Origin of the sequence: Butyricicoccus sp. AF35-5AC (assembly GCF_003477715.1) — a bacterium.
In the GTDB taxonomy this organism is placed as follows: domain Bacteria; phylum Bacillota; class Clostridia; order Oscillospirales; family Butyricicoccaceae; genus Agathobaculum; species Agathobaculum butyriciproducens.
In genome coordinates this window covers 9,951-67,621 of record NZ_QUDX01000007.1, presented here as the reverse complement: position 1 = coordinate 67,621, position 57,671 = coordinate 9,951, and the positions used below count along the sequence as shown (strand labels likewise).

34 protein-coding genes, 1 tRNA gene, 1 pseudogene and 1 CRISPR repeat array (1 of these 37 only partly in view) are annotated in these 57,671 nt (G+C 55.3%); of the genes and pseudogenes, 18 read left to right on the top strand and 18 right to left on the bottom strand.

Features of this window, described 5'->3' with window-relative positions; translation table 11 throughout:
* A protein-coding gene (locus tag DWZ82_RS10135; RefSeq protein ID WP_158575181.1) for a X2-like carbohydrate binding domain-containing protein crosses the window boundary here: on the bottom strand, nt 1–1,586 show its 5' portion. 994 nt of this gene lie to the left of the window's left edge; 1,586 of the gene's 2,580 nt are visible here — the first part of the coding sequence; it begins with the start codon at nt 1,584–1,586; its stop codon lies off the left edge, out of view.
* 330 nt (nt 1,587–1,916) lie between these two features.
* Here DWZ82_RS10135 and DWZ82_RS10130 point away from each other — a divergent pair, with 330 nt between their 5' ends.
* From DWZ82_RS10130 to DWZ82_RS10115, 4 genes are all read left to right on the top strand, one after another.
* Nucleotides 1,917–3,644 (top strand): phospho-sugar mutase, encoded by a 1,728-nt coding sequence (locus tag DWZ82_RS10130; RefSeq protein WP_118480601.1) that lies wholly within the window; start codon nt 1,917–1,919, stop codon nt 3,642–3,644.
* Between the two features lie 122 nt (nt 3,645–3,766).
* Complete coding sequence (locus DWZ82_RS10125) at nt 3,767–4,615, top strand: hypothetical protein (RefSeq protein ID WP_118480599.1); 849 nt, start codon at nt 3,767–3,769, stop codon at nt 4,613–4,615.
* 243 nt (nt 4,616–4,858) lie between these two features.
* On the top strand, nt 4,859–6,229 hold the full coding sequence (trkA, locus tag DWZ82_RS10120) for a Trk system potassium transporter TrkA (protein ID WP_118480597.1): 1,371 nt from the start codon (nt 4,859–4,861) through the stop codon (nt 6,227–6,229).
* Complete coding sequence (locus DWZ82_RS10115) at nt 6,226–7,671, top strand: TrkH family potassium uptake protein (protein WP_118480595.1); 1,446 nt, start codon at nt 6,226–6,228, stop codon at nt 7,669–7,671. The genes trkA and DWZ82_RS10115 overlap by 4 nt, the downstream gene beginning before the upstream one ends.
* Before the next feature lie 256 nt (nt 7,672–7,927).
* Here DWZ82_RS10115 and DWZ82_RS10110 read toward each other — a convergent pair whose 3' ends face one another.
* Nucleotides 7,928–8,158 carry a hypothetical protein gene (locus DWZ82_RS10110; protein WP_243022929.1) on the bottom strand — a complete coding sequence of 77 codons (231 nt, stop codon included), beginning with the start codon at nt 8,156–8,158 and terminating at the stop codon, nt 7,928–7,930.
* Nucleotides 8,159–8,498: 340 nt separating this feature from the next.
* Between DWZ82_RS10110 and DWZ82_RS10105 the strand changes: the two genes are divergently transcribed.
* Nucleotides 8,499–16,595 carry an InlB B-repeat-containing protein gene (locus DWZ82_RS10105; RefSeq protein WP_118480593.1) on the top strand — a complete coding sequence of 2,699 codons (8,097 nt, stop codon included), beginning with the start codon at nt 8,499–8,501 and terminating at the stop codon, nt 16,593–16,595.
* A 399-nt stretch (nt 16,596–16,994) separates the two neighbouring features.
* Nucleotides 16,995–18,296, top strand: a complete 1,302-nt coding sequence (locus DWZ82_RS10100; RefSeq protein ID WP_110435567.1) for a hypothetical protein — start codon at nt 16,995–16,997, stop codon at nt 18,294–18,296.
* Between the two features lie 63 nt (nt 18,297–18,359).
* On the opposite strand, the gene DWZ82_RS10095 is transcribed toward DWZ82_RS10100, so the two are convergent.
* The 7 genes from DWZ82_RS10095 to DWZ82_RS10065 all read right to left on the bottom strand — a co-directional run bounded on the left by DWZ82_RS10095 (nt 18,360) and on the right by DWZ82_RS10065 (nt 25,952).
* Nucleotides 18,360–19,529 carry a M20 metallopeptidase family protein gene (locus DWZ82_RS10095; protein WP_118480591.1) on the bottom strand — a complete coding sequence of 390 codons (1,170 nt, stop codon included), beginning with the start codon at nt 19,527–19,529 and terminating at the stop codon, nt 18,360–18,362.
* 19 nt (nt 19,530–19,548) lie between these two features.
* On the bottom strand, nt 19,549–20,721 hold the full coding sequence (locus tag DWZ82_RS10090; protein ID WP_118480589.1) for a pyridoxal phosphate-dependent aminotransferase: 1,173 nt from the start codon (nt 20,719–20,721) through the stop codon (nt 19,549–19,551).
* Nucleotides 20,722–20,723: 2 nt separating this feature from the next.
* Entirely contained in the window at nt 20,724–22,112 is a 1,389-nt protein-coding gene (locus tag DWZ82_RS10085) for an FAD-binding oxidoreductase (protein ID WP_243022928.1), read from the bottom strand.
* Between the two features lie 64 nt (nt 22,113–22,176).
* Nucleotides 22,177–23,067, bottom strand: a complete 891-nt coding sequence (locus DWZ82_RS10080) for a MetQ/NlpA family ABC transporter substrate-binding protein (RefSeq protein ID WP_118480585.1) — start codon at nt 23,065–23,067, stop codon at nt 22,177–22,179.
* A gap of 211 nt (nt 23,068–23,278) precedes the next feature.
* On the bottom strand, nt 23,279–24,232 hold the full coding sequence (locus DWZ82_RS10075; RefSeq protein WP_118480583.1) for an L-lactate dehydrogenase: 954 nt from the start codon (nt 24,230–24,232) through the stop codon (nt 23,279–23,281).
* 12 nt (nt 24,233–24,244) lie between these two features.
* Nucleotides 24,245–24,925 carry a methionine ABC transporter permease gene (locus tag DWZ82_RS10070; RefSeq protein WP_118480581.1) on the bottom strand — a complete coding sequence of 227 codons (681 nt, stop codon included), beginning with the start codon at nt 24,923–24,925 and terminating at the stop codon, nt 24,245–24,247.
* Nucleotides 24,906–25,952, bottom strand: a complete 1,047-nt coding sequence (locus DWZ82_RS10065) for a methionine ABC transporter ATP-binding protein (protein ID WP_118480579.1) — start codon at nt 25,950–25,952, stop codon at nt 24,906–24,908. The genes DWZ82_RS10070 and DWZ82_RS10065 overlap by 20 nt, the downstream gene beginning before the upstream one ends.
* A 489-nt stretch (nt 25,953–26,441) precedes the next feature.
* Between DWZ82_RS10065 and cas3 the strand changes: the two genes are divergently transcribed.
* The 9 genes and pseudogenes from cas3 (at nt 26,442) to DWZ82_RS10020 (ending at nt 41,061) form a co-directional block, all read left to right on the top strand.
* Nucleotides 26,442–28,619 carry a CRISPR-associated helicase Cas3' gene (gene cas3, locus DWZ82_RS10060; protein ID WP_118480577.1) on the top strand — a complete coding sequence of 726 codons (2,178 nt, stop codon included), beginning with the start codon at nt 26,442–26,444 and terminating at the stop codon, nt 28,617–28,619.
* 360 nt (nt 28,620–28,979) lie between these two features.
* Nucleotides 28,980–29,642, top strand: a complete 663-nt coding sequence (gene cas5c / locus DWZ82_RS10055) for a type I-C CRISPR-associated protein Cas5c (protein ID WP_118361301.1) — start codon at nt 28,980–28,982, stop codon at nt 29,640–29,642.
* Nucleotides 29,639–31,369, top strand: a complete 1,731-nt coding sequence (gene cas8c, locus DWZ82_RS10050; protein ID WP_118480575.1) for a type I-C CRISPR-associated protein Cas8c/Csd1 — start codon at nt 29,639–29,641, stop codon at nt 31,367–31,369. Before cas5c ends, cas8c begins: the two co-directional genes overlap by 4 nt.
* Nucleotides 31,370–32,257 carry a type I-C CRISPR-associated protein Cas7/Csd2 gene (gene cas7c, locus DWZ82_RS10045; RefSeq protein ID WP_118480573.1) on the top strand — a complete coding sequence of 296 codons (888 nt, stop codon included), beginning with the start codon at nt 31,370–31,372 and terminating at the stop codon, nt 32,255–32,257.
* Nucleotides 32,257–32,877 (top strand): annotated as a pseudogene (gene cas4, locus DWZ82_RS10040) (CRISPR-associated protein Cas4); the annotation flags it as partial. The gene cas7c and the pseudogene cas4, both read left to right, overlap by 1 nt.
* A 33-nt stretch (nt 32,878–32,910) precedes the next feature.
* Nucleotides 32,911–35,458: a CRISPR direct-repeat array (repeat unit 32 nt; unit sequence GTCGCTCCCTTCGCGGGAGCGTGGATTGAAAT).
* Between the two features lie 241 nt (nt 35,459–35,699).
* Nucleotides 35,700–36,374 (top strand): cysteine hydrolase family protein, encoded by a 675-nt coding sequence (locus DWZ82_RS10035; RefSeq protein WP_118480571.1) that lies wholly within the window; start codon nt 35,700–35,702, stop codon nt 36,372–36,374.
* Between the two features lie 47 nt (nt 36,375–36,421).
* Complete coding sequence (locus DWZ82_RS10030) at nt 36,422–36,691, top strand: hypothetical protein (protein ID WP_118480569.1); 270 nt, start codon at nt 36,422–36,424, stop codon at nt 36,689–36,691.
* Nucleotides 36,692–36,706: 15 nt separating this feature from the next.
* Nucleotides 36,707–38,251, top strand: coding sequence for a sodium:solute symporter family protein (locus tag DWZ82_RS10025; RefSeq protein ID WP_118480567.1), 1,545 nt, complete (start codon nt 36,707–36,709; stop codon nt 38,249–38,251).
* Nucleotides 38,252–38,271: 20 nt separating this feature from the next.
* On the top strand, nt 38,272–41,061 hold the full coding sequence (locus tag DWZ82_RS10020) for a molybdopterin-dependent oxidoreductase (protein ID WP_118480565.1): 2,790 nt from the start codon (nt 38,272–38,274) through the stop codon (nt 41,059–41,061).
* Between the two features lie 96 nt (nt 41,062–41,157).
* On the opposite strand, the gene DWZ82_RS10015 is transcribed toward DWZ82_RS10020, so the two are convergent.
* Entirely contained in the window at nt 41,158–42,114 is a 957-nt protein-coding gene (locus DWZ82_RS10015; protein WP_118480563.1) for a ketopantoate reductase family protein, read from the bottom strand.
* A gap of 207 nt (nt 42,115–42,321) precedes the next feature.
* Here DWZ82_RS10015 and DWZ82_RS10010 point away from each other — a divergent pair, with 207 nt between their 5' ends.
* Nucleotides 42,322–45,498 carry an ATP-binding protein gene (locus DWZ82_RS10010; RefSeq protein ID WP_118480561.1) on the top strand — a complete coding sequence of 1,059 codons (3,177 nt, stop codon included), beginning with the start codon at nt 42,322–42,324 and terminating at the stop codon, nt 45,496–45,498.
* Between the two features lie 255 nt (nt 45,499–45,753).
* Here DWZ82_RS10010 and DWZ82_RS10005 read toward each other — a convergent pair whose 3' ends face one another.
* Both DWZ82_RS10005 and DWZ82_RS10000 read right to left on the bottom strand, forming a co-directional pair.
* On the bottom strand, nt 45,754–47,040 hold the full coding sequence (locus tag DWZ82_RS10005) for a vWA domain-containing protein (RefSeq protein ID WP_118480559.1): 1,287 nt from the start codon (nt 47,038–47,040) through the stop codon (nt 45,754–45,756).
* An 82-nt stretch (nt 47,041–47,122) separates the two neighbouring features.
* Nucleotides 47,123–48,091: a leucine-rich repeat protein gene (locus tag DWZ82_RS10000; RefSeq protein ID WP_118480557.1), complete on the bottom strand. Its 969-nt coding sequence runs from the start codon at nt 48,089–48,091 to the stop codon at nt 47,123–47,125.
* A 548-nt stretch (nt 48,092–48,639) separates the two neighbouring features.
* On the opposite strand from DWZ82_RS10000, the gene DWZ82_RS09995 reads away from it, so the two are divergent.
* Entirely contained in the window at nt 48,640–50,007 is a 1,368-nt protein-coding gene (locus tag DWZ82_RS09995) for a TrpB-like pyridoxal phosphate-dependent enzyme (protein WP_118480555.1), read from the top strand.
* 223 nt (nt 50,008–50,230) lie between these two features.
* Nucleotides 50,231–50,307, top strand: a tRNA-Arg gene (locus DWZ82_RS09990).
* Between the two features lie 482 nt (nt 50,308–50,789).
* Here DWZ82_RS09990 and DWZ82_RS09985 read toward each other — a convergent pair.
* From DWZ82_RS09985 to DWZ82_RS09960, 6 genes are all read right to left on the bottom strand, one after another.
* Nucleotides 50,790–51,356 (bottom strand): zinc ribbon domain-containing protein, encoded by a 567-nt coding sequence (locus tag DWZ82_RS09985; protein ID WP_118480553.1) that lies wholly within the window; start codon nt 51,354–51,356, stop codon nt 50,790–50,792.
* Nucleotides 51,357–51,385: 29 nt separating this feature from the next.
* A complete protein-coding gene (locus tag DWZ82_RS15165; RefSeq protein ID WP_158575179.1) occupies nt 51,386–52,075 on the bottom strand; it encodes a stalk domain-containing protein in 690 nt (229 codons plus the stop codon).
* Nucleotides 52,076–52,150: 75 nt separating this feature from the next.
* Nucleotides 52,151–52,663 carry a hypothetical protein gene (locus DWZ82_RS09975; protein WP_118480551.1) on the bottom strand — a complete coding sequence of 171 codons (513 nt, stop codon included), beginning with the start codon at nt 52,661–52,663 and terminating at the stop codon, nt 52,151–52,153.
* 222 nt (nt 52,664–52,885) lie between these two features.
* Entirely contained in the window at nt 52,886–54,136 is a 1,251-nt protein-coding gene (locus tag DWZ82_RS09970; RefSeq protein ID WP_118480549.1) for a hypothetical protein, read from the bottom strand.
* Nucleotides 54,137–54,329: 193 nt separating this feature from the next.
* A complete protein-coding gene (locus tag DWZ82_RS09965; protein ID WP_118480547.1) occupies nt 54,330–55,859 on the bottom strand; it encodes a zinc ribbon domain-containing protein in 1,530 nt (509 codons plus the stop codon).
* Between the two features lie 84 nt (nt 55,860–55,943).
* A partial coding sequence (locus DWZ82_RS09960; protein ID WP_199667460.1) for a lysozyme inhibitor LprI family protein occupies nt 55,944–57,671 on the bottom strand: 1,728 nt, incomplete at its 5' end.

Genomic DNA, 57,671 nt, shown 5'->3' with positions numbered 1-57,671 from the left:
TGATCGGCATAGTTTGCGGACTGCTCGTACTTGTCAAAGGTAATCTGGCTCGGGCTGACTGCGCTCTGCGCCGAATTGCTGACCGCCAGACCGATGGCTGCCTTGGAGCCGTCCTCAAAGGTCAGCTCTGCGGTGTAGGTGCCCGCCTTGAGCGTGGACAGATAGGTTTTGTACACACGGATGCCGTTCTTATCGCTCAGCAGGTTGTAATCCGTGCCCTGCTTGAGATTGGTGCCGTTGACCGAAACACGGGTCAGATCGTTCTTGTCCGCGTTGAAGGTGAACTCGTAGGAGAACGCGATCGCGTCCTTGTTGTTCACGTCGATAGACAGCGTGGACGGAGAAACCGAAACACTGGTGGACGCCGCAATATCCTTGCCTGCAATCTTCGCGGTAACGCCGCTCGCCAGCTCAACGCTGGTCGGCTGCATGGTCAGCTCACAGCCGTTGGCGTTGAGCACCGCCTTCTGGACCGAGCCGCCGCCGGTGACAGTGGTTCTTCCGTTCGCGGTAAGCGTGCTGATGGAGGTACTGCCGGTCGTCAGGATGGTGCCGGTCTGCTCATTGGCAACGTCCCAGACAGCTGCATCCAGCGTCAGACTGACGCTGCTGCCGTTCATTTTAAGATCGGAGAAGCCGCCTGCAGTCGCTGCCAGATTGCTCTCGGTCAGCGTTGCAGAGGTTTTTACCTCGGTGGTGCCGATGTTGGTGTTGCCGGTCGCAATGACCTGCGGGGTCAGTCCGGTCGGATTGGAGACGACCATCTCGAGTGCGGAAACACCGTCCAGCGTTACATTGCCGCCGCTGACGATGATATCGCCCGCAACGGTGACATCCTCAAGCGTTACATTGCCCGCCAGAACGCCCTCGGTGATGTACAGATTGCCCTTGATATCCGCATCGGCCAGCGTGCACGGTACGGAAATCGTAACGTTTTTGGTATCGCTCTTGAGCGTAGCCTGCGAACACACGTTGCCGTTCTTATTCAGCGAGGTGCCCATATAGCCGTACAGCATTTTGGCGATTTCACCTCGGCTGAGCGTGCCCTGCGGCTTAAAGGTACCGTTCGTGTAGCCGTTGATATAACCCTGCTTGACCGCTTCCGCAACGTAGGATTTGCTGTAATCGCTCAGCTTGGCCCGATCAGAGAACATATCCAGCGCAGACAGATCAGCCGTCGGCGTGTACTTGTGCAGTCGGCCGAGGATGGTTGCCGCCTGCTCACGGGTCAGCGTGCCCTCCGGCGCCATACGGTTGTTGCCGACACCGTTGATATAACCCTGCTTGACCGCAATCTGCACGGTTTCGTAGAAAACATCGCTCGAATTGACATCCGAGAAGCTGATATCCGCCTTTTCGGTAAAGCCGAACGCGCGGTTGATATAGCGCATGAACTCCCAGCGCGTTACCTTGTCATCCGGACCGTAGTTGCCCGTGCTGGCAGACGGATTGATAATGCCGTTTTCATGCAGCTCAGTAATGTAGGACTTTGCCCAGTGGCCATCAATATCCGAAGCCGCAAAGGCAGCCGGCACGGTACTGACCAGCAGCGCCGCTGTCAGTACGGCGGAAAGGACTTTTTTCAAAGCTATCACCTCTTATTATAATTTACCTTTATTCTACCATTCTTTTGTTTATTTGTGTACTGTTATTTTTATCTCGAGACAGGGCTTTTGACTAAATAGACGGCCTGCTGCCGGTTTTGGTTCCGCATTTTCGCAGAATTTTCCGGTATCCTCACAGAACGTACAATTTCTGCTCTGCCGTTTTGTATATCATTACTCCGCTTCATGGAATCTTTTCACAAATTCGCGCAAAACCCCTTGCATTGACAGCCGGATATTGTATAATTTAGATAGTGGCAATCCGTCGGCTGAAAGCGGCGATGCGCCAACTAACACGATGAGGTGATACCAATGGATTATATGTCGGAATACAAGCGTTGGCTGGACTGCTCTGCCCTCTCTGCGGACGAGCATGCCGAGCTGGCTGCTGTTGCAGATAATCAGGAAGAGATCGAAAGCCGTTTCTTTGCGCCGCTGTCGTTCGGCACAGCCGGTCTGCGCGGTGTACTGGGCGTCGGCCTCAACCGCATGAACCGCTTTACCGTCGGTCAGGCTGCACAGGGTCTGGCAAACCTGATCGTATCGAACGGTCAGGCCGCAATGGACCGCGGCGTTGCCATCGCATATGACTCCCGCCATTTCTCGGCCGAGTTCGCCAAGCAGTCTGCGTGCATCATGGCCGCAAACGGCATCCAGTCGCTGCTGTTCGATGAGCTGCGTCCGACCCCGGAGCTGTCCTTCGCTGTCCGTCACTACGGCTGCATCGCAGGCATCAACATCACGGCTTCCCACAACCCGAAGGAGTACAACGGCTACAAGGTTTACTGGGAGGATGGCGCACAGCTTCCTCCGGCCGAGGCAGACGTGGTTGCCAGCGAAATGGCAAAGACCGATATCTTCACCGGTGTAAAAACTGCAGACTACGATGAGTCCGTCAAAAACGGTCTGATCCGTATTCTGTCTAAGGAGACCGACGAGGCTTACCTCGGCGAAGTCATTAAGGTTGCGGTAAATCCGGACTGTGTAAAGCAGGTTGCCGATGAGTTCAAGCTGGTGTACACGCCGTTCCACGGTGCCGGCTACCGTCTGGTGCCCGAGATTCTGCGCCGTCTGGGCTACAAGCACATTATCTGTGAGCCGGAGCAGATGAAGATCGACGGCGACTTCCCGACCGTTAAGAACCCGAATCCGGAGTACAAGGAAGGCTTTACGCTCGCCATCGAGCTGGCAAAGCAGAACGATGTTGATCTGATCATCGGCACCGACCCGGACTCCGACCGTACCGGCATCGTCCTCAAGGACAAGTCCGGCGAGTATGTCACCCTGTCCGGCAATCAGGTCGGTGTGCTGCTCACCGATTATATCATCACCGCAAAGAAGCTGACGAACACTATGCCTGCCCATCCGGCGGTGCTCAAATCCATCGTTACCACCGAGATGGCACGCGCGGCGGCTGAAAAGAACGGCGTTGCGTGCTTTGATACCTTCACCGGCTTCAAGTTCCTTGCCGAGAAGATCAAGCAGTTCGAGCAGGACGGCTCGCACGAGTACATTTTCGCATTTGAGGAATCCTACGGCTACCTGTGCGGCGATTACGCCCGCGACAAGGATGCCGTTACCGCTTCCATGCTGATCGCCGAGATGGCAGCTTACTACCGCACCCAGGGCAAGACCCTGTACGACGCAATGGAAGAGATGTACGAAAAGTACGGCTACTACTGCGAACAGACCGTTTCGATCGTTATGCCGGGTGTTTCCGGCCTGCAGCGCATGAAGGAACTCATGCAGGAGCTGCGCGACAAGCCGCTGACCCAGATCGGCACCCACAAGATCGATTACACCCGCGACTATATGCCGGGCACCCGCACCTGCATGGCAGACGGCAAGTCCGAGCCGATGGAGCTTAAGGGTCAGAACGTGATGTACTACGAGCTCGAGGGCGGCACAACCTTCATCATCCGTCCGTCCGGCACCGAGCCGAAGGTCAAGGTTTACATCATGGCCAAGGGCGAGAACAAGGCCGAGGCCGCAGAAAAGGTCGAGGCTCTGACCGCTGCAGCGAAGGAAATCGTAAAGTAAGCCATCTGCAGTAAAAATCCAGCAACGCTGAATGCAGCCGAATTCCGGTTCGGCTGCATTTTTCCGGAATCACCTTGATTACCGAAATTATTATACCTTAATTATTTTAGGGGAACAAAAATATGATCAAACGCATTATTTCCTGTATTGTAAGCACGGTCATCGTGCTCGGTGCCACCATCGCGTATGACCGCACGCCTGCATGCCGCATTGCCGTGATGGAGCAGGTGCCGACACAGCTGGCTTCCGTTCTGCCGCGTGCTGCCTCCTACGAACTGGAGCTGCGCACGGAGGAAGGCAACCGCAGCTACACGGTCAACTGCCATGACAAGGACGGCAGCACCTTCCGCTCCTACACCATGCAGACCGTGGAAGGCGAGGAAGAACCGCTCAATTTCACCTATACGGACTACACCTACGACGAAAACGGCAACTGCACAGATGCCATCACCACCGACAAGACCAACAACTCTACTTCGGAATACCGCCGCAGCTATGACGACAAAAACCGCGTTCTTCGCACGGAAAACTACGAGGACGGCGAACTTTCGGTCTCCTCCGAGACGGTTTACACCGAGGTTGACAACGGTCAGTCCTCTGCCGTCAACACGGTTTACGACGCAGACGGCAACGAGCTGATGGTCGTCCGCATGGGCATGAACACCAACGGCGACGTGCTGTCCTCCCGCACCTACGAGGGCGAGGACAATATCACCTCCTCCACCGACAACCGCTACGACAGTCAGGGACGGCTCATCCAGTCGGTCACCGTAGACGAGAGCGGCATCGTGTTAGAAGTGCTCACCGTGTACTCGGTGGACGGCAAAACGCAGACCACCCGCTCGACCATCGAAGGCGGCACCCTCTCAACCGATACCCGTACCTTTGATGATAACGGCAATCTGGTCTCCATGCACCAGACCGACAGTGACGGCTACGCAAGCGATACCACTTATACACAGTTTAAGTGACCTGTCGCGGAACTTTAATCCGCAGTGAAAACCACCCGTTCGGGTGGTTTTTCCTTTTTTTCGGGCATACTATTATCAGCTATACACCGACCATTTCTCCCTATCTGTCGGTTTTCCGCTAAACTCCTGCAAAATTCCTGTCTGGATATTGCTTTTTCTCGGTCAAACAGCTATAATCGCTATATGCGTATCAAGACTGTGTCAACAGAGCACAGCTATAGAGAAATAGATCGGAGGTGCGCTATGCGCATCATTATTGTAGGCTGCGGCAAAGTCGGCTCGGAGCTGGCAGGACAGCTCAGCGCGGCCGGACACGACCTGACACTGATTGACCTGTCCGAACGCCGGCTGAACGAGCTTTCCAATATGTACGACCTTGCTACAGTAAAGGGCAGCGGCACCAGCTATCACGTTCTGCGTGAAGCCGGCGTGCAGGATACCGACCTGCTCATCGCCGTTACCACCCATGACGAAATCAACCTGCTTTCCTGCCTGATCGCTCGTAAAGCATCCGGCTGCCACGCCATTGCGCGTGTGCGCGATCCGGAATATGTATCCGACCTCGGCTTTATCCGCGATGAGCTGGGTATTTCGATGGTCATCAACCCCGAGCTGTCCACCGCGCGTGTTGTTTCGCGTCTGATCCGATTCCCGTCGGCCATCCGCGTCAGCACGTTTGCCCGCGGACGCATCGAGCTGCTCGACCTCAAAATCCCGCACGAGTCCCGCCTGGACGGTATGGCGGTCTGCGAGGTCAATCCGCTGCTCCGCACGGACGTGCTGCTGTGTATGGTCCGCCGTGACGGCCAGACCTATATTCCCAAGGGTGACTTCATCCTGCGCGAAAACGACAACATCACGGTTATCATTCCGCGCCGTGAGCAGAACGAATTTTTCGAGAAGGTCGGTCTGCCGGTCAAGCGCATTTCCTCCGCGATGCTGGTCGGCGGCGGAAAAATCTCGTACTTTCTTGCGAAAATCCTGCTGGATTCCGGCATTTCAGTCAAGATTATCGAAAACAAACTCGAGCGCTGCGAGGCACTGTCCGAAATGCTCCCGCACGCGACCATCATCTACGGCGACGGCACCGACCGCAACCTGCTCGATGAGGAGGGTCTGGCAACCTGTGAGGCCTTCGCGGCTCTCACCGGCATGGACGAGGAGAACATCCTGCTTGCGCTGCACGCCGGCCGTCATTCCCGTGCGAAGCTGTTCACCAAGGTCAACCGTGTGAACTTCGAGGAAGTCATTGCCAGCATGCCGATCGGCAAGGTGATTCGCCCCAAGCAGACCACCGCCGAGCTGATCAGCCAGTACACCCGCGCGATGCAGAACTCGATGGGCTCCAACGTGGAGACCCTGCATCAGCTGGACGGCGCAGAAGCGCTTGAGTTCCGTGTTGCGGCGCACCATCTCACCGGTGTTCCCCTGCAGTATATGCCGATTCGTCCGGATGTTCTGCTGTGCTGCATCAACCGCAGAGGCAAGCGTATCATTCCGCGCGGCCACGATGTGCTGCATGAAGGCGATACGGTTATCGTCGTTTCCACCTTCGAGGGCATGAACGACCTTCAGGATATCTTCCTGCCGACAGCCGGAGGGCGCGAAAAATGAATTTCGCAATCGTCCGCTATCTGATCGGCTGGCTGATGGGCATTGAGTCCCTGTTCCTGCTGCTGCCCGCGTTTACCGCGGTCATTTACCGTGAACCCGAGCTGCCTGCCTATATCGCCACGGCACTGATTTGTATGGTCGGCGCAGGCATTCTGTGTGAATACAAGCCGAAAAACACCAAGTTCTACGCACGCGAAGGCTTTGTGGCAGTCGCGCTGTGCTGGCTGGTGCTGGCCGTGACCGGTGCCCTGCCGTTCGTGCTCAGCCGCGAGATTCCGTTCGCAGTAGATGCGATTTTCGAGGCCGCATCCGGCTTCACCACCACCGGCGCTACCATTCTCGGCGATGTGGAGGCGCTTTCGCATGCCTCTATGCTATGGCGCTGCCTGATGCACTGGGTCGGCGGCATGGGCATTCTGGTGTTCATGCTGATCGTCCTGCCGCTGGCAGGCGGTCAGACCATTTATCTGATGCGCGCGGAAAGCCCGGGACCCTCGGTCTCCAAAATATCGCCGCACATGCGCGATACCGCGCTTATCCTGTACGCGATTTACTTTGGACTGACCGTTCTGCAGATTATTCTGCTGCTGCTCGGCGGCATGCCGATGTTCGACGCCATCTGCGTTTCGCTCGGCACGGCCGGCACCGGCGGCTTCGGCAACTGGAATAATTCCATCGCGCACTACAACAGCGCCTACCTGCAGAATGTCATCTCGGTCTTTATGATCCTTTTTGGCATCAATTTCAACGCGTATTTTCTGCTTTTGACCCGTAAATTCAAGCAATTGTTCAAAATCGAGGAGATTCGCGTGTACCTCGGCGTGATTGCCGTATTTACCACGCTGATCGCCTTCAACGTGCGCGGCTGCTTCGGTTCGCTGCGCGAGAGCTTCCACCACTCCCTGTTTCAGGTTGCGTCTATCATCACGACCACCGGTTTTTCAACCGTGGACTTTAACCAGTGGCCTGCATTCAGCAAGCTGCTGCTTGTGCTGCTGATGTTCATCGGCGCGTGTGCCGGTTCGACCGGCGGCGGCATGAAATGCTCGCGCATCCTGCTGCTGTTCAAGGGCGTAAAGAAGGAAATGATGTCGCTGATTCATCCGCGTCTGGTGCGCGTGCATAAAATGGACGGACAGCGCGTCCAGCATGAGGTCATGCGCTCGGTCAACGCCTTTCTTGTGGCATATCTGATCGTCATTGCCACTTCCGTCCTCATTGTCAGTCTGCACTGTGAGGATATGGTAACCAGCTTCACCTCGGTCGTTACCTGCATCAATAACGTCGGTCCGGGACTCAATCAGGTCGGTCCTGCAGCCAACTTCGGTGCACTGCACCCGCTGAGTAAAATCGTGCTGACTTTCGATATGCTCGCCGGTCGTCTGGAGCTGTTCCCCATGCTTCTTCTGTTTGCGCCGGAAACGTGGAGAAGAAACCGATAAAAAACTGCCGCTAAACGTATACCGTTTAGCGGCTTTTGCGTGCATATCGACCGACCACAAATCGTTCCGGTGCTCCACCGACACACCTGAATCATCGCGGCAGAATATGTCGAGATGGGGTTTTCCGGTTGCTCAGGGGTATCTATCTCTTTGGGTAACATAATGGTTTTCGGCATATCGAGCATGCTGAGCAGTTCCTCGAAAAAATAAAAGGAATTGCGGTCTCCCTGCTCAAAAATCAGATACGGATAGGGTTTCAGTTCATCGAGCGTGATGCACTTCCGGTCTGTGTTTCCCGCAGGATAAAACCGTACCGGTCTGCGTCGTACTCCTTGACAACCTCGACGAATGCGTTCACTGCGAACGAATAGTGCTGACATGACACGCAGAACTTGGGCACGCGCTTTGGGCCCACGCCGAAGTGCTCCTGCATGATATCTGCCTGCTCAAGCAGCATGCGCGCAAACGAAAGCAGTGCCGCACTCATCCGTGCTCTGCCCGCACGGTTCCGCGCACGGGCGGAAAAGTACGGCTGCGCCTTTCTCCCCGGTTTTGTCAGGTGACAAAACCGGGGTGTTTTTTGCCGCATTTTATCCACAGCCTGTTGATAACTCCTGTGGATTGTGTGTCATTTTTTGCAGAATTTACGCGTAGTTCACTCTGTTTTTCCTATCGGTGTATTTCGTGTCGAAAATCGGACATTTCGTGTGCCCGACCGCACAGCAGGCTGCAAAGCTGCTATGATAAACGCAGGCAATTTTCAGTCTCTTTTCTGCAGGCGCGGCTCGTTCCACCGCACCGCAGAATGGGAAAAGGAGGAATATACCATGAAATTCAAACGCGGCATAAGCCTTGCTCTGGCACTGGCTCTTATCGCCGGCATGGGCGGCCCGCTTGATATCCGCGCAGCGGCAGCGGATACCGGCAGCTCGGACGCGCTTGCGGCGCTCGGCATAGATTCGAGCAAAGCGCCCGATGGCTTTAATGCCAACGACCCCAGCAACCCGTATGGCCGCAATACCATCAAGGTTACACCGGTGTACGAGCTGTATACCGTTGGTCTGACGAATGATGTTCTGCCGTCAGATAAAATCGGCCTGGGCAAGTGTGAAAGCGCAGAGAAATGCAATACAAGCGTTTCCCAGTCCAACCAGAAGGACAATACCCTTCAAAGCACGCTGTACGGCAATGATGATAACACATCTACCCAGGCTCAGCAGTTTTTGAGCGCTCAGAAGCAGACCCAAACTATTTCTGAGGGTAAAACCACCTCTACCGGCACATACGCACAGTTCCCGATAGGCAGCAAGGGCACTGACGGCTATGCCACCAAGGGCTATCTGACCGGCATGACCAATGCCACTACCAAGCTGAACGACAAGACCGATTACGCCATGGCAGACGTAGCCGCAGGCCATTTCACCTCGGACAAGGACGCAAAGTCCTCGCAGACGGTCATGGTTTACGCCGGTGACCTGAGCGCGAAAGGCGGTCTGTACCTGCGGTTCGGCAATGCGACAACCGGCGAGTACGGCAAGCCGATCACACTGCTGGACACCAGCAAGGAAATCGGCAACCCGAATCTGACCGACACCAGCGACGAAGGCAGCACGACCGCCAAAAAGGTCGAAAACTTCGCAGAAAACCCGTATCAGCTGAAAAACTACCTGCAGGTAGCTACCGGCGACTGGGACAACGACGGTAAGGACGAGGTTGCGGTCTATGTGCCGGAGGTCGGCAATTCCCGCATTGAGATTTACGACCTGCAGACTGACGATTACTCCAATCCCTCTAACTGGAGACAGGCGTGGACGTACTTCTTCCGTGAGGGCAGTGTCGTTTCCAACATGATCTCTCTCGTCAGCGGTGACGTCAACCAGGACGGCGTAGACGATCTCGCCTGCACCTGGGGTTACTACTACGGTCCGCAGCAGAACGCAGGCTCGCGTGCCGTTGTAATGTTCGGTTCCACGAGCGCACACATGCTGCAGAGCTCGCAGGAATTCCCGCTGACCTACGAGGGCAGCAATCTGGTCCGCGCATCCTTCGCCTTCGGCGATATGACCGGCGGCGGCAAAACGCTGATTCTGGCGGCTCAGTCGGATGCCGACCTCAAGGCAAATAAGCAGAACACGCGCTATGTAGGCTTGTACGCATGGAACGGCGTCACCTTCAAGCCGTCTGTCTCTAAGAATTTCGATCTGTTCTCCAAGGATAAGGACGGAAACTATATTTACAGCGCAATGCAGAATCACACCGAAAACGGCACCGACGTTTTCCATTCTCTGCCGCTGTGCCCGGCCAATACGGCGATTATCTCCCGTCCGACCGCAGGCGAAACAAACGATGGCGGCAAAACCAGTGATCTGCTGTACTTTGACAGCCTTGTCATCTCCTGCGACGAGAATGGTCTGAACATCAAGCAGGCGCTCGACAACACGCCTGCTATGCCGAACGAGGACTACGTTGAGTACGATGCATCCGCAGGCTCTGTGACCACCGCGGTGGATGCAAACAACAACACCGCAGGTTCGGGTACGCTGTTCACCCTGACGCAGACTATGTCCAAGGATGAGAACAAGCAGTCTGATAAGTACACGGTAGACGGTAAGGTTCCGCATTACGAGCTCCGCTACTACTACAAAAACTGGCTGCACAAGCTGTTCAAGATTCGCTCCTCCTACTGGGCGTTCACCGGTACATACGATACTGTAAACAAGGAAACAAACTCCACATACAACAAGCGTACTCCCGGTACAACCAGACTTTCGACCGTCAACCTGTTTGACGGCTCTCAGCCGGTAAAAACCGATGTCAACAGCTCGTACACGCTCTGTCTCGCCAACACAGACGACGATACCAGCTACATGACCTACACCGGCAAGCACTATTACACCTACTCCGACCCGCAGGTTCTGGCGGTACTGGCTTCGCCTCCGTACTTCTCCGATCTGCTCGACCGCGATGACCTGTCCGGCAACTATGCTGAGTCCTCCACCACCTACTCGAGCATGAAGGGCACCGAGAACGGCACCAGCTCCTCCTCTACCATCTCGGTCGGCGCATATGTCTCCTTTGAGCAGGAATTCTCGGTATTCGGCGTTAAGATCGGCAGCGTTGAGGCGGAAGCCGCCTTTACCTCCGGTTTCACCTACGAGACCGAGCACACCTCCTCGCTCGAGCAGTCCATCACCTACGAGACAACCTCCGGCGAGGACAGAGTGGCGTTCTATTCCATCCCGATGGAGATTTACGAGTACACCTCCTACATCCCGGATGGAACAGGCAAATACACGAAGGTAACCTCCACCGTTTCCATCCCGCACGAAGCCTCGATCGGTCTGATCGACCTGTCCTACTACGAAAACATTGCCGAGGATTACAGCGTGCTGCCGTCCATTTCGGGCAGTGTGCTGACGCATACGATCGGTGATCCGTCCAGCTATCCGAGCGCACCGAGTGCAGGCTCCAAGGCTTATAACGGTGATCCGGCTAAGGTTGACTTCACCGCGGCAGGCGGCGGCTCCGGCATCACGCAGGAGATCAGCTTCTCCACCTCGGACAGCAAAAACTACACCAACACCACCTCTATCGAAACCAAAGCGGGTGCAGGTGCAGGCGGCGTAACCGCAGGCGTGGTTGCCGGTTCGGACCTCTCTGCCGGCAAGGTGTCTGTCAACACCGCAGGCGGCTCGTTCTCCGGTTCGCTGCAGAACATGCCGATTGAAGCCAAACCGTACGGCTACGGCATGAACTGGCGTATTTTCTGCTACAACTACCGCAGCGGCAATCAGGCGTTCCCGGTTGTCACCTACGCGGTAACCGAGCCGCAGGCTCCGTCTCCGCTGCCGGAGGATTTTGAGCAGGATGTTGCGAAAACCACCGATGATTCCGTTACCCTGACGTGGACCTACGACAAGATCGTTTCCGGCTTCCAGCTATACCGCTACTACAACTTCCCGGATGGCTCCGGCCGCAAGGAACTCGCATTTGTGCCGTTCACCGATGGTGAGCGTCACGATAACGGCACCTACACCTTCAGCTACACGGATAAGAACCTGTCTCCCTATACCAAGTATGAATATCAGATTCAGACCTGCAACGAAAACAAGGAGCAGGCGCAGCGCAAGAGCATTTACAGCGAACCGCTGACCTGCCGCACCAAGACCACAGCAGGCTATCCCGATATTTCGGTAAACATTGGTGGCAGGGAAAATCAAACGGAGCTGCCGATCTATCCGGATTCTCTGGCAACCGCAACGGTTAAGTATAACGGAGACAATAAAAATCCGGACGGCGGCAAGTACAACAGCGTAAGCTATCAGTGGCAGAAGCTGAACAATGGTTCCTGGACCGAGATTGCCGGCAGCGTTTCCGATACGCTGAGCATCGAAAACGCCGGTTCTGCCGACAAGGGCACTTACCGCTGCCGATTGAATGTGCTCTACTTCGACAACACCTCCAAGACCGAGTACAGTATTTCCGCTTACTCGCCGGAGATTACCACGACTTACAGCAAGCGCACACCAAAGTGTGAGCTGACGGTTACGGCGAAGAATGTACAAAAAGGCGACACTGCTCAGTTTGACCGCACGCTGCACATCAGCGCTAAAATGAGTTCCACGTCTGCTACCTCCACCATCCCGACCGGCACGCTCAGCTTCCTGATTCGCGGCACGGACTTCTCTACCACGGTTGCGGCTAAGATTGACAATACCGGCAACGTTACAAAGGATGTTATCGTGCCCGCAGACGGCGCTTACACGGTTACCCCGTATTATCCGGGCAGCTATGTGTTCAAGGATATGAGCAACGCGGAAGGCAAGATGGTTCTCGTTGGCGAGAACGCGACCGGCTATCAGCTGACGCTCACCAACGGCAATAATAACAACAGCGTCACCCGCTTCACCTACGGCGATACGGTAACGCCGTCGCTCTCCCGCATGAGCAACGATACGAAGGGTCTGCAGAAGGTCACTAACGCAACCTTCAAGTACGCGGTTTCCGGTTCCAAGGATTCGCAGCCGCTGACAGAGAACAATAAGCTGAATGTCGGCACTTACACGCTGTATGCTTATGCAAGCGGCGAATCCAAGCCGGTTGCGGAAACCGAGTTTACCGTTGTTCAGCGTGCCGTTACGCTGCGCGTTGTCACCCCGAAGGACGGCGTTGCACAGGATAAGGTCAACCCGAAAGACAAGAATCAGCTTTCTCTCACGGCAGACACGAAAAACATGACTGCTGAAGAGATTACCGCTCTGCACCTTGACTATACCACAGTCAACACCGCAGGCAACGAGGTAACGCTCGCGCCGAACATTGCACCCAGCAACTACACGGTTTCTCCGTGCAAGACTACCGCTACCAACGAAACGCTGTACAACAACTATGAATTTACCTTTATCCCCGGTGTTTACACGGTAAACGGCCTGACTTACATCCTGACCCTCAAGGCTGAGGACTTCGGTGAAGGCACAAACAAGCACTCTGTCGGTTCTGCGTCGATCATTACCGCAGGTCTGAATGCCGGCAAGGCGGATGACGGCAGTACAATCTCCAGCTTTACTGCAAACACCGATGTTACCTTGACGGCTGTGCCGGATGCAGGTTATGCAGTCGATTACTGGACCTATGACGGCAAGGAAATCGAGAACAGCAAGGAGAAGAACTCGGTTACTATCAAGACCCTTGCAAAACCGGCATCTGTTTTGGTTTACTTCAAGACCACCAATACCAAGCTGAATGCTTCCGTTCAGAATAAGCAGGGCGGTACACTCAAATGCACGGATGAAAATGGCTCCGAAAGCCTCAAGAACTTCCCGGCTTACATTTCCAGCGGTGCAAAGTTCAACTTCACCGCAACGCCGGATACCGGCTGGCACTTCAAGCAGTGGATTCTCTCGAAACGCGGTGCAAACAGCTATCCGTCCGGCGAATCGAACCCGACGAACGGCTCCAACACGCTCTCTGTTGAGGTTGGCGTGCAGGATATTGATCTGGCTGCCGTATTCGAGCGCGACAGCTACACGCTGACGCTGGAAGGTGAGCTGACCGCAAGCTATCAGACGGTTGATCCGGACGATACCTCCAAAACGCTTACCAAGTCTCTCAAGAGCGGCGAAAGCGTCACCGGTGATACGAAGATTACGGTAGCGCCCAAGGCAGGCTATGCTGCCGCCACGGGCGAGACCTATCAGGTGAACGGCAAGGCTGTTGAAGCAGGAAAACTCAACGCTGACGGCAGCTATACCTTCCCCATCACTGAGAATACCAAGGTTTCGCTCAAGACCGACCGTGCCGCATTTGCGATTACCACACCGGAAATGGAGCATGGCACGATCATTGCAACCGTAGACGGCGAAGCTGTGGACGATCTGTCCAAGATTCCCGGCGGCAGCAAGGTTGAGCTGCAGGCACGCGCAGACCGCGGCTGGCATTTCAAGAACTGGGTTGTAAACGGTACTGCTCAGGATGAGGCTGCGGCAAAGACCAACGGCACTTACACCATCAGCGAACTGGCTGGCAATCTGTCCATCAGCGCTGAATTTGCCCAGAGCGCTTCCTACACCGCCAAGGCCACCGCTGCAGCCGGCAACGGCACCGTAAAATACACGCTGTATGATATCTACGGTGAGGAAGTTGAGACCAAGGCTATGCCGACTGATGGCGTAACCATTTATAAGGATGAGGAAATCATCTTCCATGCAGCGCCGAAGACTGGCTATCAGGTTGAACAGTGGGAAGTAAACGGCAAAAAGACTGCCGGAAACTCCAAAACCAATCCGGAAGGCAAAATCCGTGCGGACAAGAATATTACCGCAACCGTATACTTTAAGGTTACGGCAAGCTATCAGCTTACTTTCGGCACCGTTGATGCGAACGGCCATCTGACCGCCAAGATTGACGACACCGCGATTAACTCTCAGACCAAGCAGCCGAACAGCAGTGAAATCACCTTCACTGCAGCACCAAACACCCAAAAGATGGTCGAAAAGTGGACGGTTACCCAGGGTGACATTACCGCAGCAGAAAACGATGCTGCTGTACAGGTTGATGGTGTAAATCTTGTCGATCCAATTTATATTCACACACTCGATGCCAACCAGACCATCCGCGTTCACTTCACCGACCTTGAGCAGTACAACGCAGCAATCACCGGCACGAACGGCACCGGCAACTTCACCTACACCACACCGATTCAGCCAACCGACACCGGTGCAGTCAACAGCACATCCGCTCAGGTTCGCAAGAACGGCACGGTCAAGCTGACGCTCACGCCGAGCACAAACTGTGTCGGCACCGCTGAGGAGATCAAGTCCGAACTCCAGAAGGCGGCTCCGAATGCCGTTGTTTCCGTAACCGAGAAGGACGGCAGCTTTGAAGCGGTTATCCGCAACGTAACAGACGCTCTGGCGGTCAACACCGACAATCTGTTCCACAAAACTTACGCAATTACGGCCGGCAAGGCCGAAAACGGCAGCGTTTCCGCTTCTGCGGCACGCGCCAAGGCCGGCGACACGGTAACGCTCACCGCTGCACCCGCAAGCGGCTATCAGCTGAAAACCCTGACGCTGACACCGGAGACCGCGCTCGACAAGACGGTTTCCGCGTCCACCCTGACCTACACCTTCACCATGCCGGCGAATGACGTTACTGTCACCGCAGCCTTTGCCGTCAAGCCGAGTAGCGGCGGCGGCGCAGGCGGCGGCGGTGGAGCAGGCGGCGGTGCTGTTGCACCGGCTCCGACCGACAGCGGCTCGTCCTCCATTACCGCGCCGGACGGCACCAAGGTTCCTGCAACGGTTGAGGTAAAGAACGGCACCGCAGCGGTTTCCGCCGACAGCTCCAAGCTGACTGCGGTTTCCGGCAAGGATTCGCTGACGCTTGACCTGTCCGCAGATTCCACCGTACGCACGGTATCGCTCACCGGCGATCTGGTAGCTGCTCTCGCCGGTGCAAAGAACGGCGCAGCGCTTATCCTGCCGAACGGCACGGTTGCACTCGACCGTGAGACGCTGACCGCACTCGGCAGCGCCGCACAGGCTGACGGTATGGCAAGTATTTCGCTCGCTTCCGCTGACAAGTCCTCCCTGACTGACGCACAGCGCAAATACCTGCCGAAGAACAGCACCATCCTGAACATTTCTGCGCAGGTACAGCCGAAAAACGGCACTGCAACCCGCGTTCACGCGCTGAACGGCACGGCTGCGATTTCTGTGGCATACACCCTCAAGAGCGGCGAGAACGCCGATCATCTGGTTGCATACTATCTTGCTGAGGACGGCTCGTTTGAAAAGCTGCCTGTCATTTATGATGCAGCGACCGGAAAGGCTACCTTTAAGACCACCCACTTCTCCACCTTCGTTATCACCCACGAGTACAGCAGCGACTTCTCCGATGTCAACCTGCGCAAGTGGTTCTACAACGAGGTCAACACTGCACTCGAGAACGGCTGGTTCAAGGGCCTGACTGCAACCAAGTTCGGTCCGGATGACGGCATGACCCGCGCAATGCTGGTTCAGGTGCTCTACCGCATGAGCGGCAGCAAGGCCGCTTCCACCGCACAGTTCACCGATGTGGCGGACGGCAAGTGGTACGCAGAAGCCATCGCATGGGCCTCCGAAAACGGCATTGTCAACGGCTTCACCGACGGCAGATTCCAGCCGGATACGCTGATCACCCGTCAGCAGCTGGCGGCCATCCTGTACCGCTACGATACCTATCGCGGTCATACGCCGCAGGGCAGCGCAGCACTCGATGGCTACGCAGACGCGGCTTCTGTCGAGTCGTGGGCTGCTGAAGCAATGAGCTGGGCGAACGGCAACGGTCTGGTAACCGGCGTTACCCCGACTACGCTCGTGCCGAACGGCACCGCAACCCGTGCTCAGGTAGCGGTTATCCTCAGCCGCTACACCGACCAGTAATCCCATCTGATCCATACCGCACAACGGGTGTGGTATGAACAACCGCCCTGCAAGGGCAGACAATACCGACAGCGCCTGAAAACGCACACAAGCGACACCAATCGAAATATGGTGTCGCTTGTTTTTTTGCTTCTCACACGGAATACGCTCACGCGAGAACGAATCGAACAGCCGCGGCAGAAATTCCATGCTCATATGTCAGCTTCTCCGGCGTGATATACTCTGCCAACCGAATCGCAAGTATTTTCAGGCGCGCGGGTCATTATATCGTACATCATGTTCTATATTTGCATAATACTGTGCAAATTCGACTCATTTTGATTTACAACGTCCTTGCAGGGTGATATACTGAAATTACCATATAAGATGCGCCGGATTATGCTTTGAGGAGATGCTATAATGACCATGAATGACCCGCTGCTCCGCACGGACAGCTATGCAAAAATCTTCCTGTACAACACCCATGAAACCGTCGCCTGTGTGCCGCGCCACACCATCCGCATGCGCGATAAAGTGCGCCCGGATAAGCTGCGCGAAGCCGTCGAGCAGGCACTGCTGCGCTTTCCGCACATGATGCTGACCGCCGAGCCGACCGAGACCGCGTTCCGCTACCGCCGCAACGTGCAGCCCGCCGTGGTGCTGCCGTTCGACGGTGTATCCACCCGCTACACCATCGGCTCCAAGGATACGAACGGATACTTATTTCTCGTCGGCTACCACGACAAGACCATCTATATGGAGTATCAGCACTCTATCTCGGATGGACGCGGATTCGAGGAGTTTATCCGCTGTGTACTGTTCCAGTACCTGAAAAACTGCGGTTTCCCGGTTGAGAATGACGGCTCTGTGCGCGGCATGGATACCCGCTGGTCTCCTGAGGAGAGCGCAAACGGCTACGAGCAGCTGGCAGACCGTGAATTTTCGCCGGATGGCATCTGGAAAAAGCCGGAGGCTGTTCATGCCCCCGAGGTACAGTGGGGCGCTGACGGCTCCGAGGTCGTCACCGAGGTGACGTTCCCATTTTCGCAGCTGCACGATTACGCAAAGTCCATCGGCGTCAGTCCGCTGTCTGTACTGGCTCCGCTGATGATGAAAGCGTTTGATGATAAGTTCGGCGGAACGGACAAGCCGGTTATCGCGGAGATTCCGGTCGATCTGCGTCCGCTGCTGCCGACGCTTACCACGCGGTATTTTATTTGTTTTATCGATCTGCCGTATTTTCCGGAATACCGCGATCTGCCGAATGACGAGGTGTTCCGGCGCACGAAGGCATTTTTGAAGGATCAGATGCAGCGCGAACAGCTGCTCTATCGTGCAAAAGCCGCCGCAGACCGCTGTGAATCGCTGCATGAGGCAGATATGCCGCTCGCGGAGAAAATGCAGGCGGCACAGAAGGTCACGACTGATTTTGTGCTCGAGGACAGCTTTCTCATTACCAATGTCGGCCGGTTCGCCCTGCCGGAAAGCTGCCGTCCGTATGTACTCGATTACGGCGCAATCCTGCCGTGTGCTGTGCAGCCGTTTGCGCTGCTGATCTCGTCGTATGGAGATAAAATGAAACTGTCCGTCGCGCAGCGCGACCACGATATGCAGGTTGTCGAGGATTTGTGTGCCGGTCTGCGGCAGCTTGGCATCCAGCCGGAGACACTCAGCTATCCGTTTGTGGTGACACGGTATAACGGACTTGAGTGCGGGATGTAAGTTCAAAACTGTAATTTCAAAAGCAAAACGCTCAGCTACCAAACGATAGCTGAGCGTTTCGCTTTATCCAAGCCGCGCGACTGTGTAGCCGACATACAGACCGGCACCGGTCACAAGTGCATTCTCGTCCACATCGAAGCCGCCGTTATGGTTGGTGATCATCGTGTGCGGCAAATCCGGATTGCCGGTGCCGAGATACGCATACGCGCCCGGCTTATACCGCTCAAACTCGGCAAAATTGTCGCCGCTGAGCGACAGCTCACGGTCAGTGACAACGTGTCCTTCTCCGAGCAGCTCGTCCACGACCTGAGCAGCTTCCTCGCACACCTGCGGGTCATTGACGAGCGCAGCGGCAAAGTCCGTCCACTCGATTTCCGCCGTGCCGCCGTACAGCGCAGCGATGCTCTGCGCTGTCTCACTGACCTGTGCACGGACGCGGTCGCGGCTCTCCTGCGAAATGGTGCGCGTTGTGCCCTCCATTTCAGCAAATGCTGCCACGGCGTTGTAGGTCGTGCCCGCGTTCAGCTTGCCGATACCGATGATGACCGGCTCGGTCGGTGAAGTGCGGCGCGTAACCAGTCCCTGCACTGCCACAACAATCTGGCTGGCGATATACAGCGCATCCACGCCCAGATGCGGCGTGGAAACGTGCGTGGACCTGCCGTGCACGCGAATGCGGAAATGATCGACTGCGGCGTTGTTGATGCCCGGTTTAAGTCCTACCGTGCCTGCCTCCAAATCATACGCAGTGTGCAGACCGAACACGCGCTCGGCACCATCCAGCACACCGGCTGCGACAAATGGCTTTGCACCTTTTCCGATTTCCTCTCCCGGCTGAAACACAAGACGGACCTTTCCGCTGAACGCATCTCTGTTCTCCGACAGGATTTTCGCGGCACCCAGAAGGCAGGCCGCGTGCGCGTCATGGCCGCAGGCGTGCATGACGCCTGCATTCTCCGAGCGATAGACGCACTCGTGCGTCTCCTCAATCGGCAGCGCATCGATATCCGCACGCAGAACCAGCACTTTTCCGTTGTCCTTTGCGCCCTTCAGCGTGCCGAGCACGCCGGTCTCGCCCACGCGCGTGTGCGGAATGCCGAACTTGTCCAGTTCCTCCTCAATGCGCTGTGCCGTGCGGAATTCCTGCAGGCTCAGCTCCGGGTGCCGGTGAAATTCCCGACGGATGGATACGATGTAGTCCTTCGTTTCCGCTGCGGCTTTCTTTACGTCCATGACAGCTTTTCCTCCTAATTTATCGGTGTTTCGGCTTAATTTTGTCCCTAAGCGATTCCAGACGGTTGAGTGCATCGAGCAGCGTCTCGTCCTTCTTGGCAAAATGCAGGCGAATCAGGTTGTTGACCGGCTCACGGAAGAAGCTCGAGCCGGGAACCGCGCCTACGCCGACATAATGCGCCAGATCCTCGCAGAACGCAAGATCGCTCTCGTAGCCGAACTCGGCAATGTCAAGCAGAACATAGTACGCGCCCTGCGGGTCGGTATGGGCAATCTGCAGATCGTCCAGACCCTTGAGGAACAGCTCCTTTTTTTGTGTGTACTTGGCCTGCAAGTCGTCGTAGTAGTCCTGGCCCATCTTGAGACCGGTAACAACAGCCTCCTGCAGCGGTGCTGCTGCGCCGACGGTCAGGAAATCATGCACCTTTTTCGCGCGGTCAATAATCTCCGGTGGAGCGATGATATAGCCCAGTCTCCAGCCGGTGACGGAATACGTCTTGGAAAGCGACGAGCACGACAGCGTGCGCTCCCACATACCCGGCAGCGTGGCAAAATAAGTGTGCTTGTTCGGTGCGAATACGATATGCTCATACACCTCGTCGGTGATAACATAGGTGTCGTATTTCTCTGCGAGAGACGCGATAATCTCCAGTTCGGCACGGGTGAACACCTTGCCGCACGGATTGGACGGGTTGCACAGGATGATGGCCTTCGGGTGCTGACGGAACGCGTCCTCAAGCACATTTGCGTCAAAGTGGAAATCCGGCGGCACGAGCGGCACATAGATAGGCTCTGCGCCGGACAGGATGGTATCCGCACCGTAGTTCTCGTAAAACGGGGAGAAAATGATAACCTTATCGCCCGGATTGGTGACTGTCATCATCGCAGCCATCATCGCCTCGGTGCTGCCGCAGGTCGTGACGATTTCGGTGTTCGGGTCGATCCTGCGGCCCATGAAATAGGTCTGCTTGGCGGCCAGCGCCTCGCGGAAGTTCTGCGAACCCCATGTGATCGAATACTGGTGATAGTCTTCGTAGGCCACCTGCGCCAGACGGTCGAGCAGCTTCTTCGGCGGCTCAAAATCCGGGAAGCCCTGCGACAGATTTACCGCATCATACTGCATGGAAACGCGCGTCATACGGCGGATGACCGAATCGGTAAAGCCGGCGGTGCGCTCAGATAAGCTCTGCATGGTTATTTTCCTCCCACAATGTAAGATTTCTGGTCGTTCAGTGTATGTTTCGGGTCGAGGGCGGTCTTGATGGTGTTCATCACGGCAAGATTCTCCTGCGCGGTCTCCCGCAGGAAGTACGACCGCTTGGAAATGCCGATGCCGTGCTCTCCCGAGGCTACGCCGCCGTAAAAATACGCCTTAGCGTAAGCCTGCTCCATGTTTTCGTGCAGCTCGCGCTCCCATGTCTGCTGGTCGCGGCCGTCACGCACTACGCACAGATGCACGTTGCCGTCACCCGCATGGCCGAACGCGATCATACGCATACCCGAGGATGCTTCCAGCTCGTTGATATAGCGAACGAAATCCGCCGTGTGGCTGATGGGCACAACGATGTCCACCGGCTCCTGCTCGGACACAGCCTCGACCGCCATAACGAGCGCACCGCGCACCTTCCAAATGTCGGCGGCCTGCTCCGCACTGCGCAGCACGATGCAGTCGATTGCACCGTTGTCGAGCGCAAGACGGCGCACACGCTCGATATTCGCGTTGACCTCGCTCTCGTGGCCGTCAAATGTCAGCAGAATGTACGAACCCGCATCCGGGCGCGGATACTGCACCTTGCAGAACTCCTCGCCGAGCGCAACCACCTTGCGTTCCATGAACTCGACTGCGGTCGGGTTGGCGTTCGCCTGCAGGATGGTCAGCACGCTGCGGATACCCGTGCCGAGATCGGCAAACGGCACGAGCACGCTCACCGTGGTCTCCGGCTTGGGAAGAAGGCGCAGCAGGCACTTGGTGATGACCGCCAGCGTGCCCTCTGAACCGATGAGCAGGTGCTTGAGCGACAGACCGCTCGCGTCCTTCACCTGCTTGCCGCCGACATGCAGCACCGTGCCGTCCGCAAGGACGACCTCCAGCCCGCGCACATAGTCGCGTGTTACGCCGTACTTGACTGCGCGCATACCGCCCGCATTGGTGCTGATGTTGCCGCCGATGCTCGACGCCTTTTCACCCGGGTCCGGCGGATAAAACAGGCCGCGTTCCTCGACGTAAGCCTGCAGATCCTTGAGCAGCATACCCGGCTCGACGGTGATGGTCATGGTGTCGCGGTCAAGCTCGAGCACGCGGTTCATGTGGGACACATCCAAAATGATACCACCGAACAGCGGAATTGTCGAGCCTACCAGATTGGTGCCCGCGCCGCGCGGCGTGACCAGGATGCCGTTTTCGTTGGCGTACCGGAGCACGCCGCTGACCTCCTCGGTCGAAAGCGCGAACACGAGTGCATCCGCTGTGCCGGTGCGGCGGCCGAGCGCGTCGCTCAGGTACTCCGCCGGAATATTTTCCTCGAAAAGCAGGCGTTCGCTGTCCGGAATGATCTCCCGCAGCGCCTGTTTGTTGATCTGCATTACTGTTTCCTCCCTGCCGAAAATGCCGTCGGTTGTTTCCGGCGGCATTAGGAATAATTATGAATTACTTGTCTGCCAGCAGATCCTGATCCCAGCCTGCCTTGATGAAGTAGCCGCCGAACTGGTCATTGAATACTGCCTCTGTCTCATCGGACTGGAACGCTGCAACAACCTTCTTATAGGTCTCCAGCTTGTCCGCATCCTCGAGGTCAGCGGAACGTGCTGCGATCAGGTTCCAGTACTCCTCGATGTCCAGCTGATCATCCTTGTAGATGGCGTCCTCGGTCTTAAGGCCGAAATCCAGTGCGTAGTTGCCGTTTACAACAGCTGCGGTAACGTCAGCCAGCGTGGACGGGATAACGTTTGCCTTCAGCTCCTCGATGGTGATCTTGGTGTTGTAGGTCTCGATGTCGTCGATGGTCGGGTTGAACTCGGCGCTGTCCTTCAGCTTGATCAGACCGGCAGCCTCCAGCACCTTGAGCGCGCGGCCGCCGTTGGTTACATCGTCCGGAATGGCTACGGTGTCGCCGTCCTTGAGCTCATCAACCGACTTAACCTTGTCCGAGTACAGGTTCAGCGGAATGATAAAGGTGTTGCCGATGTTCTCGATCTCATAGCCGTAGTTGTCGATCTCGCTCTGCAGGTAAATGCGGTGCTGGAATGCGTTCAGGTCGATCTCTCCGTTCGCAAGTGCGTTGTTCGGGGTAACGTAGTCCGAGAACTGTACGAACTCGAGGTCGATGCCCTCGTCAGCCAGCTTTTCCTTGGCCGGGGTCCACAGATCCTCGTAGATGCTGCCTACTACGCCGAGCTTTACGGTTACGGCATCGCCGGAATTGCTGTCGGATGCCTGTGCGTCATCGGAAGCTGCGCTGCTCGAGCCGCCGCAGGCGGTCAGGGACAGGGCGAGGGTTGCTGCGGACAGGGACAGTGCGATGATTCTTTTGAGCTTCATTGGGATTACCTCCGTTTTTGGGGAGGCAATACCCCACAATTAAACTGCGGTGCTTTGCGGAAATTTTGTGCGCTGATTTTGTTGTGATTTTTTGCAATACACAAAGTATTGCTGCAAAAACACGCCGCATCAGCACGCAAAATTTACTCGCAAATCACTCTTGTTCAATTGTGCGGTATTGCCTCTATGTGAACTTTTTAATGAACTGATGTTAGAGAGTGAGCGACAGCTGATAATTCTCGCTCATGGTCTTGCAGGATGCGTTGAACTTCTCCTGCTCCTCGGGAGTCAGGTGCAGCTCGATGATCTCTGCGATGCCGTCGCGACCCACGATAGCAGGCACGCTGGCGTACACATCGTGCTGACCATACTTGCCGTTCAGCAGAACAGAAACCGAAAGAACGCGGTTCTCGTTGTAAAAAATGGCGCGAACGACTTCTGCGGCGGAAGCACCGATGCCGAACTCCGTACACTGCTTGCCGCGCAGGATGGTCCAGCCGCCCTCGCGGCCCGCATCGGCCAGTGCATCGAGGTCGAGCCTGCCGAACGTGTCCGGATACTCCGCCTGCCACTGGCTGAGCGGCTTGCCCGCGATGGTGACAGCCGACCATGCGACCATCTGGCTTTCGCCGTGCTCGCCGAGCGCATAAGCGGTGATAGATTTCTGGTCAATGCCGATCTCCTGCGCGATCGCGCGGCGCAGTCTTGCGGAATCCAGCGTAGTGCTGGTAGAGAAAATGCGTTCCGGCGCCCAGTTCAGCGTGTGCTGGATGTAATGCGTGATAACGTCCGCTGGATTGGAGATATTGACGATAATGCCGTCAAAACCGGATTCTTTGATGGATTTTGTTACATCTTTCAGGATGGCGATGGTCTGACCCAGCGTATCCATACGGGTCTGATTGCCGGTCGGCAGCGGGCCCGCCGAGATGATCATAATCTGTGCGTCCTTGGCATCGCTGTAGTCACCCGCGGTGACCTTGGTGCGAACCGGAAGGTAATTGGTCGCATCGGTCAGGTCGAACGCCTGTGCAACTGCCTTGGCGTGATCGGAGTCAATGTAGACAATCTCGTCTGCCAAACTCTGCGAAATCAGTGCGTAGCCGACATGGGAGCCGACATGGCCTGCACCGACAATAACAACTTTGCGATTGGAAATACTCATGTCAGACACTCCTTAATGCGTGTTCTTCTTGACGACCTTGCCGCCAACGAACTCCATAATACAAACAATGATGACGAGGACCAGCACAGTGACGTTGGTAACGTCCAGCATGTTGCGGTCGTGGCCGTAACGGATGGCGAAGTCGCCCAGACCGCCGGCACCGACGACACCGGCCATTGCGGTCAGGTTGAGCAGGCTGATCGCCGTGATGGTTGTGCCGCGCGCGATGGCGGCAACGCTTTCCTTCAGGTAAACGCGGAAGATGATCTCCAGCGGCGTGGAGCCCATCGAGAGCGCCGCTTCGACGAGGCCGCCGTCCAGCTCTGCGAGGGCGCTCTCCACCTGACGGGTGAAGAACGGCACCGCACCGAATACCAGCGGAACGATTGCACCCCGAACATAGATTGCCGTACCCATGATTGCACGGGAGACCGGCATTACCCACGTCAGCAGGATGATGAACGGGATGGAACGGAACAGGCTGACCAGCTTGTCCAGGATCTGATAGACGATTTTGTTTTCCAGAATGCCGCCCTGCTTGGTGACCGTGATCAGCACGCCCAGTGTCAGACCGAGCACGAACGAGATCGCACCCGACCAGACCACCATGAGCAGCGTGTCGCCGATGGCTGCATAGAAGTCCGGCAGCTTTGCCATCACGTTCGGAATGATGTTATTCAGAAACTCTTGCATCCTTGATGACCTCCACTCCTACGTTTTTCTCACTGAGATAAGCGATTGCCTGTGTGATTTGATCGCGGCCGCCGCTGATGATGGCTACCGTGCCGCCAATCGGTGCATTCTGCACGATGGCGATATCCGAAAAGATGATGTTGAGCACAATGTCGAATTTGCGCGATACCGTCGAGATGAGCGGCTCGGATACGTTGCGCTGAATGTAGCTCAAGCGCACGATCAGCTCGCCCGGATTCAGCTTGACGACCGGCGAATCCTCCGCGATGAGTTCTTCGATCTTGCGGAGATTGGAGGTCGTGTGGATGAAGTTCTTGGTGATGTCCTCTCTCGGGTTGGCGAAAATGTTGAACACCTCGCCGGACTCGACCACCTTGCCGTGCTCCATAACGGCTACGCGGTGGCAGATCTCCTTGACGACCGCCATTTCATGGGTGATGATAACGACCGTGATGCCGAGGGTTTCGTTCAGGTGCTTGAGCAGCTGCAGAATCGCCTTGGTGGTCTGCGGATCGAGTGCCGAGGTAGCCTCATCGCAGAGCAGCACATTCGGGTCGTTTGCCAGTGCGCGAGCGATTGCTACACGCTGTTTCTGACCGCCGGACAGCTGCTTGGGATACGCCTCCGCCTTATCACCGATGCCGACCAGATCAAGCAACCGCTGTACTTTTTCCTCGATCTGCTGTTTGGAAAGGCCGCTGCCGCGCAGCGGATACGCTACGTTGCCGGCTACGGTGCGCGATGGCATCAGGTTGAAGTGCTGAAAGATCATGCCGATCTTCTTGCGGGCCTGCCGCAGCTCCTTTGCCGAGAGCGACAGCATATCCTGACCATCTACGATCACCTTGCCGGAGGTCGGCCGCTCGAGCAGATTGATGCAGCGCACCAACGTCGATTTACCCGCACCGGAAAAGCCGATCATACCGAAAATTTCGCCCCTGTCAATCGTCAGCGAAACATCCTGCACCGCATGAACGGTTCGCTTGCCGCTCACAAACTCCTTCGAGATATGTGACAATTTTATCAAGAAAATTCCTCCTTATTCCTCTTAAATGCGCAAAAAAGCGGGAAGCTCGCAGCTCCCCGCTTCAGAAAATACAATGAATCCGCAAGAACGCGCAGCGTCAAGCAAGACGATTCAAAGTAATTTCGTATTCTGTCGGTCAGGCAGCATCTGAGCATAATACAGCATGTTCATACACATTCGACCCGACATTCGTGCGTTTACGATGAACATTTTGCTCGCTCCTTTCCGATTCCTTACTGAATTTGTTGGTTATAGAATAGCACAGTCAATCCCCAGTGTCAACCTCGGAATTATAGGGATTTTGTTTTCTGGCGGTTTTGCCAGTTTTGTATAAATTCATCCAACAAAATCTATGGGATTTGACTGATATTTTCAGCAGTTTGCTGTAATTCAAGGCGGTCTTCTTGGCAGGCATATTGGGTGTTGTACTTTTTATCGGACTTTAACTGTTATATACTGTATATAACAATTCAATAGAAGGTGATCGCTATGGATAAAAAATTCTATGCACATACCCGTCCGATCAATGAAAACGGCGTTGAACGTACAGAATATCAGCTTCTCTCCGATCACGAGCGCGGTGTCGGCACGCTCTGCGGGCAGTTTGCCGAAGCATTCGGTGCACAAGCTGAAGGTCACGAGGCCGGTGTTCACCATGATGACGGCAAAGCAACTGCCGCATTTCAGCATCGTCTTCTGGATAATGGTCCAAAGGTCGATCATGCAACCGCCGGTGCACGAAACATCATGTTGTCAAACAATCTGCTCTTAGCCGCTTGTGTCATGGGGCATCACAGCGGTTTGCCGGATTTAGGCAGCACAAATGACCCGGAAGGCACACCCACCTTCACCGGCAGAATAAAAAAGTGGGGCACTCCCGCTATTCCGCCGCTCGACCCGGATTATCCCATTCCGCCGGTACGCCTGCCGCAGCGTCCGGTCACCAGGCCGTCGCTTTCCGAGTCATTCCGCACGCGCATGCTGTACTCCTGTCTGGTGGACGCGGATTATCTGGATACCGAGCGATTCATGAAAGGCGATATGCCGCGCGGCACCGGAGATTCGCTCGAAACCCTGCTCACCCGCTTACAGGCCAAGCTAAACGCATGGGACAACCCGACTTCCGCGCTGAACAAGCTCCGTCAGCAGATCTTGCAGGCGTGCGTTTCCGCCGCAGCCAATCCCAAGGGCATTTACACGCTTACGGTTCCGACCGGCGGCGGTAAAACGACCAGTTCTCTCGCATTTGCGCTGCATCACGCCGTTGAACACGGTATGAAACGTGTGATTTATGTTGTACCGTACACCTCCATCATCGAGCAGAATGCCGATGTTTTCCGCGGTATTTTAGGCGATGAGAACGTACTCGAGCATCACTCCGGTGTACAGTTCGAGAACGATGAGGAAAACGGCAATCCCGATCCCAAGGCACTGGCCGCCGAAAACTGGGACAGCCCGCTCGTTATCACAACCGCCGTTCAGTTTTTCGAGTCGATGTACGCTAACCGTTCCTCACAGTGCCGCAAGCTGCACAATCTGGCAAACAGCGTGATTATTTTCGATGAAGCGCAAATGCTTCCGCTGTGCCATCTGATGCCGTGCGTCGCGGCCATCGGCGCTCTGGTAGAGCAGTTCGGCGCAACTGCCGTGCTGTGTACGGCTACCCAGCCGGTACTCGGCGATTTGATTCAGCGATTCGCACCGTCGCATACGGTTTCCGAGATTTGCCCGCAGATTCCGTTCTATTTCGACAAATTCCGCCGTGTAACGTTCCGGCAAGTCGGTGTCCTCGAGGATGACGCACTCGCCGAATTGCTGTGCGCACATGAGCAGGTCCTTTGCATCGTCAATTCCCGCAAAGCGGCGCAGTCCATTTTCTCGAAATTGCCGGAGGAAGGCAGTTTCCATCTGTCCACATTGATGGTTCCGGCACACCGCCGTACGGTGCTCGAGGAAATCCGACGCCGACTAAATGACGGTTTGCCCTGCCGTGTCGTATCGACTTCTCTTGTTGAAGCCGGTGTTGACATAGATTTCCCCGCCGTTTACCGCGAACTGGCGGGTCTGGATTCCATTCTGCAGGCCGCCGGACGCTGCAACCGTGAGGGCAAGCGTGCCGCAGAGGACAGCATTGTTACCATTTTCCGCCGCACGGAGAAGGCTCCGCCGCTGTTTGGACAAGCCATCGGCGCGACAAATATTGCGCTGGATAACAATGCCGATCCCGCTTCTCTGCAGACAATGGAGAACTATTTCCGCGAACTGCGCAAGCTGAACGGTTCCGCGATTGATAAAATCGGCGTGATCGACGCGTTTGAGCGTGGACGCGGCGGCTCTCTGTATCCGTTCCGCACAATTGCCGAGAATTTTCGCATGATCGACAACGACACACGCACAGTTTATATTCCGTGGAAGGACGGTTCTGAACTCATCGAGCGGCTTTGCGATGGTGCGTGCTCTAAAAAGCTGTATCGGCAGCTTGGGCAGTACGCCGTGCAGGTGTATGATGCGCATTTTCAGGCACTGTACGACGCCGGTGCGCTTCAAACCGCCGATGAAACCAATGCTCTGGACGACCGCAGTGCTATTCTGTGCGATCTGTCACTGTATGATGAGAAAACCGGTCTGTCGCTCAAGGCAGACAGCGGTCAGGCGTTTTTCGGGTAATTTTTCGCGTAAAAAGGAAAACGGGAGAATGTGGTAACATTCTCCCGTGCTTCCTTAATTATCTCAAATTAGATTTCAATCCACGTCTAATGACGACAAATACACTATAACAGTTTCTGATTTATTTTGTCAAGTTTCTTTACCCTGCCTTATTATTTCATTTGCATAAATTTAATTATCTCATATTAGGAAATATTACTGTTGTAATCAACAGTGTAAAGCGATATAATGTAATCGTAGATAAGGGAGCTTGCTACCCTATCTATCCAACAAATCACACCGAAGCCCTGTCACATATTCCACTCTCTGTTGATACCAGGAAATATTTGGCAATGCTTCGTAAAGGAGGGAAATATACCAATGTCAATTCAAGTTGAAGTAAGCGGTCCATACGCTCTATTCAGCAGACCCGAAATGAAGACCGAACGCGTCAGCTATGACTGCATGACACCCTCGGCGGCACGAGGGTTGCTGGAAAGTATTTACTGGCACCCCGGTCTTCGCTGGATCATCGACCGCATTCATGTCTGTGCGCCGATTCACTTCACCAACATCCGCCGAAATGAGGTAAAGGACACCATCAACGCACGTTCGGTCAAGGCGTGGATTGCAAAACCCAAGGGTGAGCTGTATCTCGCCGCGTCGGAAAGCATTCAGCAGCGTGCCGCAATGGTACTGCGCGATGTCCACTATGTCATTGAAGCGCACTTTGAAATGACCGACAAGGCTGCGCCGACCGACAATCCCGGCAAGTTTCAGGACATTATGAAACGCCGTCTGCGCCGCGGACAGTGCTACAGCATGCCCTACTTCGGCACACGGGAATTTCCGGTAAAGTTTGGGCTTTGTGAACAACTTCCGCCTTGTCCGGAGAAACTGCTTGGTGAGCACGATCTCGGCTGGATGCTGCTCGACATGGATTACAGCGATCCCGCCAATATCACACCGATGTTCTTCCGCGCCAAGCTGATAGACGGTGTCATGGAGGTTCCCCCGATTCACAGTGCGGAGGTGGTCAAATGATTTTGCAGGCGCTGACGCAATATTACGATGCCCTCAATGCCCGCGGTGAAATTGATGCACCCGGCTGGGGCAGACCGAAAATCAGTTATGCGCTCCAGCTGCGGGAAAACGGTGAACTCGCCCAGGTTATTCCGCTGCTGCATGAAGTGGATGCAGGCAAAAAGAAAGTACTCCGACCGCGTGAGGATATTCGTCTGCCGGCGGCAGTCAAGCGTTCTTCCGGTGTCACGTCCAACTTTATGTGGGATAATTCGGCATATCTGCTTGGCGTAGATGCAAAAGGCAAACCGGAGCGCAGTCTGCAATGCTTTCACGCCGCCGCCGAGCTGCACCGCAAGCTGTTAGACACTGTGGACTCTCCTGCTGCACACGCAATTCTCTCCTTCTTTGATACATGGCAGCCTGCCGAAGCTGCACAGCACCCTGCTCTTGTCGATGATTACGACAAACTCATTGCCGGTGCCAATCTGGTATTTTATGTGAACGGACAGTATCCGGCAGATGATCCGGCCATCTGCGCTGCATGGCAGGCACATTACGACGGTGACTCCGATGCACCCAAACAGCAATGTCTTGTCACCGGCGAACTGGATGAGATTGCCGCCGTTCATCCTGCCATCAAAGGTGTGCGTGATGCGCAGTCCAGCGGCGCCGCACTTGTATCGTTCAACGCACCCGCCTTCTGTTCCTACGGTCACGAGCAGAACTACAACGCACCTGTTGGCAAGCACGCTGCATTTGCTTATACGACGGCGCTCAATCACCTGCTGGCTGACCGCGAGCATACGCAGTACATCGGCGACACCACTGTCGTTTGCTGGGCGGAGACCGCGGAACCGCAGTATACTGATTTTTTCAGCTGCCTTATGGGCAATAACACGCAAAGCTGGTCGGATAATGACTTATCCGCTGCGCTCAAACACCTTGCAGACAGCGAACCGTGTCAGGAATTAAATCTTGATCCTGACCGTGCATTCTACATTCTCGGTCTGGCACCGAATGCTGCGCGTCTGAGTGTGCGATTCTTCTATAAAAACACGTTTGGTGAATTGATGAAGAACGTCAACGCGCACTATGAACGTCTGGAAATCAAGCGTCCGGCGAAGGCGCCTGCCGGCTTTTTGCCGCTGTGGCAGCTGCTTGCCGAAACCGTCAACCAGAGTGCCCGCGACAAAAAGCCGAGTCCGGTTATGGCCGGTGCGACTGCCCGCGCCGTCTGGAACAATGACCGCTATCCGGCTGCACTGCTGAACGGTGTTATGCTCCGTATCCGCGCAGATTCTGAGATAAACTGGCGGCGTGCCGCAATTATCAAGGCATATTACCTAAAAAACAAGGACAAGGACTGTCCCGAGGAGGTTTTAACTGTGAGCCTGAATGAATCCAGCACCAATATTCCCTATACGCTCGGACGGCTGTTCTCGATATACGAAGCCGTACAGCAGGCAGCAAATCCGGGCATCAACACCACCATCAAGGATCGGTATTTCAACTCTGCCGCTGCAACACCTGCCACGATCTTTCCGATTCTCGGCAATCTGTGCCAGAAGCACCTGCGCAAGCTGGATAAAGGTCTGCAGACGTATTATAACCAGCAGATTTGTAAAATCAAGGATATTCTTAGTGAAACCTATCCAACTCGACTGAGCCTGCCGCAGCAAGGTTCGTTTGACCTCGGCTACTATCACCAGACACAAAAGCGTTACACAAAAAAGGAGGACAAGTAAATGGAACCCATCAAAAACCGCTATGAATTTGTAATCTTTTTCGACGTGGAAAACGGCAATCCGAACGGCGATCCGGATGCGGGCAACATGCCGCGTATCGACCCGGAAACCGGCTACGGTCTGGTGACCGATGTATGCCTCAAGCGCAAAATCCGCAACTATGTAGAGATGGCCAAGGAAGGCGAATCCGGCTACCGCATTTACGTTAAGGACAGTGTGCCGCTCAACCGCAGCGATGCGGAAGCCTGCGCTTATGTCGGCGTAGCGCCGGACAAGCTCAAGGATGCAAAGAAGAAGGACGATCAGCTTGACAGCAAGCTGCGTAACTTTATGTGCCAGAATTTCTACGATATTCGCACATTCGGCGCGGTTATGACCACCTTTGTCAAGGGTGCGCTCAACTGCGGACAGGTGCGCGGTCCGGTACAGCTTGGCTTTGCCCGCAGTGTGGATCCCATTGTGCCGCAGGAAGTCACCATCACGCGTGTTGCCATCACCACCGAGGCTGACGCGGAGAAAAAGGGCACCGAAATGGGCCGCAAGTACATCGTGCCTTACGGTCTGTACCGTGCGGAAGGCTATGTTTCCGCCAACCTCGCCCGCAAGACGACCGGATTCTCTGAGGCTGACCTTGAACTGCTGTGGACGGCAATCATCAACATGTTCGAGAACGACCATTCGGCTGCTCGCGGCAAGATGGCTGTACGCCAGCTTATTGTGTTCAAGCATGATTCCGAGCTTGGCAACGCACCCTCGCACAAGCTGTTTGATCTGGTTCATGCCGAGCACAACGAAGGCGTGATTGCACCGCGTGCGTACACGGACTACACCATCACGGTTGACGAAGCCAACCTGCCGGACGGCGTGACCTGCAAGGTGCTGGGGTAATCTACGCCGAGGAGGACTTCCTCCAGCTCTCCGGTTTGCAGCATTTCGCATTCTGCCGTCGGCAGTGGGCGCTCATCCATGTGGAGCACCAGTGGGCAGAGAATTACCGCACGGTGGACGGCTCGATTCTGCACGAGAAAGCGCACGGCGGCGGCACAGAAAGCCGCGGCGACCTGCTGATTGTTCGTGCCATGCGTATCCATTCGGCGGTACTCGGTGTGTCCGGTGAATGCGATGTGGTAGAATTTCATCGCTCGGAAAACGGCGTTACCCTGCAGGGACGAGACGGACTGTGGTCGCCGTTTCCAATCGAATACAAGCGCGGCAAGCCCAAGCCGCACGACGCGGACGAGCTGCAGCTGTGCGCTCAGGCGATGTGTCTTGAGGAAATGCTGTGCTGTCAGATTTCCGACGGTGCGCTGTTCTACGGTGAGCCGCGCCGACGGACGCCGGTTGCATTTACAGACGAACTGCGTCAGCGTGTGCGCGACAGCCTTGCCGAAATGCACGACTATCTGCGCCGCGGCTGCACGCCTAAGGTAAAACCGCAGAAAGGCTGCTCGGCCTGCTCGCTCAAGGAATTGTGTTTGCCCGAGCTGATGAAGGCGAAACCTGTCTCCGGCGCTCATGGGCGCGTGCGCAATCGTCAATCGGTCGCTCCCTTCGCGGGAGCGTGGATTGAAATGCATCACTGCCGTCGCTACACTTACCCGCAAACGTCGCTCCCTTCGCGGGAGCGTGGATTGAAATTTAACTGACATTTGCGAGTTATCCCAGTAATAGGTCGCTCCCTTCGCGGGAGCGTGGATTGAAATGATGTACTTCCGCAGCTCTTTTCCGCTCAAGCCGCACGTCGCTCCCTTCACGGGAGCGTGGATTGAAATGCTGCGTGTCGTTTTGCCGTTTTCCGTAATCTCGGTCGCTCCCTTCGCGGGAGCGTGGATTGAAATAAGCGAAAAGTGAAGATTGAGCTTGCGAAGCGTGGTCGCTCCCTTCGCGGGAGCGTGGATTGAAATACGCAGTCCACACATATACAACAGTTACATTTCTCGTCGCTCCCTTCGCGGGAGCGTGGATTGAAATACTGGCTAAGGGTGCGCTGCGTGTCGGTAAGGAGTCGCTCCCTTCGCGGGAGCGTGGATTGAAATGATAAATGGTTTTGACTGTTGTTCACGCTATCTGCGTCGCTCCCTTCGCGGGAGCGTGGATTGAAATATTATTCAAAAGTTTCTTCCAGCGGCTGCGTATGTCGCTCCCTTCGCGGGAGCGTGGATTGAAATTATGGTAAGTAATTTTTTGAGCCGAAAAGGCGGGAGGTCGCTCCCTTCGCGGGAGCGTGGATTGAAATATTTTTTACCTCCGTTTGTCCCCATGAGCCAATCGTCGCTCCCTTCGCGGGAGCGTGGATTGAAATGGTTTGTCGGTATCCGTCCCCTCGCCCGGCTTGCTGTCGCTCCCTTCGCGGGAGCGTGGATTGAAATGCGCTTGTGATGCGCTGCTTGACCTTGCCGCAAACGTCGCTCCCTTCGCGGGAGCGTGGATTGAAATAAATTGGACACCGTTTCAAAGTCGGTTTCGGACAGTCGCTCCCTTCGCGGGAGCGTGGATTGAAATTGCAAGGCAGTGAGCTGCTGGTTTTAGATTCTTGTCGCTCCCTTCGCGGGAGCGTGGATTGAAATTTCTCCGTTACACCATCGCAAGTTACGCGATTTGGGTCGCTCCCTTCGCGGGAGCGTGGATTGAAATATTGGTCGTGTTGCTGGTATCAAGCTGGTTATGAGTCGCTCCCTTCGCGGGAGCGTGGATTGAAATGTGACCGTGCCGGGGCCGAACGCGAGGATTGGTGTCGCTCCCTTCGCGGGAGCGTGGATTGAAATGCCGGTTTCCCTGGTCACGCGCTCCACAACCTTGTCGCTCCCTTCGCGGGAGCGTGGATTGAAATATCCTTGCGGTCGAAAAACCGCTTTTTGAGCCAGGTCGCTCCCTTCGCGGGAGCGTGGATTGAAATCGTCCTGATGATTAGGTATGCTTATCGCAAGAGAGTCGCTCCCTTCGCGGGAGCGTGGATTGAAATCGAACAGCCATCCTGCATATTTACGCTGCAGCTGTCGCTCCCTTCGCGGGAGCGTGGATTGAAATGCGTTACTGCGAGGTAGATTTGGATACTAACGAGGTCGCTCCCTTCACGGGAGCGTGGATTGAAATTTCTTGCCTGTCCACCGGACGGCCTCAATCACAACGTCGCTCCCTTCACGGGAGCGTGGATTGAAATCTTGATTTTCATTGTTTTACCACCTTTCAAACAGGTCGCTCCCTTCACGGGAGCGTGGATTGAAATGTCGTGTCCAGCTCCTCGTACTTGTGCAGCCGTCCAGTCGCTCCCTTCACGGGAGCGTGGATTGAAATGATGAAGGTGATGCCGTAGGTGATACCGATAGCAGTCGCTCCCTTCACGGGAGCGTGGATTGAAATAAGTACCTGTGGCGACACCGGGAGAAGAATGAAGTGTCGCTCCCTTCGCGGGAGCGTGGATTGAAATCGTGTGAAGTTAGATACTCAGTATTTTAAGGTTGATCGTCGCTCTCTTCGCGGGAGCGTGGATTGAAATTGTTGCTTATGCTGGATTGCTGGTCGGTACGGTGGTCGCTCCCTTCGCGGGAGCGTGGATTGAAATCTCACCGACTACAAGGCACAGCTGAATGCCTAGTCGCTCCCTTCGCGGGAGCGTGGATTGAAATGCCAACTGGACGCGCCGCCTGCGTGATGAGCAGGGGTCGCTCCCTTCGCGGGAGCGTGGATTGAAATTACGAGAAGATGCGGAAACTCTATGCCCTCACGAGTCGCTCCCTTTGCGGGAGCGTGGATTGAAATTGCATCAAGCGGTGCTACCATTCTTCCACCTCCGTCGCTCCCTTCGCGGGAGCGTGGATTGAAATGGAAGATTGCCGCCATAGCGGTCTGGGATGCAGCTGTCGCTCCCTTCACGGGAGCGTGGATTGAAATCGTAAATTTGGGTGGTTGCTATATTCTCGTGGCGTCGCTCCCTTCGCGGGAGCGTGGATTGAAATTCGTAGCGGTTGGTGCTCAGACCAACAGTTTCGCGTCGCTCCCTTCACGGGAGCGTGGATTGAAATTTCTGCAAGGCAGATCGTGTGCTCGGTCACTACGCGTCGCTCCCTTCGCGGAAGCGTGGATTGAAATGAGGTATACGAGATTGCCGCGCCGGAGGGTTATGTCGCTCCCTTCGCGGAGCGACACAGATAGCCGCATCGCCTCCCTCCCGTCCAACCTCGCCCCGGTCCCCATCCCTCACAATCTTTCACCCACCCCGACCAAAACATTTGCACATGTCATGACACATGTGCTATAATAACTCCAATACCGCTATTGACAGCGCCGCACAGATTGCTGCGGCGTTTTGCCGGGGAAGGAGAAAAATCAAATGAAAGCATACTTTGACAGCATCGAAAAGGAGGTTCCGGAGCAATTACAGCAGGTTTTCCTTAATCGCCGCGATACGGCTGTCATTACGATCGACATGCACGATGGACACCTGTCAACCGATCCGGACTGTCCATGTCCGTCTCCGCGAGGACGTGAGATCATCGAACCGCTCAATCATTTCATGAACGAAGCACGCGCGCTCGGTCTGCCAATCATCCATGTCCGCTCAACGCTGCGTAAGGGCGGTGCAGACGAAAAGCTGTTTCCGTCTGCGTGGCGCATGGTGTTTCCGGTTACGGTCGGTGAGATTCCCAACATCGCAGAGCACGCCATCGAAGGCACACGCTGGAACAGAATGTCCATCGACGTACACGACGAGGACTACATGGTAACGACCAAAAAGCGCCTGAGCGCGTTCTATCCGACCGATCTGGAACTGCTGCTGCGCAACCTCGGCATCCGCCGCGTGGTGCTCACCGGCTGCATGACCGACTGCTGCGTTATCAACACCGCCTTCGATGCCGCAAACCGCGACTTCCGCGTCGTCGTGCCGCGCGACCTCACCCGCGGCTCCGAGCACCTCGAAGAGCCTGCGCTGCGCATGATCTCGCTGCATCTGGGACTTGTCGTGGATTCGGATGCGCTGCTGGATGAATGGCGCTCTCAGGACTAAATGCATACCTGAAATTACATATAAACAAGAAAACAAGGTGACACAAAATGAAAATCGGCAGAACAGAGAAAATCTGGCTGGCGTCTGTGCTGTTCTTCTGGGTATTCTATAATTTCCCGGGATTCCCACCCTACGGCAGCGAGACCGCCTGCATCATACACGGTCTGATCAGCTTTGTCGGCACGGTGCTGTCCGTGTATATCGGCTGCAAGCTGACCGAAAAGGAGTATCCTCTGATTGAGGACGAGGAACAGGGCGAAACAGCAGAGAATATGACGCCTGCCGCTTCCGAAACGCAAAAAGAATCGGACAAATAAAGGATAACAGAGAAAATGACAACACAGGGTTTACTTTCAGGCAAAACGGTATGGATCGTTTTTGCGGCATATTTTCTATTTTTGATCGCTATCGCACGCTACACCACATGGAAGGAAAAACGTGACGCTGGCAAGGTCGATCTGCAGGGTGGCCGGTTCAAGTGGCCGGTCATGGTCATGACCTATATCGCCTCCTGCATGAGCGTCTGGGTATTTTTCGCAGGCCCGGGCGCATATTACCGCTACGGACTGGGCTACTTCTTCTCGGAGATGTGCATCTACTCCATGTTCCCAATCATCTGCTACTTTACAATGACCAAGGTATGGCTGGTCAACCAGCAGAAGCACTTCACCACTCCGGCAGATTTCTTCTTCTGCCGCTACAAGTCCAAGGCGCTGACCGTTATCATCGACATTGTTTACATTATCTGCGCCGTGCCGTTTATCTCGGCGGTACTGGTAGCCGGCGGACGCGCGGCTGAGGTAGCCACCGGCGGCGCGGTATCCTCGCAGACGTTTACGCTCATTTGCGGCATTATCATGACGGTATTCGTCATGCTCGGCGGTGTAAAATCCACCGCACTGGCGGATGCTGTACAGGGTTGGTTCTTCATTCTGGCGTTGTGGGCAATTATTTTCGTAACGCTCAAGATCGTATTCAACGGCTCGATCATCGAGGCGTTCCAGACCGTCCGTGTTCAGACGCCGGACTGGTTCTCCTACCCTGGTCCGATCGGTATCTGCACCTATCCGTCGCGCGTCAGCTATCCGCTTGCGTGTGCATTCGGCTACACGCTGCTGCTGCCGCAGGTGTTCGTGCGCTCCGGCTATTACAGCGCGGGTCTGAAGGACCAGCGTCAGATGGCGTTCCTTGCACCGTTCCTGCAGATCATCGTCTGGGGCGGCACGATGCTCATCGGTCTGGTCGCGCTGGCTGCCATGCCTGACCTTACCAGCTCGGAAACCGAACTGGTTATCCCGTATATGTGCAACATCATCGCGGGTACGCACGGTCTGCTCGCGCAGATTCTGATGATCGTGTTCCTCATCGGCGTACTGGCGGTCGGTCTGTCCACCGCAAATGCGCTGCTGATGGTCATGTCCTCTATCATCTACAAGGACCTGCTGGTCGGTATCGGTCACTGCAAATTCAAGACATCCGAAACCTCGGTTATCCGCGTGGTAATTCTGCTGTTCGGTGCCGTAACGGTTGCCGTATCGCTCATGCACTGGGAATACGTCTACAATCTGATGATTTTCGCGGACTCCCTGGTCGAATCGCTGTTCCCGGCACTGGTATTCGGCATTTATTGCAAGTGGGCAACCCGAAAAGCCGCTATCACCTCGATTTCGGTCGGTGCGATCATCATCTGCCTGACCTTCTTCGTCTGGGATCTCGGCTATGTGTGGTACGGCACGATCGGTCTGGCGACCGCGTTCGTGCTGATGTATGTAGTCTCTAAGCTGACAAAGGATGACCCGAAGGACAGCGAGGACTTTTACGAGGCGCTTGACTCCGGTCACAGACGCTTCATGCGCATCAAAGCAAAAATCAAGTAACGGCAGGAGGGCGAAATCCCATGACACGATTTACGCTCAATGGCACACAAATCGAGGTGCAGGACGGTGAAAACCGCACATTGCTCGAATATCTCCGCAATGTAAAGTGCATGAAGGGCACAAAAGAAGCCTGCAGCACCGGTCACTGCGGCGCGTGCAGCGTGCTGGTGGACGGCAGACTGGCACGTTCATGCGTGACGCTCGTGCGCCGACTGGACGGCAAAGCCGTTGAGACCATCGAAAATGCACCGAACGACACCATGCTGCAGGTGATTCAACACTCGTTTCTCGATGTCGGCGCTGTGCAGTGCGGCTTCTGCACACCGGGCATGGTGATGGCGACAAAGGCGCTGCTGCTGCACCATCCGGCTCCGACCGAGCCGGAAATCTGCGACGGACTGAAAAACAACTACTGCCGCTGCACCGGCTATGTCAAGATTATCGAGGCGGTCAAGCTGGCAGCGGCGCGGCTGCGCGGGGAAGATCCGGATATTGACAGCTTCCGCAGCCATGAAAGCACGGTTATTGTGGTTGGTGAAAATCAGGTCGTGCCCGAAATCACCGGTTCCGCGGTTGGTAAGTCGGTCTGGGATGTGGACGGCATGGACAAGACCGGCGGCAAACTGAAATTCTGCGACGACTACACCTCGGAGGACATCGGCGCGGATACCCTGCTGCATGGTGCATTTGTCTGGGCGCCGGCGCCGCACGCAAAGATCAACGCGGTGGACTACTCCGCCGCCGAACAGGCGGAAGGCGTGGTGCGCATCGTGACGGCGGCTGACGTGCCCGGCATGAATAAGGTCGGCACATGGACGCCGGAGCAGCCGGTCTTTTGCACGGATGAGGTGCGGTTTCTCGGTGACCATCTCGCGCTGGTTGTCGCGGATACGGCGGCGCACGCGAGAGCGGCTGCCAAACTGGTTAAAATCGACTATGAGGAGCTGCCCGGTATCTACACCATGGCGGACGGCTACCGCAAAAACAGCTTCATCGTACACACCGGCCGCGTCAGCGGCGATGTGGAGCAGGCAAAGCAGCGGACGGACATCGTCAAGCTCAATGTCTCCAAGGATATCGAGCCGCAGGAGCACGCCTGCATGGAGCCGGTTTCGGCCATCGGCATGGTGCAGGACGGCAAAACGATTCTCTATTCCTGCACACAGGCGCCGTTTGAAATCCGCAGTATGCTGGCAAAGATTCTGGACAAGCCGGAGGAGGATATCCGCGTTATCGTCACGCCGCTCGGCGGCGGCTTCGGTAAAAAATGCGACTCATTTCTCGAAGCACCGGCGGTTGTTGCCGCTCATGCCTGCGGCAAGCCGGTCAAGATTACGCTGACGCGCAAGGAGGATTTGATCCTCACCACCAAACGCCACGGCTACCATACGGATTACGAGATCGGCTTTACGCCGGACGGCAAGTTCCAGTATCTGGACTGCCGGATGTTCTCAGACGGCGGACCGTACGAGTGCGAAAGCTACGGCACGCTGATGACCGGCGCGCTGATGAGCGGCGGCCCGTACATCATTCCCAATGTCAAGGTGGAAGGCTCGGCGATCCGCAACAATAATCTGCAGGGCGGCGCGTTTCGCGGCTACGGCATCAATCAGGCGGCGATTTCGATTGAGACCGCGATGGATATGATGGCGGAAAAGCTGGGTATCGACCCGTTTGAACTGCGCCGGCGCAATGCCGTCTATCCGGGTGCGACCTCGGTCGGCGGTGAGGTGCTCAAATACAGCATGGGTATGATGGATACCATCAATCAATGCGAAAAAAGCCTGAAAAAAGCGCTCAAAGAGTACGAAGGCCAGTATCCCAAGGGCAGCAAGGTGCTTGGATGGGGCATGGCCTCGGGATTTAAGAATGTCGGCATCGGCAAGGGTATTTTCACCGATGACGGTGCGTGCAGGCTGATTCTGCAGGGCGACGGCCGCCTGCATATGATCGTTTCCGGCACGGATATGGGACAGGGCTTCCGTACAGCCATGACGCAGATCGCGGCGGAAACGCTCGGCATGGATATCGCGGATATTTACATCACCAACGGCGACACCGAGCTGACCATCCCGACCGGCGAGTCGGTTTCCGAGCGTCAGACGCTGTGCGGCGGCCGTGCGGTATATGAGGCGTGCGTCAAGCTCAAGCAGGATTTAGACAGCCGTCCGTGGCGGCCGGGCGAGGAACGCCGCGCGGAATACTATTATGCATCCGACCCGTGCTTCGCCATCGGCGATTTTGAGGGCGCGAAAAAGCGCGGTGCAAAATACCGCAACTTTCCGGCATATGCGTATGCCACGCAGGCCGCTATCGTCGAGGTGGACAAGGAGACCGGCAAGGTTCGTCTGCTCAAAATCATCGCGGCACACGATGTCGGCCGCGCCATCAATCCGCATATCATCGAGGGACAGATGCACGGCTCCTGCTCGATGGGACAGGGCTACGCACTGACCGAGGGTTATCCGACAAGGAACGGCTATCCGGTCAAGACGCTGTACCGCCAGCTGGGTCTGCCGCGTGCCGAGGATACGCCGGATTACGAGATTATTTTAATCGAGGACCCGGAACCGCAGGGTCCGTTCGGTGCCAAGGGCATTTCCGAGGTTGCGACCGTGCCCGTCACACCGGCGATTCTCAATGCCGTGTCGCGTGCCATCGGCGTGCGCATCAATAAGGTTCCTGCGTCGCCCGAGGTCGTGCTCGAGGCCATCCGCACCGGCAAGTGCGAGGTGCCGACCATGGAGCAGCAGCTTCAGGCGCTCAAGAAGGATTGCGAATGTCACCGTCCATCGGACGGTGTGCAGTGAAATTGTCGTTGTTGACAATGACAGTCGAAACAGCATCACCACCCATAGTGCAAAGACCCGGAATCTTTTTCGGAAGATTCCGGGTCTTTGCCGTTTTCACTTATTTTCCGTCTGTTTTTTTACCGCCTCTGCGATTTTGCGATACTCCGGCACATCCACGTCATACTGCTCTGCCAGACGCACAACCTGATAAATCAGACCATCCACCTCGGACTGCTTGCCGGCTTCCATATCGCGCTGCATAGAGGTAGACGCAGTCGGTGCAAGTGCGTCCAGAATGCGCAGGTTGCGCTCGACCAGTTCCCCCGGCCTGCTCTCCAGCGGAATACCCATCTTGTTCGCTATCGCAGCGACCTCTTTTATCAGGCGCACAAAGCTGTCGCGCACCTCGCCCGGATGCTGCATTTCCGCAGCTTTCGCGTGATAATACTGTCCGCAGGCCGCATTCGGCGACACATATGCAAATTTGAGCAGCGTGTCGCGCTCGACATAGGGAGAATAAACCGGGTCGATTCCGGCGTTTTTGAGGTCTGTCTCGACCTGCTGCAGCACCGGATGGTCGATCTTGTGGCTCGGCAGTCCGTACACGATACGGCAGATTGCGCCGTGCTTCTGAATGACACCCGGCGCAATCCTGTTGGCCGAAATGTAGATGCAGCCGTCTGTAACGAGCAGCTCAGGCAGCTCTGCCTGCAGGGTACGGCCTGTGCCGTAGATGTTGAGCACCGGAATAACTACCGTGTCCTTGCCTGCTGCCTTGCGGATGAACGGTACGGTATCCGCGAGAGAGTATCCTTTGACACACACGAAAATCACATCCGGCGCGGGAGCGCCCTGCTCCCGCGCGGCAAGAAAGCCGTCCATGTCGATTGCCTTGACCGGAATGCTCTCGCGCTCATTTTCTCCGGATACAAGCGTCAAGCCGTGCTCCTGCAGGACCGCAAGATGCTTTCCGCGTGCAATAAGCGTGGTATCCGCACCGGATTTGCTCAAATACGCGCCTACCGGTCCGCCAACGCCACCGGCACCGATAATCATATAACGCAGCTTCATCCTCTGTTCCTCCGATTGCTTTTTCTGCATTATAGCACAAAATCGGCAATGTATCCACAAGTCTGTGGATATCTCTGTGCAGCGTGTGATTCTCCGCTTCTGTCATTGCATTTGTTCCCTTTTCACGATATAATGATTCTATATATACTTTCTCACCCGTCTAATTTGTTCGACAAAATTCGACAGCCTGCAAGGAGGTCATTGCACATGGCTGGCAACCCCAAAAAGAAAAGCACCGGCATCGTCAACGCCGCCATTGGCGCGCTGGCAGTCGTGCTGGCTATATTGATTGTCTGGATGATGAACCTCGTTGCCGGTATTCAGGGCACCGCGCGTATCATCAACTACGCCGGACTCGTGCGCGGCATGATCCAGCGTATCGTCAAGCTGGAAATCTCCGGTCAGCCGCAGGACGGCATGCTCGCAGATATTGACGCGTTTATCGACGGACTGCGCTTCGGCAGCGACGAGCTCAACCTCGTGCGGCTGAACAATGATGCCTTCCAAAGCAAAATGCAGGAGCTGGACGACTATTTTCAAGCACTCAAGCAGGAGATAGGCCGCGTGCGCGCAGTCGGGTCAAATAACACGGACATCATTCCCATAAGCGAAACCTTTTTCGGCATCTGCAATGACGCGACCGGTCTGGCAGAGGCGTACTCACAGCGCAAGGCAACCTCGCTTTCCATTCTGGAGAAGTACATCACAGCGGATATCGTCGTGCTCATGCTGCTGATCGGCTACCAGCTGTTTCAGGCGCTGCGCACGGCTACGATGAACCGCGCTCTGCAGCATAAGGTCTATCTGGATGCCGCGACCGGTCTCCCCAACAAGAACAGGTGCGAGGAGCTGCTCGACGATCCGACGCCGCCTGCACCCGAAACCGGTGTGTGCAGCTTTGACCTGAATAATCTGCGCCGCATCAACAACAGCATGGGCCATGAGACCGGTGACGCATACATCCGGCGGTTTGCGGTCGCGCTGCGTGCGGCCATGCCCGAGGAGCATTTTGTCGGCCGTGCAGGCGGCGATGAGTTTCTCGCGGTAACGCACGGACTGGATGCCGATGCGCTGCAGAAATTGCTCTCCCATGTCCGTAAACAGCTTGCCGAGGAGTCCCGACAGCATCCGGATACACCGCTCAGCTATGCAGTCGGCTTTGCGCTTGCATCGGACAATCCGGACAGCAATATGCGCGATCTGTTTGACCTTGCGGACAAAAACATGTACATCAACAAAAACCACGTCAAGCGCGAGGAAGCCGCCGCCGAAAAGCGGCTGGATTTTCAGCTGTTGAAGCAGGTCAACCACCTGCACCGCAGCTTTTCCGACTGCCTGTACTGCGATGCGCGTCTGGACACCTACCGCACCATCCGCGCGTGCGAGAGCTTTTTTCTGGCATCGGACGGCAGCTACACCGGCGCTGTTGAGCAGATTGCCGAGGAACAGGCTGCTAAAAGCGAGCGCAGCCGCGTCCGTTCTGCGCTGCAGCTTGACGTACTGCAGCGCAGCCTGCACAGCGCAGAGGATACCCTCGAACTGCAGTACAACGCGGCCGAGGAAAGCCGCTACAGCCGTTTGACCGTTCTTCCGATTGACTGGGACAGAAACGGCAGGCTGCATCATTTCATCCTCGCATTCGAGACCATTCGGCTGAACGCCGACCAAGCCATCGACCCGAAGGAGCAGCTGACGCTGTACTACGAGCAGCTAAAGCAGTCTATCCTTGAGAACGACAGCTATGTGGACGCGCTGCTCGATATGGCAGGCACAATCTACACGGTAAACCTCACGCGCGACACCCTCGAGCGCAACATTTCACCTGCCGGCAAGAGTGATTCGGACCGGGCGCTGTTCCTCGACTACCCGCTTCCCTGCGCCTACCGCGACTACTGCGATGAGTACCGCAAGCGCGTCACACCGGCAACACTCGGCAGCTACCGCACGGCAGATACCAGTGCCCGTCTGCTCAAGCGCTTTGCCGCCGGTGAAAAACACATCACGGTGGAGTACTGCGTGCAGGAGGATGACGGCGCTATCCGCTGGGTACAGAAAACCGTGCTGATGACGCAGACTACCGTGTTTGATCCGGAAATCAATGCCGAAATGCCGATGGTCACGGCGATTATCCTGCTGCAGGATACCTCGCAGATGCACGCCCGCGACGAGCAGGAGAACGCCCGTCTGCAGGCCGCCTTCGATGAAATGCGTATTGCGAACCGCACCAAAACCGAATTTCTCTCACGCATGAGTCACGATATCCGCACACCGCTCAACGGCATTATCGGTCTGCTGCAGGTGGACGAAACCCACTTTGATGACAAGGCGCTGCTGCTGGAAAATCACAAAAAAATGCAGATTTCCGCCAATCACCTGCTGTCGCTCATCAACGATGTGCTGCAGATGAGCAAACTGGAGGAGGGCACGACAGTCCTCACGCATGAGCGTATCAGTCTGGTGGAGCTGACCCGCGATATCATTACCATTATCGTCGGCCGCGCTGAAGAAGCCGGCATTGAGTGGGAGTACGAAAAGGACAAATGCATCATTCCGTACCCGTATATTTACGGCAGTCCGCTGCATCTGCGGCAGATTTTCCTCAATATTTACAGCAACTGCATCAAATACAACCGTCCCGGCGGTAAAATCACCACCCGTACGGACTCGCTCGGTGAACAGGACGGCAAATGCATCTACCGTTGGACGATTTCGGATACGGGTATCGGCATGAGTCCGGACTTTGTTGACCATATTTTTGAACCGTTCACGCAGGAAAAGCAGGACGCGCGCAGCTATTATCACGGCACCGGTCTCGGCATGACCATCACCAAGGAGCTTGTCGACCGGATGGGCGGCTCGATTGCGGTCACGAGTCAGCTTGGCGTCGGCTCCACCTTCGTGATCACCCTGCCGTTTGAAATTGCACCGTCTCCCGAGCAGACACCGGACGCACATGCCGCGCCGGATATCAGCATTGCAGGCTGCAGGCTGCTGCTCGTCGAGGACAATGCCCTCAACGCCGAAATCGCACAGATCCTGCTGACCGACGAGGGAGCAACCGTAACCGTCGTCACGGACGGCAAACAGGCTGTGGAAATCGTGCAGAACAATCCGCCGGACACCTTCGACGCGGTTCTCATGGATATAATGATGCCTGTGATGAACGGCATTGACGCTACGAAGACCATTCGCTCGCTCAACCGACCGGACGCGAAAACGCTGCCCATCATCGCCATGACCGCAAACGCCTTTTACGAGGATGCACAGAAGTGCCTCGCCGCAGGCATGAATGCCCATCTGGCAAAGCCGCTGCAGATAAAGAAGGTCAAGCAGACAATCGCCGAATGGGTGAAAAATAACCGATCTGCAAAAAAGGACGCGTAAAGCGTCCTCAGTCTGTCGAAAAGTCATATAGTCAGCATTTTTTCAGCATTTCGCGCGGCAGCGCGCATGAAATAGCATTTGCTCTGCAAATGCTCAAAAAGGGGGAGCATGTATCACCCTTTTTGAACTTCTGGAGGGAGAAAGTTTCTGTATAGGAACTTCCGGACGACTTTGGAACGGCCCACGGTCCGTTCCTGCTTGTCGGCGAAACTGTAGTTTCGCGACAGCCTCAAAGGACGCGTAAAGCGTCCTTTTTCATTCTACGGCCAACGCATCCTCGCTGATTACCGCCCGAATTCCCCAGGACGGCACCTTATCCGGATAGGCTTCGCCTTCGAGCATGACGAATGCCGCATCGTACTTTGGACGCTTTTTCGGGTAGATGCCGAGTCCGTCCGTGAAGTACAGCAGGCCGCGCAGATGGCGGAACGCGCCTTCGGCGTTTAAGCGGTCAACGTGCTCGAAAACCGGACGAAAATCGGTCGCAGACTGACCGATCAGTTCAAAATGCTCCATATATTCCGCAAGTTCCCGCGCATTTGTCACCTTTTTGTCCGAGCGCAGCTGATCGTCGCACTGCAGAATACGCAGGTTGAAATGCCGGAAAAAGCTGGTGTTCTCCTGCAAAAGCTCATAGGTGCGGCTGAGGAACGCGCGCACGAGTTCACCGGAGGTGGACATCGAGGTATCAATGGCAATGACGAAATCCTCTATTTTCCGCACCTCCCGCGTTTCTAACGGCTCGATCAGCGGCATATTTCCGAAATGACGCAGTCCGTAGGCGTAGTAGCCGTAGTCGAACGAATCCGCATCCACCGAGACCTCCTCCCGCAGAGCGGCAAAACGGCGCAGGAACGCGCGGAAATCAGTCGTTTTGCGGGTGGAAACGGCAAACTGCTCCCGCACAGCCTGACCGCCTTCCGCCTTGTTCGCGAAAACCGTCTCCATCGCGGTCTGCGTGCGCTCGGCCTGCTGCTGCCAGCGGCGCTCCTGCTGATCGTCGTCCTCCTTGTACCACAGCGTGTGCTCGTCTGTCGCAAACACGCGCGTGAGCGTGGCACAGTCATACGAATTCAGCCGCGTGCGGCGAAAGTGGCGATAGACCGCCTCAGCCGTCAGGACCGGCAGCTCGTCCCGCAGTTCGCGGTAGATATTCTGCCGCCGAACCGACACCTTTTCCGCCTGCAGGCAGCGGTAATCCAGCGAATCCAGCATGCTTTCGACCGCAATATCGCACGAAAGATCCCACAGGTCGGCATCGCGTCCGCGTGTCTTTCCGGGATGGCGCAGCAGACAGTGGAACAGCGTGTGCAGATAGGCGCGGTTGACGTTCGCGCGGGAGCGCTCGTACTGCTGCGCCAGCCAGGCACCGCTGAAAAACAGCACGCGCGTGTCGGTAGCGAGCGTGGGTGTATCGTAACCGTCTGCCGCAGGCAGCGCCGCCAGCGCGGAATCGAGGAACGGCAGGTTCATGTACAGTTCGGTGCGGGCGGAAAACAGGATTTCGCGTCCGATAGAAGTCCAACGGGAGAACTGCGACATAGAAAACATCACCTCACAGGTTCATCTTGCATCGTAGGGCACCCTGCCCTGCGGATTTATTGATAACTTTATATTATTTATATTATAATTCAAACGATTTGGCGCGTCCCTTGGACTGCGTTTTGCCGGCGGCTGACAGCAGAACGGACAGCGCTGCCGTCTGCTCTGCTTCGCGGGCAGACGTGCACGCGGCATCCACATCGGCGGCAGAGAGCACACCGAGCGACAGCAGGAAAGTCAAGGCAGCGGTCTCGCCTGCCTTGGCGCAGGACTGCGCCAAATTTCCGCCGTGTGCGCGCAAAACCGTAAGATACTCCGCTTTTGCGGCATCCGAGAGCACAAACGGTACGGCAAGCCGCCGCACGGCAACGCGTGCCGCGACCGCAAAATCGTGCCGCTCGAGCAGTTCGCTCAGGGCAGCATCATATTGCCGAAAATTCAGCACACCGCCGTCAAAGCACTGACGGTAGCTGTAGCCTGCACCGTGAATGCGCCGCTGAAAAATATGCGCCGGACTGAGGTCCTCCAGCTCCTCGACGTACTCGGGAAACAGCAGCCGCGCGTGCTCATCAAACCGCACATCGAGTTCTCCGGCGTACTCGCCGAGCAGCCTGGGCAGGCAGGTCGGCGCGAAAGGCGCGGCGTGCAGGATGACTTCACGCAGGCTCATGCAGTTCATCAGGGCACCGCCGCCGAATTCACTCACCGAATCAGTCAGTTCAATGCGTTCAAGGTTTCGGCAGTTATAAAATGCATAACTGCCAACACTTTTTGCATCCTTCGGGAGCGTAACCGTGCGGATAGCCGCTGCATTGTGCTTCGGCTCCGTGCCGCCGCAGGTAATACGGACAGCGAACGTGTCCCTGCCTGTCAGATCGGGGGCCCGCTCGCTGAGTACATACGCGCCGACCTCGGTGACGGGCACGCCGTCGATCTCGTCCGGCAGACGCACAATATCGTCCTGCGTTTCGCACCGCAAAAGCGCAATGCCGCCGCTCGCACTCCGCGAACAGGTCAGCCGCAGTTCGTTTTCCCCCTCGATCACGCGCATTTGCACTCGCTCCCTCGATAAATTCTCATTCTGTTACCCATTATAGCACAGTATGCAGAAAAAGACGATACTGTGGCCTTCATTCTCATGATAAGAATTTATATCATAAATAATATATTATTTTTCGCAAATTACACTTGACAATCCTCCGTTTTGCGAATATACTGTGACCATACCAAGTAAACCAACACAAACCAATGACGAAGACGAGTAGCAGGGAGACCGAACCTCCAAGAGAGCCGCAGGCGGTGTGATTGCGGCAGGCAAGGACCGTGTGAATGGACTTCAGCAGGGCAAGGCGAACGGCTGGGCCAAGTAACTGCGACGGGGACTCCACCCGTTATCAGGGGAGCGCGCATTGTTTGATGTGTGAGCAGAGTGGACGCAGTTTGCGTCAATCTGGGTGGTACCGCAAGAGCGTATTCGCTCCTGTCCCAAGAGAAATCTGGGACAGGAGTTTTTTATTTTGTAAAACAGAGTGGAGAGTGACGAATGAAGATATTCACCATCTCTCCGCTCTATCTGAAATTTGCAAAGGAGCAATCACCATGGCTAAGATCCCCCACAGACTTTATTTGACCGAAGACCAGATGCCCAAGCAGTGGTACAACCTGCGGGCGGACATGAAGGAAAAGCCGGACCCGCTGATTCATCCGGGTACGCACCAGCCGCTGCCGGAACAAGCGCTGTACCCCATCTTCTGCCAAAAGCTGGCGCACCAGGAGTTGGACAACGACACCCGCTACATTGATATTCCCGAGCCGGTGCTCGATATGTATAAGCTGTACCGTCCGTCTCCGCTGTGCCGCGCGTACAATCTGGAGAAGGCGCTGGACACCCCGGCTAAGATCTACTACAAGTTTGAGGGCAACAACACCTCGGGCAGCCACAAGCTGAATTCCGCGATCGCACAGGCGTACTACGCCAAGGAACAGGGCCTCAAGGGCCTTACCACCGAGACCGGTGCTGGTCAGTGGGGTACTGCACTCTCCGAGGCATGCGCATATTTCGGACTGGATTTGAAGGTATTCATGGTTAAGGTCTCCTACGAGCAGAAGCCGTTCCGCAAGGCTATCATGCAAACCTTTGACGCGAATGTAACGCCGTCTCCGTCCAATACGACCGAGGCAGGCCGCGCTATTCTGGCACACGATCCGACCACCGGCGGCTCGCTCGGCTGTGCGATTTCTGAGGCCGTTGAAGTGGCTACTACACACGAGGGCTACCGCTATGTACTCGGCTCCGTGCTCAATCAGGTGCTGCTGCACCAGTCCATCATCGGTCTGGAGAGCAAGCAGGCTATGGAGATGCTCGACGAGTATCCGGATATCGTGATCGGCTGTGCCGGCGGCGGCTCCAACCTCGGCGGCCTGATCTCCCCGTTCATGCAGGATAAGCTGCTCGGCAAGGCTGACCCGCGCATCATTGCGGTTGAGCCTGCGTCCTGCCCGTCCTTCACGCGCGGCAAGTACGTTTACGATTTCTGCGATACCGGCCACGTTACACCGCTGGCCCGCATGTACACGCTCGGCAACGGCTTCATGCCCGCGCCCAACCACGCAGGCGGACTGCGCTACCACGGCATGAGTCCGATCCTCTCCAAGCTGTACCACGACGGTTATATGGAGGCGGTTTCCGTCAAGCAGACCGACGTATTCGACGCGGCAGTTCAGTTCGCCAAGGTAGAGACCATTCTTCCAGCTCCGGAATCCAGCCACGCCATCCGCGCCGCAATCGACGAAGCACTCAAGTGCAAGGAGACCGGCGAAGCTAAGACCATTCTGTTCGGTCTGACCGGTACCGGCTACTTTGATATGGCAGCATACGAGGCATATCATAACGGCACCATGCGCAACCACGTTCCCACCGATGAAGAACTGCAGGTCGGCTTCGATACCATTCCGCCGCAGGAATAAAACGCAATATAAGGTATATGGCAGACCTCCAACTTCTCTGCTGTATATAGCCGCCTGTTCCCCCACAGGCGGCTTTGTTTTGCCGAAAACAGGTTTCCGAAAAAACTTTCAAAAAATCTGAAAATAATTGTTGACATCAGGGCCCACCCGTGATATTATAATAAGGCAGTCAGCGAGAGCGACAAAGTGAAACGCCGACAGCAAAAGAAAATAGATCGTGTATGCGCCAGTAGCTCAGCTGGATAGAGTGTTTGGCTACGAACCAAAAGGTCGGGGGTTCGAATCCCTTCTGGCGTACCAGATCAACCGGTTATTTCGTTTGAAATGACCGGTTTTTCTTATTTTCTGTACAAATTAAAATTGCAGAAAAAAATTTTTACCGTCTATTTACCGTCCATGCGGACATAGCAAAAGCCTCAGACATTTTACCGTCTGAGGCTTTTGTTCTATCTCTCTTTTATTAAAAACCGCGCGTTGTAAAATGAGGTTGCGCATTTAGTCAAATAAAAGGTCCACAGCGATGGCCCCTGTATTAGAATCAATTTGCGACAAAAATCCAACACAGAAAGAGGCAATCGCTATGGACTATCTCAATCATATCACAGACCACGAAAAGGTAAACACCTGGCTTACGAAGATTATGAATTACCGCAGCTTGCTGGATGCTGCATAAAAGAAAACCAGGACCTCTGAGATGAGGTCCTGGAGAAAACTTTTTGTTTTTTCGTCTGTCTACTTGACCAGGGAGCGGTTCACACGAGGAACGGACGCTTTCTGTGTCATTAACGCAGGAAGCCGAACGAACGGATAATCGGCGGCTCCTTCGCCTTGCCGTTGCAGATGGAGAAGAAGCAGATAATGCGGACGATCAGCAGCACAAGTGCCAGTACAGCGCACAGGATCGGCACGATAACGGTGAAGCACAGCAGCAGCGCCACAATGCCGAGCAGAATATTCATAACGCTGAACTTAAGCGTCTGACGTACATGGAATGCCGCATACGGCGAATTATGGCTGCCGAGCAGCGCGAGAACAACGCCGAACGTACCCATCAGGTAGCAAAGCATGGCAATGACCTTGTTTTCCGAAATATCCTTGGTTGTGAACTCAGCCGTGTGGTCATATGGGTCGTACGACGGCTGCGGTGCCTGATACTGCGGCTGCTGATAGGTCTGCTGCTGCGAAGCCTGCTGATACTGCTGCTGGCTCTGCTGCTTCGGCTGTTCCTGCTGCGCAAACTCCTGCGTGTTCTGCTGCGCCTGCTCAGGCGCAGAGCATGCGCCGCCGCACACCGGACAGAACTTGGCGGTGTCGTTTACCGGTGCACCGCACTTGGGACAGTTTTTCATATTGGTTTACCCCCCTGTTTCTGTATTTATTACTTATTAAAGGTAATGTTGGTGAAAGCATATTCACCGTAACCTGCCTTCTCAATTTTCAGCTGCAGACCGCGATTCAACTCTACCTTGATGCGCTGAGTCTGCATATCCTTTTCCAACGAATAAGTATCAACCAAATCGCCATCTACATAGAAATTTAAAGATGCAGGACTGCCGCCCTTATCATCTCGATAACCAATGTCCATTTCAACAGACTTATAATTGCCATCAAGATTATACAGTGCATAGTTATCTCGCCAACCGTCGGTATACAACCCCTGTGTATAATTTTTTCCCATCATGATAATGGTCTCATTGCCCTGTTCAATCATATGCATGGAACTCATCTCATACGGCTGGAGTTTCTTCGCTGCGGTATCGCTCTCATTCATACCAATATAAACGGTCTTGGTGTTGCCGTTCCACGAAACGTCCTGACCGAGTGCATTGCCCACTGCGCGTACCGGCAGGTAGGTGGTGCCATTATAGATAAACGGCTCAACGGTGCTGCCGTTTGCATCCTTCGGAGTAACAGGTGCGCCGTTCACGACCAGCTTGATGCCGCAGTACTGCACGCGGATATTCTTGTAAACCGTATTTGCCGCAAGTGCCGTGCCGGTAACCATGCCGGTGCAGAGTGCCAGTGCCGCAAAGCGCTTGAAAATGTTATTCATCATGGTCTTTTTCATCGTTTTTCCTCCTAATTTTACGGGTTTTACCCGTTTATGACTTGTTTGTACAGACTTTCGTTAATTTTTTCCTGATTAGGACAGGCCGCTTACGGTAAAGGTGAGCGTCGGGTGCTTCATCTTCACGCCGAGGTCGCTGAGCGTATCCTTATCCGCCGTAAAGGTTACGGTGACTTTATCGCCGTTGGAAAGGCCGCTGTCCGGCTCGACGGTGTAGTTCATCGCCTGAATCAGTTCCCAGCTGCCGTCCATGTACTTTGCCGCGGACTTGATAACGTCTTGCGAACCGGTAATGTATTCCATCTGCTGGCGACGTTCCTTGGTCAGCAGCTGCTCGCACATGCCGTCGTAGTCAACATCTACTGTGGCCGTGCCGTTGCCCTCTGTACCATTATAGCTTACCGTAACATAGTCCTCCATGTCAATACTCTTTCCACCAGAAAGTGACATCATTAGGAAAATTGCTGCCACTGCAATGCATATAATTACAATCAGAATGGGTACCGTGTAGTTTTTCTTCTTCTGGTACGCCGGGTACGGGTACTGCGGATTGGGTGCGTAATTGTTGGTGTTGTAGTTTTCATTCATGGTTTTTGCCCTCTTTCTTGTGTTATCAGTTGATGTGTGTGTGTCAGCGGAACGCCTGTTTCCTCCCTTCATAGATATAAGAGGGATGGATTTCGGAAAAGATTTAAGATTTTCAAAAAAGTCGAAAATTTTCAGAAATTTTTTTGAGGGCAAAAAAGACAGCCTCTGAAGCACTTCGGAGGCTGTCTTTGGAAGCGGAATATTGCGTTACTGCTTTATGCGTTACTTGATATCGGTCACCAATTCATAGCCATCGCTCTTTTCCGTGATCGCGTCTATCACATCCTGCAGGGTTTGATACCCCTCCAGCGAATAGCCGTGACCGTTCGGGTCATCCAGACTGAAATCGAACCGGAGATTGTAGCTGTTCCAAAATATCTGATCCAGATCAACGTCAATCTGCCCTTCCTCGTCGATGCTCAAATTGTAGTATCCTGCTCGCATGTAATAGTCAAACTTGGAGTTTGAACCGCCAAGACTGTTCTCGTATGTCAGGCGGTACACCATAGTGTACTCACTCATCGGATACAAGTCTTTCTCGTCCGGCTTGGCATATTTCAGGTAGCTGCCGACATACTCGAGACCGGCCAGCCGCTCTTCCGGCTTCTTGTAATCATCGTAGATACCATACTTTTGGATAACGCGCTCAGCGTTCGACTGCATAGCAGCCAGCGTTTCATCGTCGATCTGGTCCAGCTTAGTAACGAGTTTCTCCAGTCCGCTCACCTCAAAAGTCTTGGATGTTGCTATCGGTGTGCGGCCGGTCTGCGCGATAATGGCGTTCACGCTCTCATCGCTGACCGACACGGTAACAGTATCGCCGTTGGACAGACCGCTGTCCTTATCCAGTACATACTCAATATTGCTGAGAACATCATCATGAAAATCCCCTTGGACACTTGCCTCGCCTCTCGGCTCGATACCGGTGAATGTAACATGAAGATTCTTGAATATGTCGATTTCGCCCTCGCTCAGCAGTCCTTCAACTGTGTAGGTCAGCTTGGTGCTTTTCAGCTTGCGGTGCGTCTGTTTGAGCGCATCCTCGTTCATCGTGAAATTGATCGTCACCGTGTCGCCGTTGGACAGGCCGCTGTCCGGCTCCACCGTGTACTGCAGAGACTGGACTACATCGTAGCTGCTGTCGCCCGTCTGACTGGCATAATCTATCGCCTCCAGCGAACCAGACAGCTGTGTGCTCACATCGTCCGGCAAAAGGCTCAGACAGAAGTAGTCGTAGTCAAACTCCACATCTACAGTACCTGTGCCGTTATCACCACTGTAGGTTACCGTCACATAGTTACTCATATCAATACTGTTTTCACTAGGAAGTAACCTGATTGCGAAAATGACTGCTGCTGCGACGCACGCTATCAAGATAAGGATGGGTATGGTGTGGTTTTTCTTCGGTTGGTACGCCGGATACGGGTACTGCGGATTGGGCGTGCAATTATTGCTGTTGTAGTCTTCATTCATGGTTTTACCTTCTTTCTTGTGCCGATTGGTAATGTTTGTATTTTGGCAGAATGCCTGTTTTCTCCCTTCATAGATATAAGAGGAACGGGATTTTCAAAAGGATTTAGGATTTTCGATTTTTGCGAAAAATTTTTCCGAGAAAAAAGACAGCCACCGAATTGCTTCGATGGCTGTCTGGTTTGCAATCAGGGAATTACTGCTCGGTCATGGTGTCGATGAGCCATGTACCGTCCGACTGCAACTGCATATGGTATGCGTAGCTCTGCGGAATCTCCTTGTAGCTGCCGTCCTTATAAGTAACGCCAATCAGTTCCTTGGAGACAACGGTAGCGGTGTTGCCGCTGGTTTTCTGGCTGCTTACTTCAACCGAAATGACGTTCTCCTTGATGCCCTGCTTGTACAGCTTGCTGACAAGCGCCTGCTGCTCCTTGTAAGCCGAACTGCCGTGTAGCAGCGTCGATGCAACATAGGAGAAGGTGCCCGCGTTAATGGCGTCATTCAGGCCGTAAACGTAGCTGTACAGCGTGTCAGACGGGTCAGCCACCGTAACCGGCTGTGCTGCCTGCTGCGGCTGGGTCTGCGCCGGAGCCTGGGTCTGCGTCTGCTGCTGAGTCTGCGTGTTAGCCTGCGGCTGGGTTTCCTGTTGTGCAACCTTGTACTCGCGCGATGCGCCGAACGGGTCCTTGGTGCAGTGCTCGCGCGTCATGGCCATGCCGTGGTCGCCGCCTGCCGCCGTAATGGTGAGATAGACATCGCCGTCCTCAAAGTCCACGGTCACGTCACCGCTGTTGCCGTGGCTGTCCTTGTAGGCACCGGTGGCCTGCGTGTTGTCATCGTTCAGCGTCAGCGACAGCTTATCGATGGTGGTGATGTACTTACTGTTATCCCACGATGCATTCGCGGTCATGCCAAAGGCGGTTTCGTCGCCCACCAGCTCAAAGCCGATGAAAGTTTCCACTTCGCTGTTGTACCTGTCTACCATCCAGTAGCCGGCGTAGTCGGCCACATTGACAGGTTCGGCAGTCTCTTCCGGCAATTCTTCTTCTGCGTCCATGTCGTCTTCCGGAAGGGTATCTGTCCACGCACTTTCATTTCCGAACAACTGCGCCAGACCGATCAGGAACCCGCTTGCCCACGAGGCACGAACGGCTCCGCCGAAAATCGCCGCAGCAACGATATATGCCAGCACAGACAGTGCCACACGGCCGCCCGAACAGTCCGGCTTAAGATTGTTCTGCTCGATTTTCTCCTGCACATGATCAAAGTATACACGGTTAAAGCGCACCGCAAACAGAATGCTGCTTACCAGTCCCCAGATGCTCGCACCGAGCGCGACCGCCAACAGCACCGCCGCCACAAGCAGCTGACTGCCCCAAATGAATCCGGATACGAGCACACAGACCACAAACAGGATAATCGGCCCGGCCATCGCCTTGAGCCAGTTCACCCACACGCCGCGGTACGCCGCATGGTACAGCGTCAGGAAGAAGGACGCCCAGTTGATGCGTCCTTTGCCGCCCGCCTGGATATCCACGAACTGTTCCAGATAGTAGTCGCTGTTGCTGCCGATAATCTGACGGCACATGCCGTCCTCGGTCAGTGGCTGCTGTACCGGAACCTCCTGCACCGGCGGTTCCGGCTCCTGCTGCACAACCTGTGCACCGCAGTTGCTGCAGAATACTTCGCCTTCTGCTATTTTGTGTCCGCATTTTTCGCAAAACATATGTTTTTCCCCTTGTGATGTCAAATTATGTCGATAGTTAAATTATAATTGGGTTTCGGGTTATAGTCAATGGGCATATGTGCTTTAACTCTCGATCGTCATGCCTAAGACCTGCGCCAGCTTGTCCTTTAGCTGCATGGCACGCTCTTGGTAGAGTTCGCCGGACTTATCCCAGATCAGCATTTTCTGTGCTGAACCGCCTGCGGCCTCCATTCCTGCGGCCTCGGCCTGCTGCTCGGCCTGCTTTTCCCATGCCTGCTGCTCCTGCTCCAACGCACTGTACTCGTTCGCCGACAGGGCTTGTTTGAGACAGTCCATCAGCACCAAACAAGTGTGCTGCCACCAGTAATCTGTTCTGCCTGCTGCATAGTTCATGCCCACCTGCGAGTTCGTCGCAGAACCTAGTTCGTAGTAATATACATTATCCCACTCCAGGCCCTCGTTGATGGCGTCCTCTGCGGTTGCCTTCAGCTGCTCAGGTGTTTTCGCCGGTTCGGTGTATTCACGGAACGAGTCGCCCAGCTGCTGTTTATCCGTCTCAGCCTGCGCCTGCAGCGACTGAATGAGCGCATCCGGTGTCTCCGGCGGCTCAAAGCCGTTCGCCGGTGTCTGCGGATAATACGGAATTTTCTTCGCTGCTTGGAAAATGTACGCATCCTCGCCCGACAGCGAATAGTCTGTACCGTCATGGAAGAAGGTCGAACGGAAGTATTCGCCGTCACGCCGAATGGCCGAAAGCTCCTCCTCGGCCTCCTGCGGGGTCCAATGTTCATCGCCCTCGGCAGCAGTTCCGAAACCTACACTCGTTATCGCACCGGTATTCAGGTCTCTCGTTGCCGAGATATCCGAAACCGCCTTCCACTCTCCGTCCTCAATGGTATATTCCCGCATCCAATCCGAGATGCCCATTACCGTTCGATTGCTATCATTCTTTTCATCAATCTCGTACGTGCTTACGATTGGCCAGCAGAGATAAGTCTTCGGGTCGCCTTCCTTTTTATATAGGTAGCACCCACCGGTCGGCAGTGTATAGGTGGCGTGCCACGAAACGCGGTAGGTCTTATTGTGATACAGAGGTCCCCATGTTACACGATTTGCGCGTTCACCATCCCAGCTGTACACAGAAAACCAGCTGCCGATATTGACACCATCGGTATTTCCCACGCTGTTTCTGATAGAGCCATCATTATAAATACAGAACAGTTCATCCTCACCGTCACCATCAAAATCAACCAACTTTGCGGTCAGCAGACCGGAATACGCATTTCGTGAGATGTCCGTACGCTCGCCAAACTGCTCCTGCAGCTCGGAAATGACATTGAGATACGCCGTATTCTGATCATAATCCGCCTGTACGGCAGCCAGTTCTTCTGCGGACTGCGTCTGCTGCTCGACCTGCTTTTCCTGCACCTGATGGGCCATCTTCGGCACTGCAACTGCGCCGCCTGCAGCCATTGCCGCAACGAGCAGGCCCGCGACGATCTTCACGCCGACCGCACTTGAGCTTGCCTTTGCAGCCGCTGCTGTTCCGGCCTTTGTGGCCGCAGAGTGTGCCGCGGTATGCGCGGCGGCGGACGAGCTAGCCGAAGCCGCAGCAGCTGCCGCGCTGACCGCTGCACGCACTTTGACGAGCAGACCGCCAGCCTCTGCCGCTGACAAGCCGCCGCGCTGCGCAAGCAATCCGCGCAGACATGCCAGCAGCATCGGAATCGAGGTGGAGTACAGCTTGATGCCCTTCTTCTCCATCGCGGTGACCTGCTCTTCGATCTTGGCCTTGCCGTATTTGAGACGGCTCTTTACCGTGCTGACCGT

Coding starts and splice junctions, on each gene's coding strand:
- DWZ82_RS10130 (WP_118480601.1), top strand. CDS start 1,917: ATGGATTATATGTCGGAATACAAGCGTTGGCTGGACTGCTCTGCCCTC.
- DWZ82_RS10125 (WP_118480599.1), top strand. CDS start 3,767: ATGATCAAACGCATTATTTCCTGTATTGTAAGCACGGTCATCGTGCTC.
- trkA (WP_118480597.1), top strand. CDS start 4,859: ATGCGCATCATTATTGTAGGCTGCGGCAAAGTCGGCTCGGAGCTGGCA.
- DWZ82_RS10115 (WP_118480595.1), top strand. CDS start 6,226: ATGAATTTCGCAATCGTCCGCTATCTGATCGGCTGGCTGATGGGCATT.
- DWZ82_RS10110 (WP_243022929.1), bottom strand. CDS start 8,158: ATGAGTGCGGCACTGCTTTCGTTTGCGCGCATGCTGCTTGAGCAGGCA.
- DWZ82_RS10105 (WP_118480593.1), top strand. CDS start 8,499: ATGAAATTCAAACGCGGCATAAGCCTTGCTCTGGCACTGGCTCTTATC.
- DWZ82_RS10100 (WP_110435567.1), top strand. CDS start 16,995: ATGACCATGAATGACCCGCTGCTCCGCACGGACAGCTATGCAAAAATC.
- DWZ82_RS10095 (WP_118480591.1), bottom strand. CDS start 19,529: ATGGACGTAAAGAAAGCCGCAGCGGAAACGAAGGACTACATCGTATCC.
- DWZ82_RS10090 (WP_118480589.1), bottom strand. CDS start 20,721: ATGCAGAGCTTATCTGAGCGCACCGCCGGCTTTACCGATTCGGTCATC.
- DWZ82_RS10085 (WP_243022928.1), bottom strand. CDS start 22,112: ATGCAGATCAACAAACAGGCGCTGCGGGAGATCATTCCGGACAGCGAA.
- DWZ82_RS10080 (WP_118480585.1), bottom strand. CDS start 23,067: ATGAAGCTCAAAAGAATCATCGCACTGTCCCTGTCCGCAGCAACCCTC.
- DWZ82_RS10075 (WP_118480583.1), bottom strand. CDS start 24,232: ATGAGTATTTCCAATCGCAAAGTTGTTATTGTCGGTGCAGGCCATGTC.
- DWZ82_RS10070 (WP_118480581.1), bottom strand. CDS start 24,925: ATGCAAGAGTTTCTGAATAACATCATTCCGAACGTGATGGCAAAGCTG.
- cas3 (WP_118480577.1), top strand. CDS start 26,442: ATGGATAAAAAATTCTATGCACATACCCGTCCGATCAATGAAAACGGC.
- cas5c (WP_118361301.1), top strand. CDS start 28,980: ATGTCAATTCAAGTTGAAGTAAGCGGTCCATACGCTCTATTCAGCAGA.
- cas8c (WP_118480575.1), top strand. CDS start 29,639: ATGATTTTGCAGGCGCTGACGCAATATTACGATGCCCTCAATGCCCGC.
- cas7c (WP_118480573.1), top strand. CDS start 31,370: ATGGAACCCATCAAAAACCGCTATGAATTTGTAATCTTTTTCGACGTG.
- DWZ82_RS10035 (WP_118480571.1), top strand. CDS start 35,700: ATGAAAGCATACTTTGACAGCATCGAAAAGGAGGTTCCGGAGCAATTA.
- DWZ82_RS10030 (WP_118480569.1), top strand. CDS start 36,422: ATGAAAATCGGCAGAACAGAGAAAATCTGGCTGGCGTCTGTGCTGTTC.
- DWZ82_RS10025 (WP_118480567.1), top strand. CDS start 36,707: ATGACAACACAGGGTTTACTTTCAGGCAAAACGGTATGGATCGTTTTT.
- DWZ82_RS10020 (WP_118480565.1), top strand. CDS start 38,272: ATGACACGATTTACGCTCAATGGCACACAAATCGAGGTGCAGGACGGT.
- DWZ82_RS10015 (WP_118480563.1), bottom strand. CDS start 42,114: ATGAAGCTGCGTTATATGATTATCGGTGCCGGTGGCGTTGGCGGACCG.
- DWZ82_RS10010 (WP_118480561.1), top strand. CDS start 42,322: ATGGCTGGCAACCCCAAAAAGAAAAGCACCGGCATCGTCAACGCCGCC.
- DWZ82_RS10005 (WP_118480559.1), bottom strand. CDS start 47,040: ATGTCGCAGTTCTCCCGTTGGACTTCTATCGGACGCGAAATCCTGTTT.
- DWZ82_RS10000 (WP_118480557.1), bottom strand. CDS start 48,091: ATGCGCGTGATCGAGGGGGAAAACGAACTGCGGCTGACCTGTTCGCGG.
- DWZ82_RS09995 (WP_118480555.1), top strand. CDS start 48,640: ATGGCTAAGATCCCCCACAGACTTTATTTGACCGAAGACCAGATGCCC.
- DWZ82_RS09985 (WP_118480553.1), bottom strand. CDS start 51,356: ATGAAAAACTGTCCCAAGTGCGGTGCACCGGTAAACGACACCGCCAAG.
- DWZ82_RS15165 (WP_158575179.1), bottom strand. CDS start 52,075: ATGAAAAAGACCATGATGAATAACATTTTCAAGCGCTTTGCGGCACTG.
- DWZ82_RS09975 (WP_118480551.1), bottom strand. CDS start 52,663: ATGAATGAAAACTACAACACCAACAATTACGCACCCAATCCGCAGTAC.
- DWZ82_RS09970 (WP_118480549.1), bottom strand. CDS start 54,136: ATGAATGAAGACTACAACAGCAATAATTGCACGCCCAATCCGCAGTAC.
- DWZ82_RS09965 (WP_118480547.1), bottom strand. CDS start 55,859: ATGTTTTGCGAAAAATGCGGACACAAAATAGCAGAAGGCGAAGTATTC.